The following is a 51,751-nucleotide window of genomic DNA, read 5'->3' as shown; positions in this document are numbered from 1 at the left end:
ACCCCAACCCGTCGTCGACGGGCGTGTCATTTTCCTGGCTGCGTTCCGATGCCACTTTTGCGGGTACGGTCTTCAACTACAAAAACGGGTTTATTTTTTATCCCAAGGACGCCGGTGCAGCAGGATCTGGCGTCATCAATGTCCTCTGCGTATTTCCCCACGACGCCGACACGAACTTCCGTGAGTCGAACGGCTGCGGGGAGCATGCGAGTGGGGGCGAGGGCAGCCGTCCTTGTGACCAGCAAGGCATAGCCACCGGCAGCGGATGGATCACTCACTTCAATGCGCTGTCGGGTTGGACCAAATATATTGGGCAATGCGGATGGAACGTACGTGCCGGGGCACCATCCACGGCAGCCTATTTCAGGGCTTTCATCGATGGCAGAAGGCTAATGTCGCCTGCCGACTGGTACACCCAGAACGAGGTTCGAATGGCCAGTTGGGCACAGAACGCAGTCGTCCCGATTCGTGCCTTCTTCTATCTCAGCGGCGACTCCAGCGCCCGCGACAAAGCAAAGGATGACCAGCGCCGCTACAAGGCAGCCTTTAACCAGTTCGCCCCGGTCATTCAACTCACCTTTCCCTCGTCCCCTGCAGGAACTGCCACGTTTGCGTATAACGAAACGGAACAAGCAGTACCCGATCCGGGTGGGTCGGATCCGGGCACTGGCATCGATCCGGACCAAACCCTGGTCGACTTTGACGAAATGCCTGAGCAGTCCGGCGTAACCAAAATAACGTATACCAACGGTTCTCCATTCGCCGAGGGCGCTTCCATGTCTATTGCGAGATCGGCGCAAACCGGTATGCACCTGCAGACATCCGCGCCGCTGATCATCAGTGCTTCACCCGGAAAAACCTATCGGGAAATAGATGTCCGCGTATCCAGTGAAGTCTATGAACCTTATCTCGCGGTCACCTTTTTTTGTTCAGGGGGGACCGTTCCAGGCGGTGTCTATGAAAATGGCTACTATGCATTCGCTTGCGGATCTAGAGGAACTTTCTCGAAGATATCTTTCGATAACCACTCAAAGCTCGTCAGGTTCGACGATGTCCTGTTCAGGCCATAGCGTCTGCGGGTTGCGATCGTGCGGCGGGAACCAGTTCGAGTGAGAGCGCGCAGCTTCACGGCGTTCCGACGACGTGTGCGGTCAGGAAGTCGATGAAGGCGCGAACGCGGCGCGGCACGAACCGGCTATGTGGATAAAGGAGGTTGTACGGCCGGGAGCGGCCGCCGAGATCGGCCAGTACTTCGACCAGCGAGCCATCCTCGAGATCCTTCCGCACCACGAAACGGTAGGCCTGGAACAGGCCCGCGCCGGCTCGCGCCAGCGTGACGCCGCCCAGCACGTCTTCCGAAACCGTGTAGCTGCTCTCTGCCTCGAACTCCACGTCCGTGCCGTCCTGGCGGAAGAGCCAGGGAATGCGTCGGCCACTGCTCGGAAGATCGAACTGGATGCACTCGTGCCCGGCCAGGTCCGCGAGTGTGCGCGGCGTTCCGTGCGTGGCGAGGTACACGGGAGAAGCGACCACTACAAGAGGGCTGTCTTCGAGGTGCCGTCCGATCAACGACGAATCGAGCGGCGCGCGAACGCGGATTGCGAGGTCGAAGGCCTCGTCGGCGAAGCCGATGTTGCGATTGCTGATGTGCAGGTCGAGACGGATGCCGGGATGTTCGCGGTGGAAGGCCGGCAGGGCGGGTAGAAGGCGGTAGTGCGCGTACGTCGTCGGTGCGCTGATCCTGAGCCGGCCCGACAGCTGCGCCTCCTGTCCGCTGGCCATGCGCTCCGCATCGGCGAACTGCGACAAGGCCTGCCGGCACTGTTCCATGTAGACGCGCCCGGCGTCGGTAAGGCGGATCTGGCGCGTGCTGCGCACGAACAGGCGCACGCCGAGACGAGCTTCCAGCCGGGCCACCGACCGGCTTACCGCGGCCGGCGTCACGCCGGCGGCCGTGGCGGCGGCGGTGAAGCCGCCCAGTTCTCCGGCGAGGCAGAAGAGCTCGATGCTGCCGAGCATGAGGTCGTCGAATTGGCGGTGCATGCTTTACACCATGTAATGGGTAATTTGCTCCGGATCATATTTATCAGCAGGCGGCGCATCAATAGATTGTGTGGCAAGCCCGGCCACCGAGCCGGCATCCATCCATCATCCGGAGCACACCATGAGCACCCGTAACACCGTCATCGTCACCGGCGCCTCCAGCGGCCTCGGCTTCGCCATCGCCAAGGCGTTCCTCGACCTCGGCTACAACGTGGTCGGCAATGGCCGCAGCCAGGCCCGCCTCGACGAGGCCGCCAAGGCCCTCGGCAACAGCGACCGCTTCCTCACGGTCGCCGGCGACATCGCGCTGCCCGAAACCTCCGAGCGGCTGTTCGACCACGCCATCGAAGCGTTCGGCCAGGTGGACGTGCTGGTCAACAATGCCGGCATCTTCATCGCCAAGCCCTTCACCGACTACACCGTGCAGGACATCGACGCGATGATCGACACGAACCTGCGCGGCGTGGTCTATCCGTCGCAGGTCGCCGCGCGGCATATGACGGCGCGCAAGTCGGGCCACATCGTCAACATCACCGCGAACATCGGCCTTCACCCGGACCGCAACGTAACGGCCGCGATGGCGGTGCTGATCAAGGGCGGACTGAACGACATGACCCGCGCGCTCGCCCTCGAGCTTTCCCCGTACAACGTCCGGGTGAGTGCCGTAGCCCCGGGTATCATCGAAACGCCGATGCATTCACCGGAAACCCATGAGTTCCTCAGCGGTTTGAATCCGATGAACCGGCTGGGTCGCCCGGAAGACATCGCGGAAGCGGTGGTCTACCTGGTGCGCAGTTCCTTCACCAACGGTGTCGTGCTGCCGGTCGACGGCGGTGCGAGCACCGGCCGCTGGTAACGCCGCCATGCCCTTCGTCAACGTTCGCATCACTCGTGAAGGCAACACACCTGCGCAGAAGGCGCAGGTGATTGCCGAGATCACCGAAACACTGGAACGCGTACTCGGGAAATCGCCGGAAGTAACTCATGTGGTGATCGAGGAGGTCGCCATGGAGGACTGGGGCTATCGCGGAGTGCCGACATCGCAGTTGCGGGGTCCCGACCCGGGGCCCATAGACGGCGGCAAGCGTTGAGGTAGGCCGTTTCGGCAAGCTCGCGCGTCCTGTACGGTTTCTTCACGCGCCAAGGTCGATGTGTGTGGGATGCGCGCCCAGCTTGCCGGAACGTTGCTCTTCTTCTGTGCCCTCGCTTCGGCGGGGGCACAGGAGGTCATGGCGCCAGGCGCCGCGCAGGTGATCGGTTTCGACGGGCTTCCTAGTGGAAGCATCGTCACGCCATTCAAGGATCCCGGCGGGCTATTCACGATCGCCGCCTCGAAACGCGGTCCGTTCCTTTACGGCGAACGGGCCGAGGCCGGCATGCGTCCGCTCTCGGGGCGCTATCTCGCCATCCGTCCGGGCGTGGGCAAGAGCGCGAACCTCACCAGCATCGTCCTGGCACCCGGCATTCACGGTAGCGACGCATCGTTCGACTACTGGATCCAGACCCCGGGCGAGCAGGCCGTGCAGCTCGGCTGCGTTTTCAGCAATGGCCCCGAAACCGCTTCGTGGTCGGGCGCCACGGTGCACGCCGGTAACTACAGCTGCCACGCACCCCCAGGCGCGACGGTCCGCGAGATACACCTAAGCACCACCTTCGAAGGCGGCATCCTGCGCATCGACAACCTGGTCGTCCACATGGGTAGTGCGTTGGCCAAGGATTGATCGTCAGGCGTGCTTATCGCGTAGATCGCTTGACTGTAGGAGCCGCTACAGCGGCGCGGAAATCCTGCGACACCGCCGCCAGATCCCCTCGCCGCTGTAGCGGCTCCTACAGGGGTACGTCATTTTGTGATGGGGAGTTCCAGGTAGGTACCGTTCTGGCCGTCGCGCAGCACGCGTTGCGTTGCCTTGCGGTAATCGCCCGGCTTCGCATTGAAGATGTTCGGTACGAACGTCTGCGGGTTGCGGTCGTAGAGCGGGAACCAGCTGGATTGGATCTGCACCATCACGCGGTGGCCGGGCTGGAACACGTGGTTCACCGTCGGCAGCGGAAAGCGGTATTCCAGCGGCTTGTCCGGCGCGAGTGCCTTGGGCGTGTCATAGCCTTCGCGGTAGCGGCCGCGGAAAATCTCCATGGCGATGGGTAACTGGTAGCCGCCCATCGAAGGTTGTTGTTCGACTTCGTCGGGATACACGTCGATCAGCTTCACCACCCAGTCGCTGTCCGTGCCACTGGTGGAGGCGAGCAGGTGCACCAGCGGTTCGCCGGCAACGCCCATCGGGCGGTCGAGCACCGGCGAAACGTAGGTAAGCACATCGGTACGCGTGGCGAACTGGCGTTGGTCGTCCACCAGCCATTCCGGCCAGCTGTCTACCTGGTCGGGTACGCCATGCGACCACGGCTGGATGGGGCGAATTCGATACGGCACCGGCTTGGCCGGGTCGGACACGTATTCGTCCGCGCCAGGCGAAGGCACGGTTTCGCCCAGAACGCCGTCGGCTTCCACGTACCAGCGCTGCGTGGCCGGTGCGCAGCCCTGCCGGCAACTGGACGGCCAGCTGTCGAGCTTCCGCCATACGTTCTGCCCGGTGACGAAGGCATTCACGGGGGCGATATCCGCATGCGGCGCATCGTCCTTCAGGTACTGCGCCAGGAACGGGCGGAGGATCTCCTGCCGGAACGTCGTGCCTGTATCGCTGCCCAGGCGGACGGCGCCGATCGTGTCCCCATTTTCCCAGGTCTTGGCGTGGCGCCACGGGCCGATGACCAGCCAGAGTTTCTTGTGCTCCGGGTCTCGCGGCGCGAGGGCGCGGTACACGGCCATGTCGCCGTAGTTGTCTTCCTGGTCCCACAGGCTGTGCACCAGCATGGTGGGCACCGTCATGGGTTCCTTCGCGGCGACGCGGTCCAGTGCCTGTTCCGACCAGAAGCTGTCGTAGGCGGGATGGGCCAGCAGCTTCTGCCAGAAGCCGAGCGCTTCCATGCCATAGGCGCGGCCGACGTCGCCGGCGGAGCCGTAGTGGAGATAAAGGTCGTAATCGTCGCGATACCCGCTGGTCCAGCCGATGTCGCTGCCGCGCGAGTTCACCATGCCGTAGATGTACGGGATCATCTGCTGGCGGAACGCGCCACGATGGAACCAGTCGTCGCCCATCCATCCGTCGATCATGGGATTGATGGGTACGGCGACCTTCAGGGCCGGATGTGGGCGAATGGTGGCGATCATCGCCTCGAAGCCATCGTAGGAAATGCCGATGATGCCGACTTTCCCGTTGGACTCCGGCACGTGCTTCACCAGCCAGTCGATGGTGTCATAGATATCGGAGGATTCATCCACGGCGGTGGGATTGCCATGGCCGATCGGCGGCCGGTTCATCACGAAGTCGCCTTCGGAACCGTGCTTGCCACGGATGTCCTGGATGACCCGGATGTACCCGTCCTGCACTACGACGTCCGCGGGATTGTCGTAGCCGCGCAAGGTCGGGCCCAGGTGCGGGCTGTCACCACGGTGGCCCATGCCGTCGGCGCCGTAAGGCGTACGGGTGAGGAGCATCCCGGCGTGCTTGGCACCCTTAGGTACGAGGATCACGGTATGCAGCTTCACGCCGTCGCGCATGGGAATGTCGACGGTACGTCGTTCGAAGTCGAAGCCGTGATTCGTCGGCGCGAAATGTGCCGGGATCTCGGTCGGAAGGTCTTTATAGGTACGTTCGCCCCCAGCCGCCGGAGTCGCGAGGACCCCGGCGGCGAGCGCGGCGAAACCGATTCGCAGCAGTGCGTGCATGACGTCTCCGTCAGAAATCGTACGTGACGCCGAGGCGCGCGTAACGAGGCGTGGTGTAGCTGTTGACCTGTCCATAACCGTCGTTCACGGAACCGCTGCTGCCGGACACGGGATTGGTCGACTCCGCCCGCTGCTGGTTCAGCAGGTTGAATACCGACACGTTGAAGGCCAGCTTGCGATCGGCCCAGAGCGGACGGTACTCGACATTCACGTCGAGCAGCTCTTCCCACGGCTGGCGGCCCTTCGCGCCGTACGCCGAGGGTTCGCCGAAGCAGAAGTGGTAGTAGCTGCCGTAGCCGGACGGGTCGCTCTCGTCGGCGCCGTAGCGGCCAAGGCAGGACTTGGGCAAGCCCGACTGAATCGTGAGGTTGGCCGACACCATCCATTCGGGAGCGATCTGGTAGGAGCCGTACAGCTTCAGCTGGTGCTTGCGGTCGTTGGCGAGGTAGCCGTTGGCGTAATCCATCAGCGTGGCGTAATCCCAGTCACGCGACGCCGCGACCGATCCCTGGTTCACGTCGGAGCGCACCTGGCCTTCGGTGTTGCCGTAGCTGCGCGAGAACAGGTAGTCCACCTTGCCCGACCACGTGCCGTCGAACGGGTGCGACAGGTACAGGTCCAGGCCGTAGTAGTTGCGCTTCAGGTGGCTGAAGCCGAAGTCGTCGTTGGTGACCGTGACGTTGTAGTAACCGCCGCCGTCCTTCTTCAACTGGTAGACATTGGCCCGGCCCGGATTGGACAGGTAGCAGCTGCCGATGGTCAGCGCGTCGATGTCGGCACCCTGGGCCTGCGCGGCGCGGCTGATAGCACCGTTGTCGCACACGTCGTCGAGCGCGTTGCGCAGCTTGCGCACCGTGGCCTTGGCGCCCCACACCCAGTTCGCGTTCAACTGCTGGTCCATGCCGAGGATGAACTCGTCCTGGTATTCCGACTTGATGTTCTTGCTGCTGACGGTACGCGGGTCAGGGGCCTGGCCGTATTCACCGTTGGGCGACACGCCGCCGCCGGTCTGGGAGGCGATGTACGTGATGCCGGTGGGCAGGCCGTGCGAGTCGATGCCGGTATAGGTGAAGTACTGGTTCACCGCGAGCGAGCCGGCGGACGTGCGCAGCGCCACCGAAGCAGGCATGGCGAGGAAGTAGCGCCCGGCATTGCCGTACACCTTCATCGAGGAGTCGCCGTTCACGTCCCAGCTGAAGCCCAGGCGCGGCGCCCACTGCGGCTTGGTCAACTTGAGGTACGGCTTGCCTTCGGGGTTGTAGTTCGTGAACTGGTCGTTGCGCAGACCCAGCGACAGCAGCAGGCGGTCGGTAACCTGCCAGTCGTCCATCACGTACTGGGCGCGCTGTTTCACGCGCACGGAGGCCAGCGTGTTGTAGTGGCGGTAGTAGGCGAAATAGCCGTTCTGGCCGCCGGGATAGTCGCCAGGCTTACCCACGAAGGGGTTGTCGCTGATGTTGAGGTTGGGATCCTGCTTGCCGTACCAGAGTTCGTATCCGTCGCCGCCGATGGTGGTGCCGTCGTCGATGTCGTGCGAATCCTGGTTGTCGATGCCGGCGGTGATCGAGTGCGTGCCGATCTTGTAGTTCAGGTCGATGCGGAGGTTGCGGTTCGTGGACTCGTGGTCGGGGTTGTCCACCGTGTCCAGCGTCTGCCCGTTGCTGATCGGCGAACCGCCGTTGAGGGCCGGGTTCTGCTGGTTCACGCCGCCGATGAAGGGGCCGGTGACGCCGGTGAACGGCGGTTCGTTGTAGTACGTGAGCTTCGACTTGCCGTAGAGGGCGGTCAGCGTGAGGTCGTCGGTGATGTAGCTGGTGTACTTGGCGACATACACCATCGCCTTGGTCTTGTACGTGTAGTCGGTGCCGGCGTAGTCGCCGATCGTCTGGTCGTCGTAATCGTAGGCGTACTTGTTGCCGTTGCTACGATGCGTCTGGTTCACGCCGGTCAGCTCGAGGATGTTGCTGTCGTTGATGTTCCAGTCGAGCTTGCCGTACCACTTCGGGTCCTTGTACGTGTACCGCGTGTCGTAGGCATGGTTCACGTCGCCGATGCTGTTGCCCTCGCTGCGCTCCATTTCCACGGCGGCGAAAGCGTAGAGCGTGTCCTTGATCAGCGGGCCGCCCGCATAGGCGCTGATGGTGCTGCTGTGCTCGTGGTTGTCGTCATTGCGCTGGAACGTGGAGCCCGGCGGATTGGGATTGTTGTGCCCGTACTTGATGTTCCGCGCACTGGCCCGGGCGAAGTCGGGTTCCCACAGCACCTGCGCACCGAAGTGCCATTCGTTGGTGCCGCGCTTGCCCACCTGGCTGATCACGCCGCCGTCGGAGCGACCGTACATTGCCGAATAACCACCGCTCAATATTTCCTGCTGGTCCACCGCACCGTAGGGCAGCGTGATGCCGCCGAAGCCGCTGAGCGGGTCAGTCGTGTTCATGCCATTGATGTAGTACGCGTTCTCCGTGACCGACGAGCCGGCGAAGCTCACCAGCGTATTGCCGAAGGCGCCCTTGAAGCCGCGCGCGCCGGGCGAGGCGCCAGGGGCGAGCAGGGCCACGGCCTCGGCCGTGCGTGCCAGCGGAAGGCGGGCCATGTCCTGGGAGGTGATGACGGTGCTGGAGGCCACCGTGGCGACGTCGATCTTGGGCAGGCTCGTCGCGGAGACCGTCACGCCCTCGAGCTGCTGGGCGTCGCCCGTGCCGCCTGCGCCTTCGAACGAGACGTCGGTGGCGGCGCCGACGCGCAGCGTGACGTTGTCGCGGCTGTCGACGACCTGACCGTTGGACTTGAGCGAAACCTTGTAGGTGGCAAGCGGCAGGGATTCGACCGAGTAGCGGCCGCGGGCATCCACCGGCACTTCGCGTACGAGACCGTTGCTGCCCTCGACGAGCACGGTTTCGCCGGCGGTCGCCGGTGCCTGGCCGGCGATGCGGCCGGTGGTGGCCTGGCCGAAGGCCACGCCGGACAGGGAGGCCGCGACGGCGGCGCACAAGAGGGTACGTCGAAAGTTGGGGCGGGAATGCATGGGATGCTCCGGGAAGGCGTGTTGTGTGTGGCGGGAAATTTCTATCGATTGAAAACAGGTGCGACGTTGGCCTTCCTGGCGCGGGTTGTTTCAGGCGTAGGCGATATCGCCCACGGCCTTACGAAGATCGGCGATGGCGCGCGAGCGTTCCGAACGGCGATCGGTAACGAGCACGTCGATGCGGTCCGCGGGACACCAGGCGACGCGGCTGCGTACGCCGATCTTGGAATGGTCGGCCGCGATCACGATGCGTCGCGCGTTCGCGCACATCGCCCTCGCGACCTCGGCTTCTTCCATCTCGAAACTGCTGGCACCGGCCTTCGCGTCGATGCCCACGGGGGACACGATGGCGAGGTGCGGCTGGTAGCGGACGATCTCGGCCACGGTGGCGGCGCCTTGCGTGCATCCGATCTGCGCGTTGAAGCGCCCGCCGAGCAGGTGCACCTCGTTGCCGGGGCGCGCGGCGAAGCGCGCGGCCACGTCGACGGCGTTGGTCACGATGGTGAGCCCGCTGCGCGTGGCGAGCGCCTCGGCCACCAGGTTCATGGTGCTGCCCGCATCCATGAAGATGGTCTGTCCGCTTTCCACCAGCGTGGCGACCTTCTTCGCGATGGCGCGCTTCTCGCGCACGCGGGTGGCGTGGCGCACGTCGATCGGCGGCTCGTCGCCGGTGAGTACGGCACCGCCGTGCACACGCCGGATCTCGCCGCGCTCGGCCAGTTCGACGAGATCGCGCCGGATCGTCTCGCGCGAAACGCCCAGTTCCGTGACGATGCGCTCCACGGAGACCTGGCCGCTGGCGCGGAGGAGGTCGCGGATACGGGAATGTCGTTCTTCATGCCACATGACGTCGTTCCTTGAGGACGTGGAGGAGGAGGCGCATCGCGCCGAGCGCGAGCGCGCCGGCCAGCACCACGCACATCGCGTAGGCGGCCGCTTGCGCGAGGAAGCCGTTTTCGTCCAGGCGCATCACGGTGACGGAGGCGAGGCCGAGGTCGGGCGTCACCAGGAAGATCACGCCGGACAGCGTCACCATGGAGCGCATGAACAGGTAGAAGAAGGTGGAAATGGCGGCCGGTGCCACGAAAGGCAGCACGGCGTCGCGCAGCACGTGGCCGGTGCCTCCGCCGGATACCGCCACCGCATCGTCGAGTGCTTCGGGCACCTGCCGCATGCCGGTCTGCATCGCGAGGAACGCCTGCGCGTGGTAGTGGTAGAGGCTGCAGAACGAGACGATGGCGATCCCGCCGTAGAACCATCCGGACAGGGCGCCGTGATCGAACGCCAGCACGTATCCCAGTCCCAGCACCATGCCCGGTACGGCGGCCGGAAGCGACGCGAGGAATTGCATGGGGCGCGCGACGGCACGCGGCGCGTGGCGCAGGCCGGCGGCCAGCGCGAACACGAGAACCGATCCGACGCAGGCGGCGAGCAGCGACATGCCCAGCGACGTCGCGACGGGCCCATAGCCGTCCGGCATGCCACCCGTGTAGTTCGCCAGCGTGAGCGTGCGGTCGTAAGGCCAGAGCTTCACGACGCTCACGTAGGCCACCGTACCCACCACCGCCACCAGCGGAAGCACGGCGAGGAGACTCAGTGCACCGAGGGCGGTATCGCGTCCCGCGTGCTTCGCGGGCACCAGCATGCGGCCTGGCATGGCGTCGCCGGTGTCCTGGCGACGCCGCGCGATGCGCGCGAGCCACACCGAAAGCAAGGCCGGCGCGAGCAGCACGACCCCCAGCGTCGCACCCATGCCGAAATCCAGCTGGCCCACGACTTCGCTGTAGATCTCCATCGCCAGCACGCGATAGTTTCCGCCGACCACCACCGCGCTGCCGAAGTCGGTGAGCGTTTCGGTGAAGACGAGGAACGCGCCAGCGAGAAGGGCGAAGCGCAGGCGCGGGATCGTCACGTCCAGGAACTGCCGCCACGACGTGGCACCCATCGACGCCGCGGCGTCATAGTGCCGGGCAGGCGTGCGGGCCAGCGCGGCCGACACGATGATGACCACCTGCGGCAGTCCGTACAGCGTATTCGCGATGAGCAGGCCCCAGAACCCATAGATGTCGGTCGTCGCGCCGGTCAGGCGATGGACGAGACCGTTGCGGCCGAGGAGGCACACGAGGCCGAGGCCGAGCACGAGGGAAGGTGCCAGCATCGGCAAGAGCAGTGCGCCGCGGATGAACGCCTTGCCGGGAAGGCGCGAGCGGTGCAGCGCCATCGCCAGCGCGAGGCCGAGGGGGACGCAGCACGCGGTCGTGGCGATGCCGATGGCAAGGCTGCGCAGGGCGGCGCGCGGCAGGCCGGGGTCGTCGAACAATCGCAGGTAATTGCCGAAGGTCAGGGCGCCCTGGGCGTCGGTCACGCTTCGCCACAGCACCGTCGCCAGCGGATGCAGGAAAAACAGGACCAGGCCCAGCGCGGGTAGCGCCAGGAGCCACAGGCCGGATGCACGGGCGCTTACGCTCATGCGCATACCCACGCGCCGCGCAAGGCGTCCACCGACACCGTTTCGCCGCGGGCCAGGGCGCTGTTTCCCCGCAGTTCGGCCAGCAGGCGCCGTCCGCGCCAGGCAAGCGTCACCCGCGCCAGGTTGCCCAGGAAGACGAAATCTTCGACCACGGCTTCGCCGCGCGGATCGCTCTGGACCAGCACGTCCTCGGGGCGCAGGCAGAACTCGTAGGTGGCCTCGCCGCCGGGCGGACGGCGTTCGAGGAAGCCGGGCAGGGTGTCGCGCACGAACGACGTCGGCAGCAGGTTCGCGCGCCCCACGAACTCGGCGACGAAGCGCGAGCGCGGGCGCTCGTACAGGTCGCGCGGTGTGCCCGTCTGTTCGATGCGCCCATGGTTCATGCAGACGATGGTGTCCGCCATGGCCAGCGCTTCTTCCTGGTCGTGCGTGACCATGATGGTGGGAATGCCGAGGGCGCGCTGGAGCAGGCGGATCTCGCTGCGCAACTGTCCGCGAATGGCGGGATCGAGCGCGCTCAGCGGTTCGTCGAGCAACAGCATCGCCGGTTCGGTCGCGAGGGCGCGAGCAAGCGCCACGCGTTGTTGTTGTCCGCCCGAAAGTTCGTCGGGAAAACGGGCACCGAGTCCGCCCAGGCCCACGCGCTCCAGCAGCTCGCTGCAACGGGCGGCGATCTTCGCCGGCGAGTCGCGGCGCAGGCGCATCGGATAACCGACGTTCGCGGCCGCCGTCATGTCCGGAAACAGCGAATACGCCTGGAATACGAGGCCCATGCGCCGCTCGCGGGCGGGAAGGGCGGTGATGTCGCGACCGGCCAGGCTGATGCGGCCGGCGTCGGGTGCGGTCAGTCCGGCAACGATGCGCAGCAGTGTGGTCTTGCCGCAGCCGCTGGGACCGAGCAGGCACACGAACTCGTTCTCGCGCGCGGCGAAGGACACGCGGTCGAGCACCGTGTGCCCGTCCCATGACTTCGCGATGTCGTCGATCCGCAGATGCATTCCCCTGAACTCCCCAAGGCCGCGCTAGCGCGTCAGCCGCTTGTACCTGGCGATGAGCGCCGCGCGTTCCCGCGCAGCCATGGCGAAATCGCGCGCCGGCAGCGTGGCGACGAGATCGACGGGCAGTCCTTCACGTTGTTGTTCCGCGCTCGGCACGCTGCCGGGCGCCGCCACGATTTCCTTGTAGCCGCGATAGAGCGCCGCCGCCTCCGGCGAGGCGGTCCAGTCGAGGAAACGCCGCGCATCTTCGTTGCGCGAGGCGCCCTTCATGAGCGCCGACGCTTCCAGTTCGTACCCCCTCACGCCCTCGGGAATCACCATCGTCACCGGGTAGCCCTGGCGGATCGCCTGCATGGCCGAGAAAGCGAAGGAAATGCCGATGGGGAATTCGCCGATGCGGGCGAGCTTGCATGGCGCCGATCCGGACAGCGTCACCTGGCCCACGTTGCGCGCGATGCCGAGCGTCAGGGCCATGCCGGCCGGATCGCGTCCCGCGTCGGAAAGCGACGAGATGAGCATGTAGCCGGTGCCTGACGACGACGGGTCGGGCATGGCGATCTGCCCGCGGTAAGCAGGCGACGCGAGGTCTTTCCAACTGCGCGGCATCGGCAGGCCCTGGTCCGCCAGCGCTTCGCGGTTCACGCACAAGGCGGCAAGGAAGCCGGTCGGGGCGAACCACCGTGCGTCGCCGTCCCGAAACGCGGCCGGCATACGATCGATATGCGTGCCATGCACGGGCGCGAGTAGGGCGGCGATCCGCGGATCCAGCATGTCGGTGACGGCCATACCCCAGATCGCGTCGTTGCGCGGACGTTGCGACTCGGCGAGCAGCCGTGCGGCCAGGTCGCCGCTGGACAGGCGAAGCACGTGGATGTCGATGTCCGGCAGCGCCTTCTTCGCCGCGTCGAGGTAGGTGGCGATCTCGTCGCTTTCCAGGGCCGAGTACACCGTGACGGTACCTGCACGCGCCGCACCGCCGGCGGCCAGCAGCAGGATCACGCTTGCGATGTATCGATGGGGACGCATACCGTTTCCGGGTCACACCTGGTGTGGCGTTTTGGGTATATTTGCAAACCTGTGGCGTATACGTCCACAGGAATATTTCCGTTTTTGTCATCACCCCGAAACGTGCCGTCGCTAGCCCGCACGCTTTTACGAACCAGGAGCGTCGTTGATGGAATCCTTGTCCGCCGCCGAGCGGAAGCAGTTCGAAGCCTTCGCCACGGGCATCGCCGACAATGCGCGCGCGTTGTCGTTGCCGCGCTTCCGGCGTCCCGTCGACGTCACGCTCAAGGGCGACATGAGCCCCGTCACGGCGGTGGATCGCGGCGTGGAGTCCATGCTGCGCGAGCGCATCGAGCTGGCGTGGCCGGAGCACGGGCTGCTGGGCGAGGAATATGGCGCCACGCGCGTGGACGCGGAATTCGTGTGGTCCATCGATCCCATCGACGGCACGCGCAGCTTCATCTCCGGCTGGCCTCTGTGGGGCACGTTGATCGCGCTGCTCCATCGCGGCCGTCCCGTGCTCGGGGTGCTCGACATGCCCGCGCTCGACGAACGCTGGATCGGCCACGCACGGGCAGGCACGACGATGAACGGCCGGCCGTGCCGTACGAGCGCCTGCGACAACCTCGCGTCGGCAACGATCTACACCACCACGCCCGACATGTTCACGCCCGACGAATGGCAGCGCTTCGACCGCACCAGCCGCGAGGCGTATGCAAGGCGCTTCGGTGGCGACTGCTATGGTTACGGCATGCTGGCATCGGGCCACATCGATGCCGTGATCGAGGCCAACCTCATGCCTTACGACTACCTCGCCATCGCCCCCGTCGTCGAAGCCGCCGGCGGCGTGGTGACGGACTGGGAAGGACGGCCCCTGGGCCTGGACAGCGGCGCGCGCGTCGTCGCGGCGGCCACCCCCGCGCTGCATGCCGCGCTGATCGAATCGCTCGCGAGGGACTGAAGCCGCATGGTGTCCCACGACCGCCGCCGATTCCTCCATGCCGCCGGCACCACCGTGGCGGCATCGCTGGTCGCGCAAGGTTTCCCGGCCGCGATCGCCAAGGCCCTGGCCACACCACCGGACCGCCGCACCGGCACCATCGCCGACGTGGAGCACGTGGTCGTGCTCATGCAGGAAAACCGGTCGTTCGACCATTACTTCGGCAGCCTGCGCGGCGTGCGCGGTTTCGGCGACCCGCGCGTGCTTGAACTCGGCAACGGCGATCCGGTGTGGCGGCAACCGCTCACCGCCACCCATACGAAGTTCTGGAAATCGCGCGGCGTGGGCGACGACGTGGCATGGGTGTATCCCTTCCACCTCGACACGCACGCCTCCGGAGACCACCACGAAGGCACCGACCACGGCTGGAGCAGCGGGCACGGCGCCTGGAACCTCGGCCGCAACGACCGCTGGATCGAGCAGAAGCAGGACGTACTCACCATGGCGTACCTGCGCCGCGACGATGCGGCGTTCCATTACGCGCTGGCGGATGCCTTCACCATCTGCGACGCCTACCACGCTTCCGCGCTCGCCGACACGGCCATCAACCGCATCTACCTGTGGAGCGGCACATCCGATCCCTCAGGCCGCCTGGGCACGAAAGACAACGGGCCCGGCACGGAAGAGCGCCCCGAGACCAACGGCTACACGTGGACGACCTATCCCGAACGGCTGGAAAAGGCGGGCGTCAGCTGGCGCGTTTACCAGGGAGGCACCGGAGAACCCGGTTCCCCCACCGACAACTACACCGACAACTCGCTGGAGTTCTTCGCGCGCTACCAGGTGAAGGAGGGCGCCGAGCCTTCCGGCTCGCTCGTGCGCAACGGTGTTTCCACGCACACCCTGCGTGACCTGCGGAAAGACGTGCTGCGTAACCGCCTTCCTCAGGTGACCTGGATCGTGGCGCCGTACAAGTACAGCGAACACCCGAACGCCTCGCCCGCCGACGGCGCCTATTACATCCGCGAAGTCATCGAAGCGCTCACGGCCAATCCGAAAGTCTGGAGCCGTACGGTGCTGTTCCTCAATTACGACGAGAACGACGGCTTCTTCGACCACGTGGTTCCGCCCGCGCCGCCGCTGGAGAGCGAAGAAGACAGCGAGGGCATGGTTTCACCGGCGCTCGTCGCCAGCTTGGGCGACGAAATCGTCGATCTCGACCGCCATCCACGCATCGTGGCACCCGTCGTGCCTGGAAGCGACCCGGGCGGGTTGCAACCGGTAGGCCTCGGCAACCGCGTTCCCATGATCGTCATCTCTCCCTGGTCGCGAGGCGGATGGGTCTGTTCCGAAACCTTCGACCACACGTCCGTGCTCCGCTTCCTCGAAAAACGCTTCGGCGTCGGGGAGCCGAACATCAGCGCATGGCGCCGTGCCGTCTGCGGCGACCTCACCAGCGCGTTCGATTTTGCGGGCACCAGCGACACCGCCATGCCCAGGCTGGGTGTTCCGGCCGGCTCGGAAGGAAAGGCCCCCATCCTCGTTCCCGCGGAACAGGCGATGCCACGGCAAGAACCCGGCACGCGCCCCGCACGCCCACTTGGCTACGCATGGGCCGTCCGCCATCGGCTGAGCGACGGCGCCAGCCACATCGCCTTCGACAACCAGGGCAAGCTCGGCGCCGCCTTCCTTGTGTACGACGGCCTCCATCGCGAAGCGCCGCCGCGCCGTTACGCAGTGGCGGCGGGCGATCGCTTAGAGGATCGCTGGCAGCTCGCCAAGGCAGGCGACGCGTATGACCGCCGTATCCACGGACCCAACGGTTACTTCTGCGCGCTGCGAGGTTTCGCGGAAGACGCCGTCGAAGCGGACGTGCGCGGCATACCCGGAGTACGGCGCATCGAGGTCGTGCTCTCGCATCGCGGGACACGGGCAACGACGTGCCGCCTCGCGAACGCGTACAGCGATGAACCCGCGCGGATGATCGAGCTGTCCGCGGGCGACAGCATGACGGTGGCGTTCGATCTCACCGCAAGCTCGGGCTGGTTCGACGTCGCCATCACGGTTCCGGCCACGCCCCGGTATTTGAGGCGTTACGCAGGGCATCACGAAGACGGGCACGCTGCCACGAGCGATCCGGGGCCTAAGGGCTGACCGCATACAGTAGGACGTTGCGGGAGCCGGGTATGCCGGCGATCCCGCGGCAGCGGGCACTCTCGCGAGACCCTATCGCCGCTGGAGCGGCTCCCACAGGGCCCGTGGGGACCGCTCGGACGGCTATACTCACGAGCCAGCCCCACAGAATTGCCCCCCACGTGACCAGCGAACTGTCCTCCATCATCGATTTCATCCGCTATGGCGCCAGCCGCTTCTCGGCCGCCGGACTCACTTTCGGGCATAGCCACGACAATCCGATCGACGAGGCCACCCATCTGGTCCTGGCCGCGCTGCACCTGCCGCCCGACCTGCCTCCCGCCTATGGCGCCGGCAAGCTCGTGGCCGCCGAGCGCGAGGCCGTGCTGGCCCTGATCGAGCGGCGCGTCACCGAGCGTGTGCCGGTGGCCTACCTCGTGGGCGAAACCTGGTTCGCCGGCCTCAAGTTCAAGAGCGACCGCCGCGCCCTCGTGCCCCGGTCGCCCATCGCCGAGCTCATCGAAAGCCGCTTCACGCCCTGGCTGGACGACCGCCACGTGGAGCGCGCGCTCGACCTCTGCACCGGTTCGGGCTGCATCGGCATCGCCATGGCCGAGTACAACCCCGACTGGCAGGTCGACCTCGTCGACGTCAGCGACGACGCGTTGTCCCTCGCCAACGAGAACATCGTGTACCAGCACGTGGAAGGCCGCGTGCGCGCGATCAAGTCCGACTTGTTCGCCGGGCTGGAAGGCGAGGTATACGACCTCATCGTGTCCAACCCGCCGTACGTCACCAACGACGAATACGCCGCCATGCCGGCCGAATACAGCCACGAACCCGTCCTCGGCCTGACCTCCGGGGACGATGGACTGGACATCACGTTGCGCATCCTCGACGAGGCGGCCCACCACCTCAGCGACGACGGCCTGCTCATCGTGGAAGTGGGCGACAGCGAACACGCGCTCGTGGAACTCCTTCCGCGCTTGCCCTTCGTCTGGCTGGAGTTCAAGGTCGGGCCCATGGGCATTTTCGCGCTCGAAAGGCGCGACCTCGTCGAGCATGCCGCGGAGATCGCCGCGGTGCGCGCCGCAAGAAACTGACCTTCGGAAAATTCGTGTCCTCCAATACGTTCGGCAAGCTCCTCTCCGTCACCACCTTCGGCGAAAGCCACGGCCCGGCGATCGGATGCGTGGTGGACGGTTGTCCGCCCGGTCTTCCGCTCGATGCCGCCGAATTCCGTGCCGACCTCGAGCGCCGGGCCACCGGCCGGTCTCGCCATACCTCGCAGCGCCGCGAGGCGGACGAGGTGGAAATCCTCTCCGGCGTGTACGAGGGAGTGACCACGGGCACGCCGATCGCGCTGCTCATCCGCAACACCGATGCCCGGTCCAAGGATTACGGCAACATCCTCGATACCTTCCGCCCCGGGCACGCCGACTACACCTACTGGCAGAAGTACGGCGTGCGCGATCCGCGGGGCGGTGGACGCTCCTCGGCGCGTGAAACCACCATGCGCGTCGCCGCCGGTGTCATCGCCAAGAAGTGGCTCGCGCAGCGCTACGGCGTGACCGTCCGCGGCCACGTGGCGCAGATCGGAGAGATCGTGCCGCGCGGCTTCGACGCCTCGGTCGTGGAAACGAACCCTTTCTTCTGGCCGCACGAGGCCCAGGTCGCCGAACTCGAGTCGTACATGGATGCCCTGCGCAAGTCCGGCGACTCCGTGGGCGCGAAAGTCACCGTCGTGGCCGACGGTGTGCCGGCAGGGTGGGGCGAGCCCATCTACGGCAAGCTGGACGGCGAACTGGCAGCCGCCATGATGTCCATCAACGCCGTGAAGGGCGTGGAGATCGGCGACGGTTTCGCCGCCGTCGCCCAGCGCGGCACACAGCATCGCGACGAGATGACCGCCTCGGGATTCCTGTCCAACCACGCCGGCGGCATCCTGGGTGGTATCGCCTCGGGCCAGCCCGTGGTGGTGTCGATGGCGTTCAAGCCCACCTCCAGCATCCTCGTTCCCGGCCGCAGCATCGATCGGGCAGGCGAGCCCACCGAAGTGGTGACCAAGGGCCGCCACGACCCCTGCGTCGGCATCCGTGCCGTGCCCATCGCCGAGGCGATGATGGCTCTCGTACTGATGGATCAGGCGTTGCGTCACCGCGCGCAGTGCGGGGACGTGGGCGTGGTGCCGCCGCGGATCCCGGGTACCTTCGAAGGCTGAAGACCATGAGCAAGCCGAAGGTCTGGGTTTCCCGTCCGTTCTTCCCGGACATCGTCGACCGGCTGCGTCCTTATTTCGAGGTACGGGCCGAGGCGGAGGAGCGCACCTTCACGCCCGCCGATCGCGCCGCCCGTCTGGCGGACGCCGACGCCGCGATCGTGGGCCTTACCGAGCGGATCGATGCGGAAGCGATTGCCGGCGCGCCGCGCCTGCGCTTCGTGGCCAACCTGGGCGTGGGCTATAACAACCTCGATCTCGATGCGCTGACCTCCGCGGGCATCGGTGCCTCGAACACCCCCGACGTGCTCAGCGAAACCGTCGCGGATTACGCCTGGGCGTTGCTGCTCGCAGCGGCCCGCCGCGTGGGCGAAGCCGAACGCTGGCTGCGCCAAGGCCAGTGGCAGGGTTTCCGCTTCGAGGGCTGGCTGGGTGCCGACGTGCACGGCAAGACGCTCGGCATCCTCGGCATGGGCCGCATCGGCCAGGCCATCGCGCGCCGCGCCGCGGGGTTCCGTTCCCGCGTGATCTACCACAACCGTTCGCGGCTGGAACCCGGCGTCGAACACGAGTGCGGCGCCACCTACGTGGACAAGGCCACCCTGCTCGCGGAGTCCGACCACCTCGTGCTGGTGCTGCCGTTCACGCCGCAGACCCGACACGCCATCGGTGCGGCGGAACTGGCGGCGATGAAGCCGACGGCCACCCTCGTGAACATTGCGAGGGGCGGCATCGTCGACGACGCGGCCCTTGCCAGGGCGCTGGCGAACGGCGTCATCGCCTCCGCGGCGCTCGACGTGTTCGAAGGGGAGCCGGCCGTGCACCCCGGCCTGCTGCAACTCGAAAATATCGTGCTGAGTCCGCACATCGCCAGCGCAAGCCGCGACACACGTCGCGATATGGCGGCGCTGGCTGTGGACAATGTGCTGGCGGCGTTCGGGCATGGTCCTCACGCCGGCCGGCCACCCTCGATCCTCAATCCGGGTGTGCTGGCCGACGCCAGCCGACCTGTTTTCCCCAACGCCTGACGAAGCGAAACATGAGCAAGAAGACGAGTTACAAGGTAGCCATGGTGGGTGCGACCGGCGCGGTCGGCGAAACCCTCCTGTCGATCCTCGCCGAACGGGATTTCCCGGTCAGCGAACTGGTGCCCCTGGCGAGCGAACGCTCGGCGGGCGGTACGATCGACTTCAACGGAAAACCTTACGTCGTCCAGGACCTCGCCAAATACGACTTCGACGGCGTCGACATCGCCTTCTTTTCCGCGGGCGGTTCGGTGAGCCGTGAGCACGCGCCCCGGGCGGCCGCGGCGGGCGCGGTGGTCATCGACAACACCTCGGAATTCCGCTACCAGGACGACATTCCCCTGGTCGTTTCCGAGGTGAATCCGCATGCGATCGCCGACTACACCGTGCGCGGCATCATCGCCAACCCGAACTGCTCCACGATGCAGATGCTCGTGGCGCTGGCGCCGATCCATCGCGAGGTCTGCATCGAGCGCATCAATGTCGCCACCTACCAGTCCGTGTCGGGCGCGGGGCGCAGCGGCATGGAGGAGTTGGGCAAGCAGACGGCGCAGATGCTGAACTTCCAGGAAGTCGAGACCGCCAAGTTCCCGAAGCAGATCGCGTTCAACGTGATCCCGCACATCGACGACTTCCAGGCGAACGGCTACACCAAGGAAGAAATGAAGATGGTCTGGGAGACCCGGAAGATCCTCGAGGATCCTTCCATCCAGGTGAATCCCACGGCGGTCCGCGTGCCCGTGTTCTACGGCCACGCCGAGGCGGTGCACATCGAAACCCGTGACAAGATCACCGCCGAGCGCGCGCGCGAACTCCTCGAGGAGGCGCCGGGTGTGGTGGTGCAGGACGAGCGCAAGGCGGGCGGATATCCCACGCCGGTGGGCGACGCGGCCGGCAAGGACCCGGTGTTCGTGGGCCGTATCCGCGAGGACATCTCGCACGAGCGTGGCCTCGACCTGTGGATCGTGGCCGACAACATCCGCAAGGGCGCCGCGCTCAACGCGGTGCAGATCGCCGAGATCCTGGTCGAGGACTACCTCTGATGCTTTCCCGAGCCGCTGCCGCCTGCCTTCTCCTTGCCTGCGCCCCGCTGGCGTCGGCGGGCGAGCGGCCACAGGCGGCTTCGGCCCCGGCGGCCCAGGCCGCCGAGCGGGCGAGGCTGGAAAAACTCCGCGGCCGGGAAAAGCACGAAGACGCCCAGGTGGAGCAGCTCAGGAAGCGGGTGGACTCGCTCGAATCCAATTCGCAGGCCACCAGCCGCGAAATCGAGGAGCGGGACCGGAAGATCGCGGAGCTGCGCCGCCAGCTGGAAGCCAGCCAGGGGAAGTAGGGGCACTGCATGGGAAGCGTGTACGAGTCTCGCGAACGACTTAACGTTGTCGCGTAACTAGCCGTACCCGCTATTGTTAGTTGTTGCTGGGGTGCACTACAGTGGCGCCTTCGCGGCTGGACGCCCGAAAGAGGCGCGCCGTCGGCATGGGTTTTGTTCGGGGGAAAGTGATGAACCGTACGTTGAAGCTTTCGATCATGCTGGCGCTGGTCTCCTGGGGCAGCCAGTCGCTGGCCCAGAACCTGGGGCCGGTGCAGCTCCATTCCACGATGGACCAGCCGCTGGTGGCGGAAATTCCGCTGAGCGGCGTGTCGGGCAACCTCGACAATGTCCATGTCGCGCTCGCTTCGGAGGAGGCATTCACCCGTGCCGGGCTCAATCGCGCGGGCTTGCCGGTGCCGTTGAGCTTCGCGGTGGCCAAGAATGCCGCCGGCGCACCGGTGATACGCGTCACCAGCGCCGCCCCGGTTCGCGACACCTACCTCGACTTCCTCGTGGAAGTGTCGTCGGGTGGAAACAAGGTCGTACGCGAAGTCACCATGCTGCTCGATCCGCCGGGTACACCGCTGAACGCGGCCGCCGCTTCGGCAGCGCCTGCCGCTGCACCCGCCCCGGCGCCTTCGCGCACCGCCGAGGTGCCGGCACGCGTACCGACGCAGGCGGCGTCCCGGCCTTCGCGCACCCAGCCGGCCGCACGGCCCGCCGCGGCGACGGCCGGCGGCACCTACGGCCCGGTGCAGCGTGGCCAGACGCTTTCCTCCATCGCCCGCGACCATGCGGGCGGCGCGGACATGAACCAGATGCTCGTGGCGCTGCAGAAGGCCAATCCGGACGCCTTCTACCGCGACAACATGAATGCGCTGAAGACGGGTGCGATCCTTCGCATTCCTTCCGCCGACGAGGTGCAGGCCCAGTCCAGTACCGACGCGCTCGCCGAGGTGCGGCGCCAGAATGAAAGCTGGCGCGCGGGTACCGCCCGCGCACCCTCGGTCGTCGCCGATGCGGCGTCCACCAGCGCCGGGCAGGGTGAAGCGAAACCCGCACAGTCCGCCAGCGATCGTCTCGCCATCGTGCCCTCGAAGGAGGGCGGCGACGCCGCTTCCACACGCGCCGGCAGCAAGGGCGGCACGGGGAGCGCGCAGGTCGCGGGACTGCGCCAGGAACTGGCCACCTCGCAGGAAAGTGTCGCCTCGCTCAAGCAGCAGGGCGACGAACTGAAGTCGCGCATCGGCGAGCTCGAAGAGATCAACTCGAAGAACCAGCGCCTGCTCAGCCTCAAGGATTCCGAAATAGCCGAACTCCAGCGGAAGCTGGCGGAAGCGCAGAAGAATGGCGGCACGGCCGCCGCGTCGAACGCTCCAGCGGCAGCACCGGCCACCCCTGCGGCGCCCGCCGCGCCGGTGGCGAGCGCTCCCGCCAAGGCGGGCACGGCCGCTTCCGCGTCGACGGCCACCGCCGCTTCGACCCAGGCACCGGCCGCGGCAGCGACGGTGGCCACCGCGCCCTTGAAGGAGCCCGGTGCGGCCGCCGTACCGCCGCCCGCGGCCAAGCCGGCGGCGAAGCCCGCCGCCGTGGCGCCCACGCCGGTCGTCGAGGAAGATCCCTGGTACATGCAGCCGTGGGCCTGGGGCGGTGGCGCGATCGTCATCCTGCTCCTGCTCGTCGCCGCCGTGTTCGGCCGCAAGAAGCCCAAGGCGGCGCCCGCCGTCGCCTCGGGCTCGCTCGCCGATCGCTTCGGCGAAGAGCCCTCGTTCGACTTCGGCGAGCACGGCCAGGTAATGGATCAGGACCAGCGTGAGATCCTCGACGCGCTGGCCGAGCATCCCGACGACATCGGCCTGCACCTCGAACTGGTGAGCCTCTATTACGGCCGTCGCGACGTCGACCATTTCGAGGCCGCCGCGGAAGCCATGTTCGCCCACGTCGCCGATCCGGAGCAGCCGGAATGGCGCGAGGTGGTGATGATGGGCGAAGACCTCGCACCGACGCATCCCCTCTTCGGCGGCACGCCGGTGGACGAGATCGACGACCCTTACGAACACAGCTACGCCACGCCTGAATCGCACGCCGACACGGCCGCGGCCCTGGAGGAATTCGACCTCGGCACGTATGTCACCGGCCCCGAGGAAGACGATCGCACCCAGCCGCCGGCGCCGCAGAAGCACAGCGAATACCATTTCAACTTCGACCTGACGCCGGTGCAGCGTGCCGAAGCCGACCGCCGTCCGAACGCGCCCGGCGTGTTCGACGTCGACGCGCCCGAGTCCCCGTACGTGGAAACGCCCGCCGAGACGTCGCATGGCGGCTTCGGCGACATCCTCGCCGAGGAGAAGCACGACGCAGGCGAGGAGCGTCCGACCTGGGCATTCGAGGACGAGCACGACGCGGCCGCCACCTCGTCGACCGACCTGCCTCGCTTCGACGAGCCCGCATTCCCGGACGAAGAGCCCATCGCGGACCACAACCCGGAAAGCTTCAGCGACGACCCGGTGGACACCAAGCTCGACCTCGCCCGCGCCTACCTCGACATGGGGGACGCCGAAGGCGCCCGCCTCATGCTCGACGAAGTGCTGGCCGAGGGCTCGCAGATGCAGAAAGACACGGCAAGGCGGATTCTCGACGACATTGCGTAGTCCCTGACATAGCGCCAAGGAGGAATGGATATGTTCCAGCGTCTGATAGCAGAGTTCTTCGGTACGTTCTGGTTGGTCCTTGGCGGTTGTGGAAGCGCGGTGCTTGCCGCGGCCTTTCCCGGCCTCGGCATCGGGTTCGTCGGCGTCTCGCTCGCCTTCGGCCTCACCGTGCTGACGATGGCGTATGCCGTCGGCAATATTTCCGGCGCGCATTTCAATCCCGCGGTGACCATCGGGTGCTATACCGGTGGCCGCATGCCGGGCAGGGAAGTGCTGCCTTACATCGTGAGCCAGGTGATCGGCGCGATCGTGGCGGGCGGCGTGCTTTACCTCATCGCGAGCGGCAAGCCTGGCTTCGACGTCACGGCCGGCTTCGCCACCAACGGCTATGGGGAACATTCACCCGGCGGCTACTCCCTCATGGCGGCGGTGGTCGCGGAGTTCGTGCTCACCCTGTTCTTCCTGCTGGTCATCCTGGGCGTAACGCACAAGCGCGCGCCGGTGGGCTTCGCACCGCTGGCGATCGGCCTGGCGCTCACGCTCATCCACCTCATCAGCATCCCCGTCACCAACACCTCGGTGAATCCCGCGCGGAGCACCGGCGTGGCCGTATTCCAGGGTGGCTGGGCACTGGCCCAGCTGTGGGTGTTCTGGGTCGTGCCGCTGGTCGGCGGTGCCGTCGGCGGCTGGATCCACCGGGCGCTGCTCGAGAACGATCCGCCGGTCCACGGCGTCGAATAAGGTACTGCTTCCCACAAGTGGTACCCTTCTGGGTTTCCTCGCTTCGCTAGTCACCCATGCGCATCGCCCTAGGCGTCGAATACGACGGCACCGACTTCCTCGGCTGGCAGCGGCTCAGCCATGCGAAGACCGTGCAGGGCGCGCTGGAAGAGGCGCTGAGCTATGTCGCGCACACGCCCATCGAGGTCACGGCCGCCGGCCGTACCGACGCCGGCGTGCATGGGCGTTGCCAGGTGGTGCATTTCGATACCGAGGTGGTCCGCGACATGCGCGGCTGGATCCTTGGCGCCTGCTCCAATCTCCCGCATAGCGTGGCGGTGACCTGGGCACAACCGGTCGCCGACGACTTCCATGCCCGCTTCTCCGCGCGGGCCAGGCGCTACCGCTATCGCATCCTGCCGCGTTTCGTGCGTCCGGCGCTGGACGCGCGCTTCGTCGCCTGGGAGCGCCGTCAGCTCGACGCCGACGCGATGCACGAAGCGGCGCAGGCGATCGTGGGCGAACACGACTTCTCGGCGTTCCGCGCCGTCTCCTGCCAGGCCGCGCATGCACGGCGCAACGTGCGTTCCATTCGCGTGTTCCGCGACGACATCCACGTGGTGGTGGAGATCGAGGCGAACGCCTTCCTTCATCACATGGTGCGCAACATCGTGGGATCGCTGCTGCCCATCGGCCGTGGTGAAAGGCCAGTGGCATGGATGGCCGAACTCCTTGAAGGCCGCGATCGCGAAGTGGCCGGAGCCACCGCGCCCGCGGAGGGCCTGACCTTTCTCGGGCCGCTCTATGAAGCCCATTGGGGCCTGCCACCGGAGGTGACGCTATGACCCGGATCAAGTGCTGCGGCCTCACTCGCATCGACGACGTGCAACTGGCGGCGCGCCTCGGTGCCGACGCTGTCGGCTTCGTGATGACGCGCAAGAGCAAGCGTTTCGTGGATCCCGCCGCCGCGGCGCGCCTGCGCGACGCCGTGCCACCCTTCGTGACGACGGTAGCGCTGGTGATGGACGAGGAACCGGCATTCATCGACGAAGTGTTGCGCGTGCTGCGGCCCGACATGCTGCAGTTCCACGGCGGCGAAAGCGACACGGAATGCGCGGCATACGGGGTGCGCTACCTCAAGGCCATTGCCATGGGCGAGGGCGCTCCGGCATTGGCCCGCCTGCGCGACTATCCGCGCGCGGCGGGACTCCTGCTCGACGGCCACGGGCTTGGCGAGCAGGGCGGAAGCGGCCAGCGCTTCGACTGGTCGCTGATGCCGAAGGACCTCGCGCAACCGTTGCTGCTCGCCGGCGGACTCACGCCCGAGAACGTGGGGGAAGCCATCCGCGTCGCCCGGCCTTGGGCGGTCGACGTTTCCAGCGGCATCGAGGCGTCGCCGGGAATCAAGGATAGGGATAAGATGGAACGCTTCATTTCCGCCGTGCGCGCCGTCCCCAGCGCGTGACACGGCTCAAGCTGACGAGAAGGCAATGACCGAGATCGCGGATTTCCACGCCTGGCCCGATGCGCATGGGCGCTTCGGCGAGTTCGGCGGCATCTATGTGGCCGAGACGCTCATGGAGCCCCTCGCGGAACTCACCGCCGCCTACGAGAAACTGCGCAAGGATCCGGCCTTCATCGCCGAACTCGATCGCGACCTGAAGTACTACGTGGGCCGGCCCAGTCCGGTGTACCACGCCGAGCGCCTGTCGAAGCATGTGGGCGGCGCGCGGATCGTGCTGAAGCGCGAAGACCTGAACCACACGGGCGCGCACAAGATCAACAACACGGTGGGACAGGCGCTGGTCGCCCGGCACATGGGCAAGACCCGCATCATCGCCGAGACCGGCGCGGGCCAGCACGGCGTCGCCAGTGCCACCGTCGCCGCGCGCCTGGGCCTGAAGTGCGTGGTGTACATGGGCGCCGTCGACATCGAACGGCAGAAGATCAACGTGTACCGCATGCGCCTGCTGGGCGCCGAGGTGATGCCGGTGACCTCAGGCTCGAAGACCCTGAAGGACGCGCTCAACGAAGCGATGCGCGACTGGGTCACCAACGTCGCCGACACCTTCTACATCATCGGCACGGTCGCCGGCCCCCATCCTTATCCGCAGATGGTGCGCGACTTCAACGCCATCGTCGGCCGCGAGGCGCGCGAGCAGATGCTGGAGCAGTTCGGCCGCCTGCCCGACGTGATCACGGCCGCCGTGGGCGGCGGCTCGAACGCCATCGGTATGTTCCACGCCTTCCTCAACGATCGCGGCGTGCGCCTCGTGGGTGCCGAGGCAGCGGGCGACGGCATCGACACAGGCCGGCACGCGGCGTCGCTTAGCGCCGGCAAGCCGGGCGTCCTTCACGGCAACCGCACCTATGTGCTGTCGGATGCGAACGGCCAGATCGTCGAGACCCATTCGGTGTCGGCCGGCCTCGATTATCCGGGCGTGGGTCCGGAACACGCCTTCCTGAAGGATGCCGGCCGCGCCGAGTACGTCGGTATCACCGACGACGAGGCCCTGGAAGCCTTCCACCTGCTGGCGCGTACCGAGGGCATCCTCGCCGCGCTGGAGTCCAGCCACGCGATTGCCCAGGCGATCAAGCTGGCCCGCGAACTGCCGGAGGACGGACTGGTCCTCGCCAACCTTTCCGGGCGTGGCGACAAGGACGTGCACACGATTGCCGCGCGCGAAGGAATCGAACTCTGATGAGCCGCATCGACCGCCGCTTCGCGGCGCTGAAGTCCGCCGGCCGCACCGGCCTCGTTCCGTTCGTCACCGCCGGCGATCCCTCGCCGGACGGCATGGTGGCGCTCCTGCACGGGCTTGTGGCCGCCGGGGCCGACGTCATCGAACTGGGCGTTCCGTTTTCCGATCCGATGGCCGACGGCCCGGTGATCCAGCACGCCAGCGAGCGGGCCATCGCCAAGGGGGTCGGCCTTGCCAATGTCCTCGCCTGGGTCGCGGCCTTCCGTGAGACCGACGCCGAGACGCCCGTCGTCCTCATGGGTTACCTCAATCCGGTCGAAATGTACGGTTACGCGGCGTTCGCCGAAGATGCCGTGGAAGCCGGTGTGGATGGCGTCCTGATGGTGGATTGTCCGTTGGAGGAATCGCATGTGCTCGAGCCGCTGCGGCAGGCCGGGTTGCAGCAGATCCTCCTCGCTTCGCCGACCACGGCCGAGGGCCGGCTGGAGCGGCTCTGCGAGGCCGCATCGGGCTTCCTGTACTATGTGTCGTTCGCCGGCATCACCGGCGCGGCCCAGCTGAGCACCGGCGACATCGCCAAACGCGTCGCCGGCATCCGCGCACGGTCGAAGGCGCCGGTCGCCGTCGGCTTCGGCGTCCGCGACGCGGCCAGCGCCAAGGCCATCGGCGAATTCGCCGACGCCGTGGTCATCGGCAGCGCCCTGGTCGACCGCCTCGCCGGCGCGACCTCGGCCGAGGACGCCGTCGGCAGGGCACGGGATTTCCTGGCGCCGATCCGCGCCGCGCTCGACGCGCGCTGAGCGGCCACGGGGCACGTACAGAGACACTCGGAGAGACACGATGAACTGGCTGCAGAAGATCATGACGCCGAAGACCCGCGCCCCGGGCGCGGCCGGCGGCAAGGGCAAGGTGCCCGAGGGCGTGTGGGAGAAGTGCGCCGGTTGCGGCACCGTGCTGTACAAGCCGGAGCTCGAGAAATCGCTGATGGTGTGCCCGAAGTGCGGCCACCACCACGCCATTTCCGCGCGCGCCCGCCTGACCGCCTTCTTCGACGAAGGCAGCACTACCGAACTGTGGCCGAAGATGGAAGCGGTCGACGCGCTGAAGTTCAAGGACCAGAAGAAGTACAAGGATCGCGTCGCCGCAGCGCAGAAGAACACGGGCGAGAAAGACGCGCTCATCGCGATGTCCGGCCGCCTGCTCGAACGCCCGGTGGTGTCGGTCGCTTTCGAGTTCTCGTTTATGGGCGGCTCGATGGGCTCGGTGGTTGGCGAGAAATTCGCCCGTGCCGCCGAAAAGGCGCTGGCCGAGAAGAGCGCCCTCGTGTGCTTCTCCGCCACCGGCGGCGCACGCATGCAGGAAGGCCTGTTCTCGCTGATGCAGATGGCGAAGACCTCGGCCGCGCTCGCACGTATGCGCGACGCCGGCGTGCCCTACATCTCGGTGCTGACGCATCCGACCACGGGCGGCGTGTCTGCCAGCCTGGGCATGCTGGGCGACGTGAACGTGGCGGAGCCCAAGGCGCTGATCGGCTTCGCCGGCCCGCGCGTCATCGAGCAGACCGTGCGCGAAACGTTGCCGGAAGGCTTCCAGCGCTCGGAATTCCTCGTGGACCACGGCGCGGTGGACGTCATCGTCGACCGTCGCGAGATGCGCGACAAGCTGGGCGCCATGCTCGGCGTGCTGCAAAAGGCACCGCGCGCCGCGGCCTGATCCGCTTTCTGTAGGAGCCGCTTCAGCGGCGATGGGAGCTTGCCACAAGCTTGCCCGCTAGCGCGGGATCGCCGCTGAAGCGGCTCTCACACTGCCTTTCAGACCAGCACGCGCTCCGCCCAGAGCGAAAGGGAGCCGAGGCCGCCGCCGATGGCGGTGGCCGCCAGCACGTCGCTGGGGTAGTGCAATCCGAGCACCACGCGAGACGCGCCGACGAGCGCCGCGAATCCGATCAGGAACGGCGCCAGCACAGGGTAGTGCGCCACGGCCACCACGGTGAACGACACCGCTTGCAGCGTATGGCCGGACGGGAAGCTGAATTCGTCCAGCGGCGGCACGTGCGCGATCACGCCGGGGCAGGTGCGGAACGGACGCGGGCGGCGCGTCCAGCGTTTCAGCACGCGGTAGAGCATGAGCGCGGTGAGCCCGGTGACCGCCATCTGCAAGGCCACCGCCACGCCGCGCCACCCGCCCACGATCGCGATCACCGTCATCAGCGAATACCAGAAGACGCCATCGCCCAGGCGGCTGATGGCGCCGAAGAAGATGCCGATGGCGCGGCGCGCGCCCCAGCGGTTGGCCGCGACGCACATGCGCCTGTCGAGGTTCGCCCTACGCGGCGACGGCGGTGCTGCGTTCATGGACGTGCTCCTCGGCGAGGGATTGCATGATCGATTCGAAGTCCGCGACGACCGATTCGGGCGACAGCCCCGCGACCGAAGCGCGTGCCGCGGCACCCATGGCCATGCGCGCCTGCGCATCGGCACCGAGCACCGCCGCGCGTTCCACCAGGCCGCCCTCGTTGCCGGGCGCCACGCGGATGCCGTTCTGGCCGTTGCGGATGAATTCGCGCGCGGCCGCCTCGGCGTAGGCGACGACGGGAACGCCCGAAGCCATGGCCTCGAGCACCACGTTGCCGAAGGTTTCGGTGAGGCTGGGGAAGACGAAGATGTCCGCGCTGGCGTAATGCGCCGCCAGGTCGTCGCCTTGCCGCGTGCCCGCGAAGATGACATCGGGATGCGCGGCTTCGAGTGCCGCGCGACCGGGGCCGTCGCCGACGATGACGCAGCGCGCCTGCGGCACGCGGCGGGCGAGTGCGCGATACGCGTCGATCGCCACGTCTAGGTTCTTCTCCGGCGCCACGCGCCCGACGCACAGCACCACCGGCGTGTCCTCGCCGGCACCCCACGATGCGCGCAGGGCGTCGTCGCGGTGCTCGGGGCGGAAGCGCTGCGTGTCCACGGCGCGGCGAAGCACGCGCACGTCGTGCACGCCCAGGTCGTTCAGTTCCCCGGCGAGCTGCCCCGTGGGCACCAGCGTGGTCTGCGCGCGCTTGTGGAAGCGGGTGAGGTAATGCCGCACCAGCGGCGTCAGGGCGCCGAACCCGTAATGACCGACATAGAAATCGAAGCGGGTGTGGAAGCCGGTAGCCACCGGGATGCCGAGTCGCCGGGCGGCGCTGACCGCGCTCCAGCCCAGGGGGCCTTCCGTGGCCACATAGACGGCATCCGGCCTGTCGGCGCGCCAGCGGCGCTCGATGCGAAAGCGGGAGGGAAGGCCGAAACGGAGGCCCGCGTAGCGGGGCACCGCGGCGCCTTCGACGGCCAGTACATCCATGCCCGCGTCGGCCAACGGCGGCGTCGACGGATGGACGGGCCGGATCAGGTCGACGGCATGGCCGCGGCGAACCATGCCGCGGGCGAGCGACTGGACGGTGAGGGCGACGCCGTTCACATCCGGTGCGTAGGTCTCGGTGACGATGCCGATTCGCATGGCGATGCCCTCTGGCCTGGCTTGATGCATGGTCCCGCGGCGGCGTGTCGCCGCGGTTATCGCCGTATGACCGAGGGATGACAGTCTCCCCTTGTGGGAGCCGCTTCAGCGGCGATCCCGCGGTAGCGGGCAACCTTGCCGCATGCTCCCATCGCCGCTGAAGCGGCTCCCACACAAAGCCGGTAAAATCGACGGATTGTCCGCCCAATGAACCTCGCCATGACCGTCCGCACCCGTTTCGCCCCCAGCCCCACCGGTTACCTGCACATCGGTGGCGCGCGCACCGCGCTGTACTGCTGGCTGGAGGCGCGCAGGCGCGGCGGCGCGTTCATCCTGCGCATCGAGGACACCGACCGCGAGCGTTCCACGCAGGAGGCGGTGCAGGCCATCCTCGACGGCATGGCGTGGCTGGGTCTGGTGCACGACGAGGGTCCGTACTACCAGACGCTGCGCATGGATCGTTACCGCGAGGTGGCCGACCAGCTGCTGCGCGAGGGCAAGGCGTACTACGCGTACGAAACGAAGGAAGAGATCGAGGCCATGCGCAACGCGGCCATGGCCGCGGGCGTGAAGCCCCGCTACAACGGCTACTACCGCGATCGCAACGAGCCTTACCGCGACGATCCCAACCGCGTCATCCGCTTCAAGAACCCGGCCACGGGTTCGGTGGTGTTCGACGACAAGGTGAAGGGCCGCATCGAGTGGTCGAACGAAGAACTCGACGACCTCGTCATCTTCCGTTCCGATGGTTTTCCCACGTACAACTTCGCCGTGGTGGTCGACGACATCGACATGGGCATCACTGAGGTGATCCGCGGCGACGACCACGTGAACAACACGCCGCGCCAGATCAACATCTACAAGGCGCTCGGCGCGCCGGTGCCGGAATTCGCGCACCTGCCGATGATCCTCGGGCCGGACGGGCAGAAGCTGTCGAAGCGCCATGGCGCGGTAAGTGTCATGCAGTACCGCGATGACGGCTTCCTGCCGCACGCGCTGCTCAACTACCTCGTGCGCCTGGGCTGGTCGCATGGCGACCAGGAAATCTTCTCGCAGGAAGAAATGACCGCGCTCTTCGACATCGCCGACGTGAACAAGGCCGCCTCGCGTTTCGACCTCACCAAGCTCTCCTGGTTGAACCAGCATTACCTGAAGACCGACGACCCGGCGGCACTCGGTCCCGAACTCGCGTGGCACCTGGAAAAGATAGGCATCGATCCTGCGAAGGGGCCGAATCCGGCCGACGTGGTCGTCGCCTTGCGTGACCGTGTCCAGACCTTCAAGGAAATGGCCGAGCGCGCGCTCATCTGGTACGGACCCATCGTGCAGTGGGACGAGAAGGCCGTGGAGAAGCACCTGCGCAACGACACCGCGCCGAAAGCCCTCGAAGCCGCAAAGGCAGAGCTTGCCGCATTGCCCGAGTGGACGCCGGAAGCGGTGCACGGTGCCGTGGAGCGTGTCGCGGCATCGCTGGAACTGGGCATGGGCAAGGTGGCCGCGCCGCTGCGCGTGGCGATGACCGGCACCCAGGTGTCGCCATCGATCGAACACACGATCTACCTCGCCGGGCGCGAAGGCGCTCTGTCGCGCATCGACGAAGCACTGGTTCGTGCAGCAGGCTGAAGGCCCGGTGCGTTGTGGGAGCCGGCTATGCCGGCGATCCCGCGGTAGCGGGCACGCTTGCCGCGAGTGCCCATCGCCGCTGAAGCGGCTCCCACGGGGCAGGTAGGGAGGCCATGGACGAGTTACTGGCCAAAGCCATGCAGGGCGTCGATCCGGCGGAGCCGGGCGCGTTTCTGCACATCTTCACGAACCTCATGGGCCTGGTGCCCTGGGGCGAACTGGTCGTCTGGCAGGTGGTTTTCGTCGTGGTCGGTGCCTTGTTGGGCTGGTGGCGGGGCCGGCTGCAAGCCGGCGTCATCGCCTCGCTGATCCTGGGCCCGTTCGGCTGGGTCGTGCCGTTCCTGCCGCGCAGGCAGCCTCCGCCGCTGCCTGCCGCGTCCGCGACGCAGGGCGGGCCCCGGCCGCCGCCGCTTCCGGGGTCGAAAAAGCCCTGACCGGGCCGCATGTTAGGATGACGAGCACGAGGATATCGATGTGACCCACGCCGCCCACCGACACGATCACCACCACGACGACGCCGACGGCTTCGTCGCCGCTGTGGAGCAAGCGTCGTCCGAGCGCGGCCTGCGCCTCACGCCGCTGCGCCGCGAGGTGCTCGAACTCGTCGCCGGTGCGGGCAAACCGGTGAAGGCGTACGACCTGCTCGACCGCCTGCGCGAAAAACACGGCAATGCCGCACCGCCCACCGTCTACCGCGCGCTGGATTTCCTTCTCGAGAACGGCTTCATCCACAAGCTCGAATCGATCAACGCGTACGTGTCCTGCCACCACCCCGAGGAAGCGCACCAGGTGCCCTTCCTCATCTGCGACACCTGCCATGGCGCGCAGGAAGTCTGCGACGAACGCGTGGCCGAATTGATCGAAGCGCAGGCGAAGGCGCTGGGCTTCCGCCCGCAGGCGCAGACACTCGAAGTGCACGGCACCTGCAAGAACTGCCGCGAGTCCTGAAACAGGCATCGCAGGTTAGGAAAAAACATGGGGCGCCCCGAGGGGCGCCCCACTTCGTTCCGGCCACCCCGGGGAGGGAGGAGGGGCAAGGCGGCCGGGAACTCAGAAGTAGGCGCGCAGGCCTACCGAGATGTTACGACCGGGAAGCGGCGCCACATCCTTGAACAACGACGTGGCCGGGCGCGCAGTCTGGTTCGTGAGGTTGTTGCCGTCGACGAACGCTTCCCACTGGCTGCTGTCCTCGTTGACGAACGTCCAGGCGAAGTGCGCGTTGACGAGCGTGTAACCGGCCGTGTCGGTTTCGAACGCCGCCACCTTGTCCTGCTTCATGTAACGCACCGCACCGAGGCTGGCGCGCAGGCTGTCGGCGGTCCAGCTGAGCGTGGTGCCGATACGGCCCGCGGGAATGCGCGGCACGTTGCCGCCGCCGTCGGACAGCGTGGCACGCACGGTATCGCCGAACACGCGCAGGTCCCAGTTGCCCGACGTGCCCTTGGCTAGGTGGAAGGTCGCTTCGGCCTCGGCACCGCGGAAGGTCGCATCGTTCTGCGACCACACGCGCACGGGGAGGTCGTCTTCCACTTCACCGGTGTCGGCGAGGTAAATGAAGTTCTTGTACTTGTTGTAGTACACCGCGACCTTGCCCTCGACGACATCGCCGTGGAAATGCAGGCCGAGTTCCGCCTGGTTGGATTTCTCCTTCCCCAGGTCGCTGCCGATTTCGAAGGTATTCGATGCCTCGTGCGGACCGTTGGCGAAGAGTTCTTCTTCCGACGGCGCGCGCTCGGCGTGATCGAGGTTCAAGGAAAGGTGCCATTGCTCGGCAAACCGCCACGCAATGCCCGCCGAGAAACTGTTCGGTGCGTAATCGCGCTTCGGACCGTTGTCGGGGTCCACGCTCTGCTTGTCGTGGCGTGCCCCCAGTTCCAGCTTCACCGGCCCGAACTCGCGCTGCTCGGTAAGGAAGACGCCGACGCCGTTCGTCGCGGTAGGCGGCACGAAGGTTTCCTCGCCCACGGCCGAGAACTGTCGATGCTGGGTCTGCACGCCGAAGGCACCGCTCCAGCCAGCCAGCGGCTCGTGGGTGACTACCAGACGGCCTTGGTTGCTGTTCGTGGAGAACGTGGTGCCCGGCACGTCGCCTTCGAATTCCACGTGCTGGTAAGCGCCGTGGCCGAGGCTGAATTCGATCTTGTCGATGCCGTCGAACGGCTTCACCAGTCCACCCTTCAAGGTGTAGTTGGTCTGCGCCATCTTGATGTGCACAGGATCCTCGCCCTCCGCGGGATCGCCCGGTTCCGCGGGGCTGCCGTAGAGGTCGAGGAAGCGGGACACCGACAGGCCGACATAGCCCCAGGTGCCGAGCAGCGACGCGCCCACCGCGCCGGAGCTCGTCTTGACGGCGCTGTTCGCCAGCGTGCCGTCGGGAGTGTCGTAGTCGTCATTGTCGCGGTGCATACCGTCGACGTGGATGGCGAACCGGTCATTGCCCGCATCGAGGCGCAGGAGGCCGGTCTTTCCGTCGGAAACGGAATCGTGGCGAACCTCGGCGCGACCGGTGAATCCATTGTCGGGCGCCTTCTCGGGCACGCGGCCGTCCACCACGTTCACCACGCCGCCGATGGCGCCGGAGCCGTAGAGCAGGGTGGCCGGGCCTTTCAGCACCTCGATCTGGTCGGCCAGGAATGGCTCGAGGGTTACGGCGTGGTCCTGGCTCACGTTGGACACGTCCTGCGAGGAAAGCCCGTTCTCCAGCACCGCCACGCGGGGGCCGTCGAGGCCGCGGATGATGGGGCGGCCCACGGCCGTACCGAGCGCGGAGGTCTGCACGCCGGGGATCGAGGAAACCGTTTCGCCGAGCGACACGCCCTTGGCATCGTCGAGGGCCGAGCCGGCGAGCACCGCCACGGGCGCCACGATCTGGTCGGCGCTCTGGCCGAGCGGCACCGCGTTGACCACGATGGCGTCGAGCTTTTCGGCCTGCTTGCGGCCCTTGCCCTGGGACGGCTTCGCGTCCGTCGCCGGGCTGCCGTCCTGGAGGAGGTCGTCGGCCGCCGCCGGGAAGGAGGCGCCGAAACTGGTGGCGAGGGCCAGGGCGATAAGGGTTCTGCGCATCGGGTGGAACTCCGTCTTGGGTTTTGCAATGTTATAAAGTATCATTGCTTGCCTCGACCCGTGCAACTAGTCACGCTATGTCCTCCATGACCGATCCATCCGCCGATCCGGAAACACCTCGCCGCTGGTGGCACGCCGCCGACCGCCTCGGTGCGACCGCATCCTTCCTCTGCGCCATCCATTGCGCGGCGCTGCCGTTCGTCATCGCGCTGCTGCCGCTTATCGGCCTGTCCTTTCTCGCCGATCACCGCTTCGAGGCGGGCTTCGTCGCCTTCGCGTCGGTGCTGGCCAGCGTGGCGCTGATCTCCGGTTATCGGCGCCATCGTCGTCGGCTTCCGCTGCTGTTCGCGATTCCGGGCCTCCTTCTGCTGATGCTCGGCGTCACGTTCCTCCATGCGCATTCGCTGGTGGTGCACAGCGTGCTGGTGACCTGCGGTGGCCTGCTGGTGGCCACGGCTCACTTCGTGAACCTGCGCGTCGACCGCAGCGAGCACGCCGGCCACATCCACGGCCCCACTTGCGCGCATCCGTGATTGTGTAACCGCGGCGCGATTCCCTAGCCTTCGTCCCATGGCACACGACCACACCCATTCGCACGCGCGCGACCATGCGCACGACCACGGCCATGGCGCGGGAACGAGCGAAAACAAGCTGCTTTTCGCCTTCGTCCTGACGCTGCTGATGCTGCTGCTGGAAGCGGCCGGTGGCATCGTGTCGGGTTCGCTCGCGCTGCTGGCCGATGCCGGCCACATGCTGGTCGACGCGCTCGCGCTGCTGCTGGCTTTCCTCGGCGCGCGTTTCGCGGCGCGGCCTGCCGACGCCCGGCGTACCTATGGTTATGGCCGCATCGAGGTGCTGGCGGGATTCGTGAACGCCTTGACCCAGTTCGCCCTGGTCGCGTTCATCGTGTACGAGGCCGTGCAGCGCCTGTTCAATCCGCAGCCGATCCTTTCCGGCGTGATGCTGGTGGTTGCCGTGCTGGGCCTGGTCGCCAACGTGGTGGTGCTGCGCGTCCTGCACGGCCACGATCCCGACGATGTGAACGTGGCGGGCGCGAGCCTGCATGTGCTGGGCGACCTGCTCGGCTCGGTCGCCGCCGTACTGGCGGCGCTCGCCGTGCGCTGGATGGACTGGAACTGGGCCGACCCGGTGCTTTCGATCCTCGTGTCGCTGCTGATCCTGCGCAGCGCCTGGTCCCTTGTTCGCCGCTCCGGGCACATCCTCCTGGAGGGTACGCCGGAAGGCGTCGACCTGGCTGCCGTCCGGCAGGAACTGCGCGGCGCCGACGCCGGCATCGTGAACATCCACCATGTGCATGTCTGGCAGGTCACGGCGGGTTCGCGCATGGCCACCCTGCATGCGGAGCTGGCCCCCGGCGCCGAGCGCGCCGACCAGGCACGCGTGCTTACGGCCATCAAGCGCATGCTCAGCGAGCGCTGGCGGGTGGACCACGCCACCGTCCAGTTCGATCCCGGTCCCTGCCCGGACGAGCAACTGGGCTGCGGCAAGGGCCAGCGGCACGTCCACTGAACGGCTCCACTTGCGCTTTGCGCGGCCGCTGATACGATGGCCGGCCGTTCCTCTCCATCATTACGAATCAAGGAGTTTCCCATGGGCAAGGGCGACCGCCGCACCCGTCGCGGCAAGATCTACCGTTCCAGCTATGGCAATGCCCGTCCGCACGTCGACGTCGTCACCGGCGCCGCCGTCGCGAAGCCGGCCGCTGCCAAGCCTGCCGCCAAGAAGGCCGCACCGCGCAAGAAGGCTTAAGTCTTCTACTGCGTGAGACGAAAAGCCCCGCTTCGAGCGGGGCTTTTTGTTGGGTAGTTACGCATTCCTGAGCTTCGAAGCGGGCGCCCGGGCGTCAGTTGTCGTGCTTCTTGTGATCGTCGTGGTGCTGTTGTGGCGCCGGGTGCGGCTGCTCGTGGTGTTCTTGTGGCTGCGGACGTTGCGGCTGCGGGCGGGGGGCCTCCGGGCGCGGCTGGGGCATGGTGTGCGCCATCTCGAAACGCTGCTGGGGCTGCCGCGGCGTTGCAAACTGCCTCTCGGGCTGGTCCCGCTGCGGCTGGAACCTCGGGGCGTCGTTGCGTGGCATCTGCGGCGCATGCTGGGCGAATTGCGGCTGCGCGTGGGGTTGCTGCGGCGCCTCGCGCGGCGGCTGCGGCGTATGCGGGGTCGGCTGCGGGGGCTGGCCTTGCGGTGCCTGGGTTGCCGCGGCCTGTCGCGCCTGCGGCGGAAGACGGTCGCCACCGCGCTCGTGATCGGCGAAGCGACCCGGCTGGCCCGGGTGCTGGCCGGGCTGCCCCGGTGCGCCCGGGAACGGACGACCACCCCGGGTGACGTCCGGTGTGCTCGGTCGGGGTGGCGGCAGGGCCGGGTGCGCGTTGGGCGCCGTGGCGTGCAACGCGCTGGGCGTGAAGCTCGGGCGCTGCATGTGCGCGTAGTCTGGCTGGGCCGGTCGCTGGGGCGGGCCACCGGCACCCTGCGGGCCGAAGGCGGGGCGCGGTCCCTGGACCGGACCCTGCCCAGGATCCGGCAGACCGAGACGGTTATAGGTGTTGCCGAAGTCATGCCGGTTGTCGATGTGCACCGAACGGTCGACGTAGCGGTTGTTCACTACGGTGCGGTTCACGACATAAGGATGGTTGTCGTACACCACGGTCGGCCGGCCACCATCGCGGTAGCCACCCCATGACGTGCGCCAGCGATCCCACCCCCATGGGCGGTCCCGGTGTTCGTGGTGGGCAAAGAGCTCGCCGACCAGAATGCCGGTGCCGAAACCGATGACACCTGCGACGACGGCGTCGTGGTAATCGGGGCCGCGTTCGACATAGCGGGTCTCGTATACGCGGGAGTAAACCGGCTCGCCATAAACCACATCGGGATCGTAGTCGGGCACGTACACCACGCCTGGGTCCGCGGGTTCGATCTCGATGGTCTGCGAGGGCGGACCGACGATCTCGTCCGTTTCGACCACTTGGGTCTGCGAGACGGGCGGGCCACGGTCCACCACCTGCACCTTCTGCTGCGCCGTGCTCTTCAGATTGCCTTTCGCCTGCGCACGCGAACGCATCACCTGGATCGCATTCATCACGTCGGACGGCTCGTTGGCGTAAGCCTGACCCAGCGCATCCGTCCACTCGCCATTGTTCGCCATCTGGTCGAGTACGGCGGGGAAGGCCACGAGCGACTTCACGCTGGGATCCCACGGTTGGCCATCGGCGGCATCGATCAGCGCTACACCGGTGAGGTCGCGATGATCCCGGATGAACTGCCGCGCATCGCCGACCTGGTCCGGATGGGTCGAAGCGGCGAGCGTCTGCGCCACGAGGTTGTCGGGGAAGAGGGCGATGGGAGCGACGAGAGCATAGAGCTGATCGGCCGTCGGGCGCTGGTAGGGTGCGGCCTGCATCGGCGTGGGCGCGCTTTCCGCCGGTGGCGGCATATCGGCGTCCTGTGCGGGGCGCTCACGGTTGCAAGCCCCCAGTGCCGTGACGATGGCGGCGGCCAGCAGCGTCTTCAGGGAAACATCGAGGAATGCTCGCGACATCGGGGATGCCTTTCCTGGGTGGTGTGGGCCCAGCTTCACGCGCCGTGGCTTACTACGGCCTGTCTGCGCAAGGGTCGGCCAGAGTGCGTTTACCTGCGCGTCGGACTTCGCAAAAGCCTGCGATGCGCCGGCGCCTAGAGCTCCAATCGTTCTGCGAATTCGAAACGGCTGTCGGCCGGCGCGGCGATGACATTCTGCTGGACCATGCCGGGGAAGATGTTCGCTTCCACGCCTGCATGGTTATCGTTGTTGAACAGGTATGGCACGTGCGACCACGCGCGATAGCCGAGCGCCTTGATGGCATCGACCTCTGCCTGTGCTTCGTCCAATCCGGACAGGCGTGCGTAGATCAGGGGGCGGTGCGTGCGCAACGTTTCGGCAGCGCCGGCGAGCACGTCCACCAGCGCGTGCGGCTGGTTCACCTTGAGCAGGTGCAGGGCGTCGAGCTTGAGGCCGTCGACGGTGGCGATGCGCAGCTTCTCGTCCGCGCCTGTGCCGGCGCCGCGAGCCAGTGCGCCGAGTGTGGCGCTGCCCTTGCCGCGTCCGAGCCATACCGGGTGGGTGAACACGTTGTCGAGGCCGTTGATCGCCACGTTCGCGCAGGCCTGCTGGAAGCGGATGCGGCGCGGTTCGGCGATGTGCACTTCGCCCTGCGGCCCGACTACTTGCGACATCCACAGGGCGTGCGCGGCGAAGTCGCCGCCGAACTCGAGCACGGTGTGTCCTTCTTCGATCAATCCACTGAGCAGGACGGTTTCGTGTTCGGCCCATTCGCCGTAGAGCTGTAGCGAGCGGGTCACCGGGTTGTCGGGGGCGACGGCTACGGCGATGCCGTAGCGTGTGGGCCAGAACGGTTGGGCGGTTTCGGGGCGAGTGGGCATGGCGGGGCTCGGTAGGGGTCAGAGGGTGGTGCAGGCGATGGCAAGGTGGCGCAGCGAGCGCGCAAGCGCCGGCCGATCGTGGCCGTCCATGTCGGCCCAGTGCCGGCAGGCGTCGCGCCAGAGGTCCAGCAGACCTGCGTGGGCACCGTCGTCGTTCCAGATGGATTCGCACAGGTGGGCGGCCTTTGCGTGATCGCCTTCGCTCTGGCAGGCGCGGGCAAGCGCGAGCCTTGCCGCCGGCGCGAGAGGACCGGCCGCTTCGAGGTCGCGTCCGAGCGACGCCGTGACGCCGGTGTGGCTGTGCTCGTCGACGCCGAGTGCGGCGTACACCAGTTGGATGTCCAGCCGGCAAGCGAGGGCCTCGGCACGGCAGGCCGGTTCCTGTTCGGCGAGGAAAGCGTGGACGAGTGCGTGTGCGCATGCGTCCGCTGCATCCTTGGGGGGCAACGAGCGCGCGCGTTGCAGCGCGCTCCGGGCAGCCAACAGCGCGGTTTCCGCATCCGGCGACAGCGCGTGCGCCTGGTCGAAGCAGGTTTGCGCGCGATCCAGTTCGGAAAGTGCCGTTGCCCCTCGGGCAAGTTCGGCGCGCCGTAGAAACACCTGGCCCTTTCGCCGCAGGGCCAGGGCGGCGACCGGGGAACCCGCGCCATCCAGCAGGGAACACAGGCGTTCGGCTTCGGCGAGCCGCGAAGCGGCCGCATCTCCACGTACCCACGACGCCCAGGCCAGTTGTGCTTCGATGCATGCGTCGACGACGACCGGCTGGATCGCGGCGGGATCGCTGCCGATGGACGCCATCAGTTCGCGCAGGGCGAAGAGGCGGGTCGCGCCGGAAAGCCGTTCGGCGCGGGCGAGGCGAATCCGCATCCAGCACGCGAGCAAGCTGGGGCGCGTCGCTGTGTCGGCTTCGTGCAACGCGGCGAGGACTTCGCGTTCCGCGTGCGCGAGTCGCGCGTCCGCGTCCTGGCGCGGAAGGCCACGGGCTTGCCGCACGCAGTTCTCCCAGTCCGCTGTCCGGACGGGCGATGCCGCGATGGCGGGCGGTACGAGCAGGTTCACCGGGTCGTCTGCCACATGGATGAGCGGGGTCTCGAATGAAGAGCTCCGGTAGACCCATGCCGGTGGGTGACTTGCGCGCTCGCGGTCCGTGTCGAGCGAAGGTGGCGGATCCACTTCCATGACGGGCTCGGGCGACGTTTGCGGACGCGAGGCGAACAGACGCTTGCGCCGGCGCCAGACGAAGGTAACCAGCACGGATGCCGCCAGGCCGCCCGCGATGGCGATTGCCAGTGTGGCGAGCAGTGCCGACGAGGACCGTTGCCGGTCCGCCGCGACCATGGGAGACGACGGCGGGTCGAGCGGTACGGGTGTGTAAACGCCATCCGGCCCGCTGGTGGCCGTCGTCGCTTCCATGGCATCCAGCATCCGCGACACGTCGCGCATCTGCCGTGCGCGGCGCGCGCGCTCTTCCTGCTGTTGTTCACGACTGCTGCAGCCGGCCAGCACGACGGCGAGCGCCGTGCAGGCAGCGAGGCACAGAACGACGCGCCCCCACACGGGGGACGACCATGAAACCTTCAACGACATTCCTCAGCGTTTGCGACAGGCAAAGCGCTGACGATGGTACGGAGTCGATGCCGACAGATCGATGGAACTTTTCGGAAAGATTCCGCGAATTGCGCCTACAGCACCACGCGCTCGCCGCCGACCCAGCTTTCCCTCAGGAGATTGCCGCCGATCCAGTAGCAAAGCTCGGGAAGGTGGTGGACGCTCCACACCGCGAGATCGGCGCGCTGGCCTGCCGCGAGCGTGCCGCGATCGTCGAGGCCCAATGCGCGCGCGGCGTTCACCGTCGCGCCCCGCAGGGCTTCCTCGGGCGTGAGCCGGAAAAGCGTGCAGGCCATGCCCATGGCAAGGCGCAGCGAGAGCAAGGGCGACGTGCCAGGATTCAGGTCGGTAGCGACCGCCATGTCGACGTTGTGCCGGCGGAACGCATCGACCGGCGGCGGCCGCGTATCGCGAAGCGCGTAGTACGCCCCGGGGAGCAGCACCGCCACCGTGCCTGCCTCGGCCATCGCGCGCACGCCACCCTCGCTGGTCCACTCGAGATGATCGGCGGACAGGCCGCCGTAACGTGCGACGAGCGCTGCGCCGCCGAGGTCGGAGAGCTGTTCGGCGTGCAGTTTCACCGGCAGGCCCAGCGAGGTCGCCTTGGCGAACAACCGTTCCGTTTCGTCAGGAGTGAAGCCGATGCCCTCGCAGAAGGCGTCGACGGCATCGACCAGTTCTTCCGCCGCGAGGGACGGCAGCATGATGTCGCACACCAGGGACACATAGTCGTCGCGGCGTCCGGCGTATTCCGGGGGCAACGCGTGCAGGCCGAGGAAGCTGGTGTGGACTTCGATGCCCAGTTCCTCGCCGATGCGCCTGGCCACGCGGAGCATGCGTCGCTCGGCATCCGGTTCCAGGCCGTAGCCCGATTTGATCTCGAGCGTGGTGACGCCGTCGGCGAGCAACGCCTTCGCGCGCGGCAAGGACTGGCGCAGCAATTCGTCCTCGCTGGCAGCCCGCGTGGCGCGCACACTGGAGACGATGCCACCGCCCGCGCGGGCGATGTCTTCATAGGAAGCGCCTTCCAGCCGCTGTTCGAATTCCTGCGCGCGATCGCCGCCGAATACGAGGTGGGTATGGCAATCGACGAGTCCGGGCGTCACCCAGGTGCCGGGAAGGGATTCGACATGGCGCGCGAGAGCATGCGGCTCGCCGGCCAGTTCGGAGACAGGCCCCGCGAAAGCGATGCGCCCGTCGCGCCAGCCGACGGCGCCTTGCTCTACGGCACCGTAAGGCACGCCGTTGTCCAACAACGTGGCCAGGCCGACATCGAGCAGCAGGTGGTCCCAGCGTGGATCGGTCGTCATGCGTGTCCCTCGGTGGCCGGCGGATTTCGCCGCGCGCATTCCTCTTCGTACTGCGCCACCAGCTGGCCGGCCAGGGCCTTGTACACGGGCACGCGACAGACGAGTGCCGACACGGCGCGGGCGAGCAGGCAGGCGGCCATGATCGGCAGAGCCATCTGCCGGTTGGCCGTGAGTTCCAGCGAGATGACGGCGGCGGTGAGTGGCGACTGGGTAACGCCCGAGAGGTACGCGGCCATGCCGAGCAGCACGACCGCCGAACTATCGGCGCTGGGCAGCAGGCTGGCGATGTTCCCGCCGAGACCGGCACCCACGGCGAGCGCCGGCGAAAAGATGCCGCCCGGAATGCCGGCCCACGACGAAGCGATGTTGCCAAGGAACTTGAGCACGCCAAAGAATGGTCCGGTGACGGCGTGTCCTTGCAGGATGTCGCGTGCCTGCCCGTAGCCTGTGCCGTAGAGTCCGTTGGCGCTCAGGAAGCTCAACAGCACCAGCCCGAGACCGCACGCGGCGGCGAACACGATCGGGCTGCGTCCGCGCAAGCGTCCGACCGCGCCGCGAAAGCCCGTGGCCGAGGGCAGGATCAGCCGCGCGAAAAGGCCGCCTGCGAGTCCGCCGACGATGCCGGTGAGCAGCACCGCGATCCATGCCCTGCCCAGCGGCAGCGCCGCGGCGATTTCACCGAAATACGCGTAATTGCCGACGATGCCGAGGGACACGACGCCGGCGACGATCACGGCCGTGAGCAGGGTGCCGCTCATGCGGTGCTCGAACGTGCCGGACATTTCCTCGATCGCGAACACAACGCCGGCCAGGGGCGTATTGAACGCGGCCGCGAGTCCGGCTGCCGAACCGGCGAGGATGAAGCGTCCCGCCGCGGCGGGCTCGTCGAAACCGAAGCGGCGCCCGAGCGAGTAGAGCAGGCCCGCACCCACGTGCACCGTGGGACCCTCGCGGCCGACGGACGCGCCGCCGAGCAGCGCGCCGAGCGTGAGCGCCATCTTGCCCACGGCGATCTTCAGCGAGAGCAGGCGGGTGCGGAAGGTCTCGTCCTCGACTTCCAGCGCGGCGATCGCCTGCGGAATGCCCGAACCGCGGGTGGCCTTCATCGCCCCCTGGGTGAGCCAGCAGAGCAGGGCGAACACGGTGGGCGTGACCAGCAGCGGCACCCACCAGCCATGGGAGGCGACGCCACGGAACAGCTCGAACGTGAAGTCCGCGGCCTTCGCGAAGAACACGGCGGCAAGGCCCACCATGACCGCGCCGGTCCAGAAGAGCAGGCGCCTTCGCCATTGCGTCGGCGAAAGCCAGGCATGGCCACGAAGGCGTTCCAGCGGCGAGGCGACCGGTACCGGCTCCGTTTCCGGCGCGTCGCTCATTTCACCTCCGTACTGCGCGCCCAGCGCACTTCGTAGAGGTCGTAGCGGCGGTCCTTGAGGTTCTGCACGGCGCCCGAGTTGCGCGCGCGGGCAAGGTTCTCAAGGCGCAGGTCGGCGAACAGCACGGTTTCGATGTTGGGCGTGGAATCGGCGGCGACACCGTCGCGAGCGAAGGGAAAATCGCTGGGCGTGAGGATGCAGCTCTGCCCGTACTGGATATCGAAATTGTTCACGCCGGGCAGATTCCCGACGTTACCGGAAAGGACGACATAACATTGGTTCTCGATGGCGCGTGCCTGGGAGCAGTAGCGCACGCGGAGATAACCCTCGCGCACGTCGGTGCAGAAGGGCACGAACAGTATCAATGCGCCCTGGTCGGTGAGGTGGCGGGCTACCTCGGGGAACTCGGAGTCGTAGCAGATCATCACGCCGATCGGGCCGCAGTCGGTCTGGATCGTGGCCGCGGCGTCGCCGCCGGTGATGTTCCAGACGTTGCGCTCGCTCGGCGTGGGATGCAGCTTTTCACGCTCGTGGATGGAACCGTCGCGCAGGCACACGTAGCAGACGTTGTGGATGTCGCCGTTCGGTTGCCGCGTGGGATGCGATCCGCCGACGATGTTGATGTTGTAGTGCACCGCCAGCCGGTGGAACAGCGCCTTGACCTCGTCGGTGTATTCGGAGAGGCGGCGGATGGAATCCACCGGCGACAGTTCCGCGTTCTCGATGGACAGCAATTGCAGTGTCATCAGTTCGGGAAAGGCGACGAAGTCTGCGTCGTAGTCCGCCGCGATGTCCACGAAGTATTCGACCTGCGTGGCGAATTCCGCGAACGACGAGATCCGGCGTTGTTGGTATTGCACAGAGGCGACGCGCACGTTGTCGGGCAGCCGGTGGCTTTGCGACACGCGCGGCATGTCGGGCTGGTCGAGCCGGTGCGGATTGCGCCAGACCAGGTGCGCGGCATACCCGAGCGATTCGTGGTCGGAGGGCACGTAACCACGGAGCAGGCCGATCACCTCGAAGCCGTTGCGCAGCTGGAAACTCAATGTGGGATCGCGGCGGCTGCCTTCGACCACGGCCTGCACGTAGGCCTCGGCGCTGCCATAGCGCCCGATGGCACGGGCCAGCCCGGGCACACGGCCGCCGAAGACGATGCCGCGCAGCTTCAGGTCGGTGCACAGGCGCTTGCGCGCCATGTAAAGACGCTGGCCGATGCGCATGCCGCGATAGTCGGGGTGGACCACCACTTCCATGCCGTACAGCCAGTCGCCCTCCGGATCGTGCCGTGACGCGAACCCGCCGCCGGTGATCTGCATCCAGGTATGCGGCGCAAGCGCTACCGCCTCCGCGATGCGAAAGGTGGCGCAAAACCCTACGATGCGGCCTTCGTATTCGACGACGAACTGGCCCTCGGGGAAGTGCGTCTGCTGGCCGTGCAGCATTTCCGCGGAATGGCCCCATTCGGCCGTGTACACCCGCGCCGTGAGGGCCACGAGTTCCGGAACGTCGGCGGGGCGGGCCAGGCGAAGCAGCAATTTGGGCGGCTGTGAAGCCTTGCTCTCGTTCATGCCCCCTATTATGCGCCAGCCCCGAATCGTCACCGCGACCGGCGGCATCGGCTGCCTCCGCAGTGGTGGCACGGAGTACCATGCCGCATCCCCGGCCCACAGGATCCCCTCATGTCGAGTACCGCCGTCAGCGCAGACTTTCTCTGGCAAGGGGGCGCGTGGCGTGCCGGGGGCGACGTGGCACTCGACATAGCATCGGGCCGCTTCGATACGGCGGCTGGTGAGGCGTCCCGGATCGGCCGTTTCGTACTGCCGGGCATGCCCAACCTGCACTCGCACGCGTTCCAGCGGGCGATGGCCGGATTGGCCGAACGGCGTGGCCCGGGCGAAGACAGCTTCTGGACCTGGCGCGAAACCATGTATGCGTTTGCGGAAGCCATCGACCCGGACGACCTGAAGGCCATCGCCACGCAACTCTATGTCGAGATGGTGAAAGCCGGCTACACCCAGGTATGCGAATTCCATTACCTGCACCATGGGCCGCGCGGCGTGCCGTATGCCGATCCCGCGGCCATGTCGCTGGCGTTGATGGAGGCTGCGAAGGACGCCGGCATCGGCCTGACGCTGTTGCCTGTGCTGTACATGACCGGCGGTTTCGACGGGCGTCCGCTCTCGGACCGGCAGCAGCGCTTCCGCCATGACGTGGGCAGCTTCGTGAGCCTGCTCGAGCGCCTGGCGCCGATGCAGGACGACATGTTCACGCTGGGCATCGCGCTGCACTCGCTGCGTGCCGTGCCGGAAGACGCGATGCGCTCGCTGCTTGCGACGGGCATCGCCAAGGAGCTGCCGGTACACATCCACATCGCTGAGCAGATCGGCGAGGTGCAGGATTGCCTCGCGGTCCGTGGCGCGCGACCGGTGGAATGGTTGTTCGACCATGCCGACGTCAACGCACGCTGGACGCTCATCCATGCGACGCACCTGACGGCGCAGGAAACGCACCGCCTCGCGAAGAGCGGCGCGGTGGCCGGTCTGTGTCCCACCACCGAGGCGAACCTCGGCGACGGCCTCTTCCCGCTCGCCGCTTTCATCGACGCGGGGGGCACGTTCGGCATCGGCTCGGACTCGCACATTTCCGTCTCGCCCGTCGAGGAACTTCGCTGGCTGGAGTACGGACAGCGGCTCGTTACGAGGCACCGCAACGTCGCCGCGCGCCAGCCCGAGGAAAGTGTGGGCACGGCGCTCTGGCAGCGTGCGCTCGACGGGGGCGTCAAGGCGGCGGCGAGCGACATCGGCAGGTTGGCGGCGGGAGCCCGTGCCGACCTTCTCGTCCTCGACGATCGTTCGCCCTTGCTCGCCGCGCGCGACGAGGCGGACGTGATGGACAGCTTCCTTTTCGCCGGCAACACGCCGCTGGTGCGCGACGTGATGGTGGGCGGCCGTTGGCGCGTACGCGATTTCGCGCACGTGGCGGAAGACTCGGCCGCGAAGGCTTATCGCGGTGTGGTGGAGAGGTTGGCGGCCGCCTGACCGGCCGGGCCCGAGGGGCACTTCGGCTTTCCGTAGAGTCCTTCCGCGGCCGGTTCGTTCGCCTTGGCCGCTTCGGGCGAGGCGTAGACCGTCACGCCGAGATCGCAATGGTTCTCGCGCAGCGTGAAGCGAATCGTGTCCATGCGCGTGGGCGGTGTGTCGTCGAGCACGCAGGTGCTGCCTTTCGCGAGCCGCACGGTAACCTGGTTCGCATCCGCGTCGACCACCTCGAAACGGGCGTTGCTGCAACCCTTCCAGCTCAGCGTGTCCTTGTCGATGCTGAGCATGCGCAGCCCGACGAAGGCGTTGCTGTACGGCTCCCAGTCGCCCGCCAGCCATGCCGGAGCGGGTTGGGCGGTAATAAGGACGGCGAGGGCGAGTAGCGTGTTCATGGTGACGTCGAAAGATAGCGGATAGACGGGAAGGGTGCTTGCATCGCCCGTCGCGACGTGTTTTAGTCGGGCCATGCTTCGCATCGCCGCCAATAACGCCAATAACAATAACCGTGCCCGGAACATCGGGAGGGTCGGCGTGTAGGCGGTTTCAGGCGAAACCATCCGAATCACGAAAGGCCCGCCCTCCAAGGCGGGCCTTTTTCTTTGCGTGCTTTCTTACATGGAGTGCAAGACCTATGTGTTCGATCCTGGGAATATTCGGCCTCTCGGCCGGCGACGACCTCGTCGCCTTGCGCGCGCGGGCCATGGAGCTTTCGCAGCGGCAGCGCCATCGCGGCCCGGACTGGAGCGGTGTCTTCGTGGACGACGGCGCGATCCTCGTCCACGAGCGCCTGGCCATCGTCGACCCGGCCAGCGGCGCGCAGCCCTTGCGCTCCCCGGACGGTGACCTGGCGCTGGCCGTGAACGGCGAGATCTACAACCATCGCGAACTTCGCGCCGCCAGCGACTACGCCTTCACCACCGGCTCCGATTGCGAGGTGATCAACGCGCTCTATCGGGAGCACGGCGACGACTTCGTGCACGAACTCAACGGCATCTTCGCGTTCGCGCTGTGGGACGCCGGGCGTCGGCGCTTCCTGGTCGCACGCGATCCGCTGGGGGTATGCCCCCTGTACTGGGGGCACGACAGGGAAGGGCGCCTCTACGTCGCCTCGGAGATGAAGGCGCTGACCGGCGTTTGCGCCGACGTGGCGCCTTTCCCTCCGGGGCACGTCTACGACAGCCTGCGCGGGGAGGCGGTGCCCTATTGGTCGCCCACGTGGCGGGATTACGCCGCGACGGAGGGCCGGACGATCGAACCTGCCGCCCTGCGTGCGGCCTTCGAGGCCGCGGTGCACCGGCAGATGATGACCGACGTGCCCTATGGCGTGCTGCTGTCGGGCGGGCTCGACTCGTCCCTGGTGGCGGCCGTGGCCGCGAGCTTCGCGCGTCGCCGTATCGAAGACGACGACGCGGCCGAGGCCTGGTGGCCGCGCCTGCATTCGTTCGCCATCGGTCTCGAAGGATCGCCGGACCTCAAGGCGGCGGAGATCGCGGCAGCCGCGCTCGGTACCGTGCACCATGGCTTCCGTTACACGCTCGAAGAGGGATTGGACGCGCTGCCAGAGGTGGTCCGGCACATAGAAACCTACGACGTCACCACCATCCGCGCATCCACGCCGATGTTCCTGCTCGCGCGGCGCATCAAGGCGATGGGCGTGAAGATGGTTCTCTCCGGCGAGGGATCGGACGAAATCTTCGGTGGCTACCTGTACTTCCACAAGGCCCCGTCGGCTCGCGAATTCCACGAGGAAACCGTGCGCAAGCTCGACGCCTTGCAGTATTACGACTGCCTCCGCGCGAACAAGTCGATGTCCGCCTGGGGCGTGGAGGCTCGGGTGCCGTTCCTGGACCTCGAATTCCTGCATACCGCCATGGCCTTCGACGCCGACGCCAAGATGGTGGCTCGCAAGGGCATCGAGAAAGGCGTGTTGCGCGAAGCGTTCGATGGCGCGCTTCCGGCGGAAATCCTGTGGCGGCAGAAGGAGCAGTTCAGCGACGGCGTCGGATACGGCTGGATCGACGGCCTGAAGGACCATGCCGAGAAACAGGTGTCCGACCGGGAATTCGCCGCCGCGGCGGCCCGCTTCCCGTTCAACACGCCGGCCACCAAGGAGGCCTATTTCTACCGCTGCCTGTTCGAAAAGCACTTCCCGGGCGAGGCCTGCGCGGCCACGGTACCCGGCGGCAAGTCCATCGCATGCTCGTCCCCGGCGGCGCTGGCCTGGGATCCGGCGTTCGCGGCTGCGGCGGATCCCTCGGGAAGGGCGGTGCGCGGCGTGCACCGGGAGGCGCTGCCTGCGTGAGAGGCGGGGGCCGGGACCGGGGAGCGGAGGGCGCAAGCACCACGCGGGGGTACTCCGCGTGCCTTCGGCAGCCGCCCCGATTCCCGCCTCCGACCTCGGCTTTGCTACACTTCGCTGTTCACGCCGATGCCAACCGCATCGCCATAACAGGTACGAATTCCCATGATCGAAATCAATCCGATCCTCGCGCAGATCGCGGACCTCAAGGGCCGCGTCGAGTCGCTTAGGGGGTATCTTTGACTACGCCGTCAAGAAAGAACGGTTAGAGGAAGTCAATCGCGAGCTCGAGAGTCCCAACGTCTGGGACGACCCGAAGCGCGCGCAGGAACTGGGCCGCGAGCGCGCCCAGCTCGACACCATCGTTACCGGCATCGACGAGATGACCGCCTCGCTGGACGACGCGAAAGAGCTGCTCGACATGGCCGCCGCCGATGGCGACGAAGCCACCGTGCAGTCCATCGTCGACGACCTGAACAAGGTCGACGCCCGCGTCGGCAAGCTCGAATTCCAGCGCATGTTCTCGGGTGAGCTCGACGCCGCCCCGGCCTTCGTCGACGTACAGGCGGGCGCAGGCGGCACCGAGGCCCAGGACTGGGCTGAAATGCTGCTGCGCATGTACCTGCGCTGGGCGGAGTCGCGCGGCTGGAAGACCGAGCTCATGGAAGTGAGCGCGGGCGAAGTCGCGGGTATCAAGTCCGCCACGTTCCGCGTGGAAGGCGATTACGCCTACGGCTGGCTGAAGACGGAGATCGGCGTGCACCGCCTGGTGCGCAAGAGCCCGTTCGACTCGGACAACCGCCGGCATACCAGCTTCACTTCCGTGTTCGTGTCGCCCGAAGTGGACGACAACATCGAGATCGACATCAATCCCGCCGACCTGAAGACCGACGTCTACCGCTCATCGGGCGCCGGCGGCCAGCACGTGAACAAGACCGAGTCGGCCGTGCGTATCACGCACATCCCGACGAACACGGTCGTCGCCTGCCAGACCGAACGCAGCCAGCACGCCAACCGCGATCGCGCCATGAAGATGCTGAAGGCGAAGCTGTACGAACTGGAAGTCCAGAAACGGAACGCCGAGAAAGACGCCCTGGAAGCCACCAAGTCCGACATCGGTTGGGGCAGCCAGATCCGCAACTACGTGCTCGACCAGTCCCGCATCAAGGACCTCCGCACCGGCATCGAACGCTCCGACACCCAGAAGGTGCTCGACGGCGACCTCGACGAATTCGTCGAGGCAAGCCTCAAGGCCGGTCTCGAGGCCGGCTCCAAGCGCATCGACGCCTGATCCACCACGGGGCGCCCGCGCCCCGCACCCACCAAGAAGCCAACCCGACGCCATGACCGAAAACGCCAACGCCACAGCCTCCGCCATTGCCGCCGACGAGAACCGACTCATCGCCGAGCGTCGCGAGAAACTGAAAGCGCTGCGCGCGCAGGGCATCGCCTATCCGAACGACTTCAAGGTGGACAGCTTCGCCGGCGACCTCCAGGACGAGTTCGCCGACAAGGAAACCTGGACCGCCGAGGCCATCGAGGCCGCGCCGCGCCGCGTGGCCGTCGCCGGCCGCATCATCCTGATGCGCGGCCAGGGCAAGGTCAGCTTCGTGCAGATGCAGGACGGCACCGGCCGTATCCAGCTCTTCGTGCACCAGGGCACGCTGGGCGAGGAAGGCTACGAAGCGTTCAAGCGCTGGGACCTCGGCGACATCGTCGGGGCCACCGGCCTGCTCATGCGCACGAAGACGGGCGAGCTCTCGGTCAAGGTCGACGCCATTCGCCTCCTCACCAAGTCGCTGCGCGGCCTGCCGGACAAGCACCACGGCCTGGCCGACGTGGAGCAGCGTTATCGCCAGCGCTACGTCGACCTCATCGTTACCGAGGAATCGCGCCGCACCTTCGCGCTGCGCTCGAAGATCATCAGCCACGTGCGCCGCTGGCTCGAAGACCAGCCGCGCCGCTTCATGGAAGTGGAAACGCCGATGATGCACGTGATTCCCGGCGGGGCCACCGCGCGACCGTTCACCACGCACCACAACGCGCTCGACATTCCGCTGTTCCTGCGCGTAGCGCCGGAGCTTTACCTGAAGCGCTTGGTCGTCGGCGGCTTCGACCGCGTGTACGAAATCAACCGCAACTTCCGTAACGAGGGCGTGTCCACGCGGCACAACCCCGAATTCACGATGCTGGAGCTGTACCAGGCGTACGCCACCTACCACGAGATCATGGACCTCACCGAGGGCATGATCCGTTCGGCGGCGACGGACGTCGTGGGCGGCACCGTTATCGAATGGGACGGCGCCACCGTCGACCTCGGCCCGGCGTTCCGCCGCTGGCGCATGGAAGACGCGGTGCTCGAACTCAACCCCGAGATCAAGCCGGGCGAGCTGCGCGATCGCGAGGCCATGGCGGCGCACGCCGCGCGGCTGGGCATCCACGTGAAGCCGTCGTACGGGTGGGGCAAGCTGCTGCTCGAAGTCTTCGAGGC

At 67.1% G+C, this 51,751-nt stretch carries 45 protein-coding genes (1 of these 45 running past the window's edge); 28 read left to right on the top strand and 17 right to left on the bottom strand.

The window, feature by feature from the left end:
* Positions 1-1,070, top strand: a 1,070-nt coding sequence (locus tag ACPYOD_RS02845) for a hypothetical protein (RefSeq protein ID WP_481300215.1), incomplete at its 5' end; no start/stop codon positions are given.
* 55 nt (positions 1,071-1,125) lie between these two features.
* On the opposite strand, the gene ACPYOD_RS02840 is transcribed toward ACPYOD_RS02845, so the two are convergent.
* The gene (locus tag ACPYOD_RS02840; protein WP_481300214.1) at positions 1,126-2,043 is read right to left on the bottom strand and encodes a LysR family transcriptional regulator; all 918 of its coding nucleotides are present in this window, start codon (positions 2,041-2,043) and stop codon (positions 1,126-1,128) included.
* A gap of 121 nt (positions 2,044-2,164) precedes the next feature.
* Here ACPYOD_RS02840 and ACPYOD_RS02835 point away from each other — a divergent pair, with 121 nt between their 5' ends.
* The 3 genes from ACPYOD_RS02835 (at position 2,165) to ACPYOD_RS02825 (ending at position 3,764) form a co-directional block, all read left to right on the top strand.
* On the top strand, positions 2,165-2,899 hold the full coding sequence (locus tag ACPYOD_RS02835) for an SDR family NAD(P)-dependent oxidoreductase (RefSeq protein ID WP_481300213.1): 735 nt from the start codon (positions 2,165-2,167) through the stop codon (positions 2,897-2,899).
* Positions 2,900-2,906: 7 nt separating this feature from the next.
* On the top strand, positions 2,907-3,134 hold the full coding sequence (locus tag ACPYOD_RS02830; protein ID WP_481300212.1) for a tautomerase family protein: 228 nt from the start codon (positions 2,907-2,909) through the stop codon (positions 3,132-3,134).
* A 138-nt stretch (positions 3,135-3,272) separates the two neighbouring features.
* Entirely contained in the window at positions 3,273-3,764 is a 492-nt protein-coding gene (locus ACPYOD_RS02825) for a hypothetical protein (RefSeq protein ID WP_481300211.1), read from the top strand.
* 119 nt (positions 3,765-3,883) lie between these two features.
* Here ACPYOD_RS02825 and ACPYOD_RS02820 read toward each other — a convergent pair whose 3' ends face one another.
* From ACPYOD_RS02820 to ACPYOD_RS02795, 6 genes are all read right to left on the bottom strand, one after another.
* Positions 3,884-5,818, bottom strand: coding sequence for a CocE/NonD family hydrolase (locus tag ACPYOD_RS02820; protein ID WP_481300219.1), 1,935 nt, complete (start codon positions 5,816-5,818; stop codon positions 3,884-3,886).
* A gap of 19 nt (positions 5,819-5,837) precedes the next feature.
* Entirely contained in the window at positions 5,838-8,852 is a 3,015-nt protein-coding gene (locus tag ACPYOD_RS02815; protein WP_481300210.1) for a TonB-dependent receptor, read from the bottom strand.
* A gap of 90 nt (positions 8,853-8,942) precedes the next feature.
* A complete protein-coding gene (locus tag ACPYOD_RS02810; RefSeq protein WP_481300209.1) occupies positions 8,943-9,698 on the bottom strand; it encodes a DeoR/GlpR family DNA-binding transcription regulator in 756 nt (251 codons plus the stop codon).
* The gene (locus tag ACPYOD_RS02805; protein WP_481300208.1) at positions 9,688-11,322 is read right to left on the bottom strand and encodes an ABC transporter permease subunit; all 1,635 of its coding nucleotides are present in this window, start codon (positions 11,320-11,322) and stop codon (positions 9,688-9,690) included. Before ACPYOD_RS02805 ends, ACPYOD_RS02810 begins: the two co-directional genes overlap by 11 nt.
* The gene (locus tag ACPYOD_RS02800; RefSeq protein WP_481300207.1) at positions 11,319-12,320 is read right to left on the bottom strand and encodes an ABC transporter ATP-binding protein; all 1,002 of its coding nucleotides are present in this window, start codon (positions 12,318-12,320) and stop codon (positions 11,319-11,321) included. Before ACPYOD_RS02800 ends, ACPYOD_RS02805 begins: the two co-directional genes overlap by 4 nt.
* A gap of 24 nt (positions 12,321-12,344) precedes the next feature.
* Entirely contained in the window at positions 12,345-13,346 is a 1,002-nt protein-coding gene (locus ACPYOD_RS02795; protein ID WP_481300206.1) for an extracellular solute-binding protein, read from the bottom strand.
* Positions 13,347-13,494: 148 nt separating this feature from the next.
* Here ACPYOD_RS02795 and hisN point away from each other — a divergent pair, with 148 nt between their 5' ends.
* The 14 genes from hisN (at position 13,495) to accD (ending at position 28,739) form a co-directional block, all read left to right on the top strand.
* On the top strand, positions 13,495-14,286 hold the full coding sequence (hisN, locus tag ACPYOD_RS02790; protein WP_481300205.1) for a histidinol-phosphatase: 792 nt from the start codon (positions 13,495-13,497) through the stop codon (positions 14,284-14,286).
* 6 nt (positions 14,287-14,292) lie between these two features.
* Complete coding sequence (locus ACPYOD_RS02785; RefSeq protein ID WP_481300204.1) at positions 14,293-16,419, top strand: phosphocholine-specific phospholipase C; 2,127 nt, start codon at positions 14,293-14,295, stop codon at positions 16,417-16,419.
* 149 nt (positions 16,420-16,568) lie between these two features.
* Positions 16,569-17,501 carry a 50S ribosomal protein L3 N(5)-glutamine methyltransferase gene (gene prmB, locus ACPYOD_RS02780; RefSeq protein WP_481300218.1) on the top strand — a complete coding sequence of 311 codons (933 nt, stop codon included), beginning with the start codon at positions 16,569-16,571 and terminating at the stop codon, positions 17,499-17,501.
* Positions 17,502-17,515: 14 nt separating this feature from the next.
* Positions 17,516-18,619 (top strand): chorismate synthase, encoded by a 1,104-nt coding sequence (gene aroC / locus ACPYOD_RS02775; RefSeq protein WP_481300203.1) that lies wholly within the window; start codon positions 17,516-17,518, stop codon positions 18,617-18,619.
* Positions 18,620-18,624: 5 nt separating this feature from the next.
* Positions 18,625-19,644 carry a 2-hydroxyacid dehydrogenase gene (locus ACPYOD_RS02770; protein ID WP_481300202.1) on the top strand — a complete coding sequence of 340 codons (1,020 nt, stop codon included), beginning with the start codon at positions 18,625-18,627 and terminating at the stop codon, positions 19,642-19,644.
* A gap of 11 nt (positions 19,645-19,655) precedes the next feature.
* Entirely contained in the window at positions 19,656-20,684 is a 1,029-nt protein-coding gene (locus tag ACPYOD_RS02765) for an aspartate-semialdehyde dehydrogenase (RefSeq protein ID WP_481300201.1), read from the top strand.
* Positions 20,684-20,971 carry a hypothetical protein gene (locus ACPYOD_RS02760; protein WP_481300200.1) on the top strand — a complete coding sequence of 96 codons (288 nt, stop codon included), beginning with the start codon at positions 20,684-20,686 and terminating at the stop codon, positions 20,969-20,971. Before ACPYOD_RS02765 ends, ACPYOD_RS02760 begins: the two co-directional genes overlap by 1 nt.
* A 170-nt stretch (positions 20,972-21,141) precedes the next feature.
* Positions 21,142-23,604, top strand: a complete 2,463-nt coding sequence (locus tag ACPYOD_RS02755; protein WP_481300199.1) for a motility hub landmark protein FimV — start codon at positions 21,142-21,144, stop codon at positions 23,602-23,604.
* A 24-nt stretch (positions 23,605-23,628) separates the two neighbouring features.
* Positions 23,629-24,345: an aquaporin Z gene (gene aqpZ, locus ACPYOD_RS02750; RefSeq protein WP_481300198.1), complete on the top strand. Its 717-nt coding sequence runs from the start codon at positions 23,629-23,631 to the stop codon at positions 24,343-24,345.
* Between the two features lie 56 nt (positions 24,346-24,401).
* Positions 24,402-25,169: a tRNA pseudouridine(38-40) synthase TruA gene (gene truA, locus ACPYOD_RS02745; protein WP_481300197.1), complete on the top strand. Its 768-nt coding sequence runs from the start codon at positions 24,402-24,404 to the stop codon at positions 25,167-25,169.
* Positions 25,166-25,789, top strand: a complete 624-nt coding sequence (locus ACPYOD_RS02740) for a phosphoribosylanthranilate isomerase (RefSeq protein ID WP_481300196.1) — start codon at positions 25,166-25,168, stop codon at positions 25,787-25,789. Before truA ends, ACPYOD_RS02740 begins: the two co-directional genes overlap by 4 nt.
* Before the next feature lie 25 nt (positions 25,790-25,814).
* Entirely contained in the window at positions 25,815-27,026 is a 1,212-nt protein-coding gene (gene trpB, locus ACPYOD_RS02735; protein ID WP_481300195.1) for a tryptophan synthase subunit beta, read from the top strand.
* Complete coding sequence (trpA, locus tag ACPYOD_RS02730; RefSeq protein WP_481300194.1) at positions 27,026-27,826, top strand: tryptophan synthase subunit alpha; 801 nt, start codon at positions 27,026-27,028, stop codon at positions 27,824-27,826. The genes trpB and trpA overlap by 1 nt, the downstream gene beginning before the upstream one ends.
* 40 nt (positions 27,827-27,866) lie before the next feature.
* The gene (gene accD, locus ACPYOD_RS02725; protein ID WP_481300193.1) at positions 27,867-28,739 is read left to right on the top strand and encodes an acetyl-CoA carboxylase, carboxyltransferase subunit beta; all 873 of its coding nucleotides are present in this window, start codon (positions 27,867-27,869) and stop codon (positions 28,737-28,739) included.
* A gap of 98 nt (positions 28,740-28,837) precedes the next feature.
* Here the strand turns inward: accD and ACPYOD_RS02720 are convergent, their stop codons facing one another.
* Complete coding sequence (locus ACPYOD_RS02720) at positions 28,838-29,380, bottom strand: phosphatase PAP2 family protein (RefSeq protein ID WP_481300192.1); 543 nt, start codon at positions 29,378-29,380, stop codon at positions 28,838-28,840.
* Positions 29,352-30,512 carry a glycosyltransferase family 4 protein gene (locus ACPYOD_RS02715; protein ID WP_481300191.1) on the bottom strand — a complete coding sequence of 387 codons (1,161 nt, stop codon included), beginning with the start codon at positions 30,510-30,512 and terminating at the stop codon, positions 29,352-29,354. Before ACPYOD_RS02715 ends, ACPYOD_RS02720 begins: the two co-directional genes overlap by 29 nt.
* A gap of 219 nt (positions 30,513-30,731) precedes the next feature.
* Between ACPYOD_RS02715 and gltX the strand changes: the two genes are divergently transcribed.
* From gltX to ACPYOD_RS02700, 3 genes are all read left to right on the top strand, one after another.
* Positions 30,732-32,135 (top strand): glutamate--tRNA ligase, encoded by a 1,404-nt coding sequence (gltX, locus tag ACPYOD_RS02710; RefSeq protein WP_481300190.1) that lies wholly within the window; start codon positions 30,732-30,734, stop codon positions 32,133-32,135.
* A gap of 113 nt (positions 32,136-32,248) precedes the next feature.
* Positions 32,249-32,569, top strand: coding sequence for a hypothetical protein (locus tag ACPYOD_RS02705; protein WP_481300189.1), 321 nt, complete (start codon positions 32,249-32,251; stop codon positions 32,567-32,569).
* Positions 32,570-32,603: 34 nt separating this feature from the next.
* Positions 32,604-33,083, top strand: a complete 480-nt coding sequence (locus ACPYOD_RS02700) for a transcriptional repressor (RefSeq protein WP_481300217.1) — start codon at positions 32,604-32,606, stop codon at positions 33,081-33,083.
* 102 nt (positions 33,084-33,185) lie between these two features.
* Here the strand turns inward: ACPYOD_RS02700 and ACPYOD_RS02695 are convergent, their stop codons facing one another.
* Complete coding sequence (locus ACPYOD_RS02695) at positions 33,186-35,198, bottom strand: TonB-dependent receptor (protein WP_481300188.1); 2,013 nt, start codon at positions 35,196-35,198, stop codon at positions 33,186-33,188.
* Positions 35,199-35,284: 86 nt separating this feature from the next.
* Between ACPYOD_RS02695 and ACPYOD_RS02690 the strand changes: the two genes are divergently transcribed.
* The 3 genes from ACPYOD_RS02690 (at position 35,285) to ACPYOD_RS02680 (ending at position 36,968) form a co-directional block, all read left to right on the top strand.
* Positions 35,285-35,731, top strand: a complete 447-nt coding sequence (locus ACPYOD_RS02690; RefSeq protein ID WP_481300187.1) for a MerC domain-containing protein — start codon at positions 35,285-35,287, stop codon at positions 35,729-35,731.
* Between the two features lie 37 nt (positions 35,732-35,768).
* Entirely contained in the window at positions 35,769-36,728 is a 960-nt protein-coding gene (locus ACPYOD_RS02685) for a cation diffusion facilitator family transporter (protein WP_481300186.1), read from the top strand.
* Positions 36,729-36,809: 81 nt separating this feature from the next.
* Entirely contained in the window at positions 36,810-36,968 is a 159-nt protein-coding gene (locus ACPYOD_RS02680; protein WP_481300185.1) for a 30S ribosomal protein THX, read from the top strand.
* 94 nt (positions 36,969-37,062) lie between these two features.
* Here ACPYOD_RS02680 and ACPYOD_RS02675 read toward each other — a convergent pair whose 3' ends face one another.
* The 6 genes from ACPYOD_RS02675 to ACPYOD_RS02650 form a co-directional block, all read right to left on the bottom strand.
* A complete protein-coding gene (locus ACPYOD_RS02675; RefSeq protein ID WP_481300184.1) occupies positions 37,063-38,748 on the bottom strand; it encodes a DUF3300 domain-containing protein in 1,686 nt (561 codons plus the stop codon).
* Positions 38,749-38,882: 134 nt separating this feature from the next.
* Complete coding sequence (locus tag ACPYOD_RS02670; protein WP_481300183.1) at positions 38,883-39,629, bottom strand: class I SAM-dependent methyltransferase; 747 nt, start codon at positions 39,627-39,629, stop codon at positions 38,883-38,885.
* Between the two features lie 18 nt (positions 39,630-39,647).
* Positions 39,648-41,210: a hypothetical protein gene (locus ACPYOD_RS02665; protein ID WP_481300182.1), complete on the bottom strand. Its 1,563-nt coding sequence runs from the start codon at positions 41,208-41,210 to the stop codon at positions 39,648-39,650.
* 101 nt (positions 41,211-41,311) lie between these two features.
* A complete protein-coding gene (gene hutI, locus ACPYOD_RS02660) occupies positions 41,312-42,547 on the bottom strand; it encodes an imidazolonepropionase (protein ID WP_481300181.1) in 1,236 nt (411 codons plus the stop codon).
* Complete coding sequence (locus tag ACPYOD_RS02655; RefSeq protein WP_481300180.1) at positions 42,544-43,923, bottom strand: chloride channel protein; 1,380 nt, start codon at positions 43,921-43,923, stop codon at positions 42,544-42,546. Before ACPYOD_RS02655 ends, hutI begins: the two co-directional genes overlap by 4 nt.
* Positions 43,920-45,491, bottom strand: a complete 1,572-nt coding sequence (locus tag ACPYOD_RS02650; protein ID WP_481300179.1) for a GNAT family N-acetyltransferase — start codon at positions 45,489-45,491, stop codon at positions 43,920-43,922. The genes ACPYOD_RS02655 and ACPYOD_RS02650 overlap by 4 nt, the downstream gene beginning before the upstream one ends.
* Before the next feature lie 111 nt (positions 45,492-45,602).
* Between ACPYOD_RS02650 and ACPYOD_RS02645 the strand changes: the two genes are divergently transcribed.
* Positions 45,603-46,961, top strand: coding sequence for a formimidoylglutamate deiminase (locus tag ACPYOD_RS02645; protein ID WP_481300178.1), 1,359 nt, complete (start codon positions 45,603-45,605; stop codon positions 46,959-46,961).
* On the opposite strand, the gene ACPYOD_RS02640 is transcribed toward ACPYOD_RS02645, so the two are convergent.
* Positions 46,925-47,428 (bottom strand): hypothetical protein, encoded by a 504-nt coding sequence (locus ACPYOD_RS02640; RefSeq protein WP_481300177.1) that lies wholly within the window; start codon positions 47,426-47,428, stop codon positions 46,925-46,927. The two genes, ACPYOD_RS02645 and ACPYOD_RS02640, sit on opposite strands and share 37 nt — an antisense overlap.
* 164 nt (positions 47,429-47,592) lie before the next feature.
* Between ACPYOD_RS02640 and asnB the strand changes: the two genes are divergently transcribed.
* The 3 genes from asnB to lysS form a co-directional block, all read left to right on the top strand.
* On the top strand, positions 47,593-49,263 hold the full coding sequence (gene asnB, locus ACPYOD_RS02635; RefSeq protein ID WP_481300176.1) for an asparagine synthase B: 1,671 nt from the start codon (positions 47,593-47,595) through the stop codon (positions 49,261-49,263).
* A 162-nt stretch (positions 49,264-49,425) separates the two neighbouring features.
* Positions 49,426-50,551, top strand: a protein-coding gene (gene prfB, locus ACPYOD_RS02630; RefSeq protein ID WP_481300175.1) for a peptide chain release factor 2 whose coding sequence is annotated in 2 segments (ribosomal slippage) — positions 49,426-49,500 and positions 49,502-50,551 — 1,125 coding nt in all. Because the reading frame shifts where the segments join, the coding sequence is not laid out codon by codon here.
* 52 nt (positions 50,552-50,603) lie between these two features.
* Positions 50,604-51,751, top strand: the 5' portion of a protein-coding gene (lysS, locus tag ACPYOD_RS02625; protein WP_481300174.1) for a lysine--tRNA ligase. Its footprint extends 385 nt past the window's final position; 1,148 of the gene's 1,533 nt are visible here — the first part of the coding sequence; the start codon lies at positions 50,604-50,606; its stop codon lies off the right edge, out of view.

The organism is Luteibacter sp. HAY1-4A (genome assembly GCF_056755355.1).
This window is presented reverse-complemented; position numbering and strand designations above follow the sequence as displayed.

What these genes read in the sequence shown, in the direction of transcription:
- ACPYOD_RS02840 (WP_481300214.1), bottom strand. Translation starts at nt 2,043, where the DNA reads ATGCACCGCCAATTCGACGACCTCATGCTCGGCAGCATCGAGCTCTTC.
- ACPYOD_RS02835 (WP_481300213.1), top strand. Translation starts at nt 2,165, where the DNA reads ATGAGCACCCGTAACACCGTCATCGTCACCGGCGCCTCCAGCGGCCTC.
- ACPYOD_RS02830 (WP_481300212.1), top strand. Translation starts at nt 2,907, where the DNA reads ATGCCCTTCGTCAACGTTCGCATCACTCGTGAAGGCAACACACCTGCG.
- ACPYOD_RS02825 (WP_481300211.1), top strand. Translation starts at nt 3,273, where the DNA reads ATGGCGCCAGGCGCCGCGCAGGTGATCGGTTTCGACGGGCTTCCTAGT.
- ACPYOD_RS02815 (WP_481300210.1), bottom strand. Translation starts at nt 8,852, where the DNA reads ATGCATTCCCGCCCCAACTTTCGACGTACCCTCTTGTGCGCCGCCGTC.
- ACPYOD_RS02810 (WP_481300209.1), bottom strand. Translation starts at nt 9,698, where the DNA reads ATGTGGCATGAAGAACGACATTCCCGTATCCGCGACCTCCTCCGCGCC.
- ACPYOD_RS02805 (WP_481300208.1), bottom strand. Translation starts at nt 11,322, where the DNA reads ATGAGCGTAAGCGCCCGTGCATCCGGCCTGTGGCTCCTGGCGCTACCC.
- ACPYOD_RS02800 (WP_481300207.1), bottom strand. Translation starts at nt 12,320, where the DNA reads ATGCATCTGCGGATCGACGACATCGCGAAGTCATGGGACGGGCACACG.
- ACPYOD_RS02795 (WP_481300206.1), bottom strand. Translation starts at nt 13,346, where the DNA reads ATGCGTCCCCATCGATACATCGCAAGCGTGATCCTGCTGCTGGCCGCC.
- hisN (WP_481300205.1), top strand. Translation starts at nt 13,495, where the DNA reads ATGGAATCCTTGTCCGCCGCCGAGCGGAAGCAGTTCGAAGCCTTCGCC.
- ACPYOD_RS02785 (WP_481300204.1), top strand. Translation starts at nt 14,293, where the DNA reads ATGGTGTCCCACGACCGCCGCCGATTCCTCCATGCCGCCGGCACCACC.
- ACPYOD_RS02770 (WP_481300202.1), top strand. Translation starts at nt 18,625, where the DNA reads ATGAGCAAGCCGAAGGTCTGGGTTTCCCGTCCGTTCTTCCCGGACATC.
- ACPYOD_RS02765 (WP_481300201.1), top strand. Translation starts at nt 19,656, where the DNA reads ATGAGCAAGAAGACGAGTTACAAGGTAGCCATGGTGGGTGCGACCGGC.
- ACPYOD_RS02760 (WP_481300200.1), top strand. Translation starts at nt 20,684, where the DNA reads ATGCTTTCCCGAGCCGCTGCCGCCTGCCTTCTCCTTGCCTGCGCCCCG.
- ACPYOD_RS02755 (WP_481300199.1), top strand. Translation starts at nt 21,142, where the DNA reads ATGAACCGTACGTTGAAGCTTTCGATCATGCTGGCGCTGGTCTCCTGG.
- aqpZ (WP_481300198.1), top strand. Translation starts at nt 23,629, where the DNA reads ATGGATATGTTCCAGCGTCTGATAGCAGAGTTCTTCGGTACGTTCTGG.
- truA (WP_481300197.1), top strand. Translation starts at nt 24,402, where the DNA reads ATGCGCATCGCCCTAGGCGTCGAATACGACGGCACCGACTTCCTCGGC.
- ACPYOD_RS02740 (WP_481300196.1), top strand. Translation starts at nt 25,166, where the DNA reads ATGACCCGGATCAAGTGCTGCGGCCTCACTCGCATCGACGACGTGCAA.
- trpB (WP_481300195.1), top strand. Translation starts at nt 25,815, where the DNA reads ATGACCGAGATCGCGGATTTCCACGCCTGGCCCGATGCGCATGGGCGC.
- trpA (WP_481300194.1), top strand. Translation starts at nt 27,026, where the DNA reads ATGAGCCGCATCGACCGCCGCTTCGCGGCGCTGAAGTCCGCCGGCCGC.
- accD (WP_481300193.1), top strand. Translation starts at nt 27,867, where the DNA reads ATGAACTGGCTGCAGAAGATCATGACGCCGAAGACCCGCGCCCCGGGC.
- ACPYOD_RS02720 (WP_481300192.1), bottom strand. Translation starts at nt 29,380, where the DNA reads ATGAACGCAGCACCGCCGTCGCCGCGTAGGGCGAACCTCGACAGGCGC.
- ACPYOD_RS02715 (WP_481300191.1), bottom strand. Translation starts at nt 30,512, where the DNA reads ATGCGAATCGGCATCGTCACCGAGACCTACGCACCGGATGTGAACGGC.
- gltX (WP_481300190.1), top strand. Translation starts at nt 30,732, where the DNA reads ATGACCGTCCGCACCCGTTTCGCCCCCAGCCCCACCGGTTACCTGCAC.
- ACPYOD_RS02705 (WP_481300189.1), top strand. Translation starts at nt 32,249, where the DNA reads ATGGACGAGTTACTGGCCAAAGCCATGCAGGGCGTCGATCCGGCGGAG.
- ACPYOD_RS02695 (WP_481300188.1), bottom strand. Translation starts at nt 35,198, where the DNA reads ATGCGCAGAACCCTTATCGCCCTGGCCCTCGCCACCAGTTTCGGCGCC.
- ACPYOD_RS02690 (WP_481300187.1), top strand. Translation starts at nt 35,285, where the DNA reads ATGACCGATCCATCCGCCGATCCGGAAACACCTCGCCGCTGGTGGCAC.
- ACPYOD_RS02685 (WP_481300186.1), top strand. Translation starts at nt 35,769, where the DNA reads ATGGCACACGACCACACCCATTCGCACGCGCGCGACCATGCGCACGAC.
- ACPYOD_RS02680 (WP_481300185.1), top strand. Translation starts at nt 36,810, where the DNA reads ATGGGCAAGGGCGACCGCCGCACCCGTCGCGGCAAGATCTACCGTTCC.
- ACPYOD_RS02675 (WP_481300184.1), bottom strand. Translation starts at nt 38,748, where the DNA reads ATGTCGCGAGCATTCCTCGATGTTTCCCTGAAGACGCTGCTGGCCGCC.
- ACPYOD_RS02670 (WP_481300183.1), bottom strand. Translation starts at nt 39,629, where the DNA reads ATGCCCACTCGCCCCGAAACCGCCCAACCGTTCTGGCCCACACGCTAC.
- hutI (WP_481300181.1), bottom strand. Translation starts at nt 42,547, where the DNA reads ATGACGACCGATCCACGCTGGGACCACCTGCTGCTCGATGTCGGCCTG.
- ACPYOD_RS02655 (WP_481300180.1), bottom strand. Translation starts at nt 43,923, where the DNA reads ATGAGCGACGCGCCGGAAACGGAGCCGGTACCGGTCGCCTCGCCGCTG.
- ACPYOD_RS02650 (WP_481300179.1), bottom strand. Translation starts at nt 45,491, where the DNA reads ATGAACGAGAGCAAGGCTTCACAGCCGCCCAAATTGCTGCTTCGCCTG.
- ACPYOD_RS02645 (WP_481300178.1), top strand. Translation starts at nt 45,603, where the DNA reads ATGTCGAGTACCGCCGTCAGCGCAGACTTTCTCTGGCAAGGGGGCGCG.
- ACPYOD_RS02640 (WP_481300177.1), bottom strand. Translation starts at nt 47,428, where the DNA reads ATGGCCCGACTAAAACACGTCGCGACGGGCGATGCAAGCACCCTTCCC.
- asnB (WP_481300176.1), top strand. Translation starts at nt 47,593, where the DNA reads ATGTGTTCGATCCTGGGAATATTCGGCCTCTCGGCCGGCGACGACCTC.